The 56707-nt window shown below is 67.0% G+C and carries 45 protein-coding genes and 1 pseudogene (1 of these 46 running past the window's edge); 23 read left to right on the top strand and 23 right to left on the bottom strand.

Annotated features, from left to right (window positions below; translation table 11 throughout):
- Positions 1-191: 191 nt before the first annotated feature.
- The 8 genes and pseudogenes from Q0654_RS11885 to Q0654_RS11850 form a co-directional block, all read right to left on the bottom strand.
- On the bottom strand, positions 192-695 hold the full coding sequence (locus Q0654_RS11885) for a helix-turn-helix domain-containing protein (protein ID WP_298854075.1): 504 nt from the start codon (positions 693-695) through the stop codon (positions 192-194).
- A gap of 70 nt (positions 696-765) precedes the next feature.
- Entirely contained in the window at positions 766-1368 is a 603-nt protein-coding gene (locus Q0654_RS11880; RefSeq protein WP_298854074.1) for a DUF2272 domain-containing protein, read from the bottom strand.
- Positions 1369-1500: 132 nt separating this feature from the next.
- Positions 1501-1839 carry a hypothetical protein gene (locus tag Q0654_RS11875; protein ID WP_298854073.1) on the bottom strand — a complete coding sequence of 113 codons (339 nt, stop codon included), beginning with the start codon at positions 1837-1839 and terminating at the stop codon, positions 1501-1503.
- 26 nt (positions 1840-1865) lie between these two features.
- Positions 1866-2378, bottom strand: a complete 513-nt coding sequence (locus tag Q0654_RS11870) for a hypothetical protein (RefSeq protein ID WP_298854071.1) — start codon at positions 2376-2378, stop codon at positions 1866-1868.
- Positions 2379-2969: 591 nt separating this feature from the next.
- On the bottom strand, positions 2970-3905 hold the full coding sequence (locus Q0654_RS11865) for a hypothetical protein (protein ID WP_298854070.1): 936 nt from the start codon (positions 3903-3905) through the stop codon (positions 2970-2972).
- Between the two features lie 1057 nt (positions 3906-4962).
- A pseudogene (locus Q0654_RS11860) lies at positions 4963-5148 on the bottom strand (hypothetical protein); the annotation flags it as partial.
- Positions 5149-5304: 156 nt separating this feature from the next.
- Positions 5305-5892, bottom strand: a complete 588-nt coding sequence (locus tag Q0654_RS11855; RefSeq protein WP_298854068.1) for a hypothetical protein — start codon at positions 5890-5892, stop codon at positions 5305-5307.
- 43 nt (positions 5893-5935) lie between these two features.
- Positions 5936-6433 carry a M15 family metallopeptidase gene (locus Q0654_RS11850; protein WP_298854066.1) on the bottom strand — a complete coding sequence of 166 codons (498 nt, stop codon included), beginning with the start codon at positions 6431-6433 and terminating at the stop codon, positions 5936-5938.
- Between the two features lie 595 nt (positions 6434-7028).
- Between Q0654_RS11850 and Q0654_RS11845 the strand changes: the two genes are divergently transcribed.
- Both Q0654_RS11845 and Q0654_RS11840 read left to right on the top strand, forming a co-directional pair.
- On the top strand, positions 7029-7517 hold the full coding sequence (locus Q0654_RS11845) for a DinB family protein (RefSeq protein WP_298854064.1): 489 nt from the start codon (positions 7029-7031) through the stop codon (positions 7515-7517).
- 96 nt (positions 7518-7613) lie between these two features.
- Positions 7614-8639, top strand: a complete 1026-nt coding sequence (locus tag Q0654_RS11840; protein ID WP_298854062.1) for an oxidoreductase — start codon at positions 7614-7616, stop codon at positions 8637-8639.
- Between the two features lie 260 nt (positions 8640-8899).
- Here Q0654_RS11840 and Q0654_RS11835 read toward each other — a convergent pair whose 3' ends face one another.
- From Q0654_RS11835 to Q0654_RS11825, 3 genes are all read right to left on the bottom strand, one after another.
- On the bottom strand, positions 8900-11521 hold the full coding sequence (locus tag Q0654_RS11835) for a tetratricopeptide repeat protein (RefSeq protein WP_298854060.1): 2622 nt from the start codon (positions 11519-11521) through the stop codon (positions 8900-8902).
- A gap of 284 nt (positions 11522-11805) precedes the next feature.
- On the bottom strand, positions 11806-12462 hold the full coding sequence (locus Q0654_RS11830; RefSeq protein WP_298854058.1) for a hypothetical protein: 657 nt from the start codon (positions 12460-12462) through the stop codon (positions 11806-11808).
- A complete protein-coding gene (locus tag Q0654_RS11825; RefSeq protein WP_298854056.1) occupies positions 12459-13214 on the bottom strand; it encodes a hypothetical protein in 756 nt (251 codons plus the stop codon). Before Q0654_RS11825 ends, Q0654_RS11830 begins: the two co-directional genes overlap by 4 nt.
- 341 nt (positions 13215-13555) lie before the next feature.
- Between Q0654_RS11825 and Q0654_RS11820 the strand changes: the two genes are divergently transcribed.
- The 3 genes from Q0654_RS11820 (at position 13556) to Q0654_RS11810 (ending at position 16659) form a co-directional block, all read left to right on the top strand.
- On the top strand, positions 13556-13924 hold the full coding sequence (locus Q0654_RS11820) for a YajD family HNH nuclease (RefSeq protein WP_298854053.1): 369 nt from the start codon (positions 13556-13558) through the stop codon (positions 13922-13924).
- Positions 13925-14217: 293 nt separating this feature from the next.
- Complete coding sequence (locus Q0654_RS11815; protein ID WP_298854051.1) at positions 14218-15708, top strand: serine hydrolase domain-containing protein; 1491 nt, start codon at positions 14218-14220, stop codon at positions 15706-15708.
- A 237-nt stretch (positions 15709-15945) separates the two neighbouring features.
- Positions 15946-16659 (top strand): DUF429 domain-containing protein, encoded by a 714-nt coding sequence (locus Q0654_RS11810; protein ID WP_298854049.1) that lies wholly within the window; start codon positions 15946-15948, stop codon positions 16657-16659.
- A gap of 61 nt (positions 16660-16720) precedes the next feature.
- Here the strand turns inward: Q0654_RS11810 and Q0654_RS11805 are convergent, their stop codons facing one another.
- Positions 16721-18319 (bottom strand): SDR family oxidoreductase, encoded by a 1599-nt coding sequence (locus Q0654_RS11805; protein ID WP_298854047.1) that lies wholly within the window; start codon positions 18317-18319, stop codon positions 16721-16723.
- Positions 18320-18595: 276 nt separating this feature from the next.
- On the opposite strand from Q0654_RS11805, the gene Q0654_RS11800 reads away from it, so the two are divergent.
- Entirely contained in the window at positions 18596-19474 is an 879-nt protein-coding gene (locus Q0654_RS11800) for a PhzF family phenazine biosynthesis isomerase (RefSeq protein WP_298854045.1), read from the top strand.
- Between the two features lie 323 nt (positions 19475-19797).
- Here the strand turns inward: Q0654_RS11800 and Q0654_RS11795 are convergent, their stop codons facing one another.
- Both Q0654_RS11795 and Q0654_RS11790 read right to left on the bottom strand, forming a co-directional pair.
- Complete coding sequence (locus tag Q0654_RS11795) at positions 19798-21429, bottom strand: CSLREA domain-containing protein (RefSeq protein WP_298854043.1); 1632 nt, start codon at positions 21427-21429, stop codon at positions 19798-19800.
- A 308-nt stretch (positions 21430-21737) separates the two neighbouring features.
- Entirely contained in the window at positions 21738-22535 is a 798-nt protein-coding gene (locus Q0654_RS11790) for a DUF2306 domain-containing protein (protein WP_298854042.1), read from the bottom strand.
- Positions 22536-22723: 188 nt separating this feature from the next.
- On the opposite strand from Q0654_RS11790, the gene Q0654_RS11785 reads away from it, so the two are divergent.
- The 3 genes from Q0654_RS11785 to Q0654_RS11775 all read left to right on the top strand — a co-directional run bounded on the left by Q0654_RS11785 (position 22724) and on the right by Q0654_RS11775 (position 24851).
- Positions 22724-23809: a helix-turn-helix domain-containing protein gene (locus Q0654_RS11785; RefSeq protein WP_298854040.1), complete on the top strand. Its 1086-nt coding sequence runs from the start codon at positions 22724-22726 to the stop codon at positions 23807-23809.
- Between the two features lie 75 nt (positions 23810-23884).
- A complete protein-coding gene (locus tag Q0654_RS11780) occupies positions 23885-24253 on the top strand; it encodes a hypothetical protein (RefSeq protein ID WP_298854038.1) in 369 nt (122 codons plus the stop codon).
- A gap of 88 nt (positions 24254-24341) precedes the next feature.
- Positions 24342-24851, top strand: coding sequence for a DUF1697 domain-containing protein (locus tag Q0654_RS11775; RefSeq protein WP_298854037.1), 510 nt, complete (start codon positions 24342-24344; stop codon positions 24849-24851).
- Positions 24852-24889: 38 nt separating this feature from the next.
- On the opposite strand, the gene Q0654_RS11770 is transcribed toward Q0654_RS11775, so the two are convergent.
- On the bottom strand, positions 24890-25552 hold the full coding sequence (locus Q0654_RS11770) for a glutathione S-transferase family protein (protein ID WP_298854035.1): 663 nt from the start codon (positions 25550-25552) through the stop codon (positions 24890-24892).
- 247 nt (positions 25553-25799) lie between these two features.
- Here Q0654_RS11770 and Q0654_RS11765 point away from each other — a divergent pair, with 247 nt between their 5' ends.
- The gene (locus tag Q0654_RS11765; protein ID WP_298854033.1) at positions 25800-27074 is read left to right on the top strand and encodes a Glu/Leu/Phe/Val dehydrogenase; all 1275 of its coding nucleotides are present in this window, start codon (positions 25800-25802) and stop codon (positions 27072-27074) included.
- A 235-nt stretch (positions 27075-27309) separates the two neighbouring features.
- Here Q0654_RS11765 and Q0654_RS11760 read toward each other — a convergent pair whose 3' ends face one another.
- From Q0654_RS11760 to trmY, 3 genes are all read right to left on the bottom strand, one after another.
- Positions 27310-28851, bottom strand: coding sequence for an AbgT family transporter (locus Q0654_RS11760; protein ID WP_298854031.1), 1542 nt, complete (start codon positions 28849-28851; stop codon positions 27310-27312).
- Positions 28852-29355: 504 nt separating this feature from the next.
- Entirely contained in the window at positions 29356-29760 is a 405-nt protein-coding gene (locus Q0654_RS11755) for a hypothetical protein (RefSeq protein ID WP_298854029.1), read from the bottom strand.
- Positions 29761-30016: 256 nt separating this feature from the next.
- The gene (trmY, locus tag Q0654_RS11750) at positions 30017-30610 is read right to left on the bottom strand and encodes a tRNA (pseudouridine(54)-N(1))-methyltransferase TrmY (protein WP_298854027.1); all 594 of its coding nucleotides are present in this window, start codon (positions 30608-30610) and stop codon (positions 30017-30019) included.
- Between the two features lie 328 nt (positions 30611-30938).
- Here trmY and Q0654_RS11745 point away from each other — a divergent pair, with 328 nt between their 5' ends.
- Genes Q0654_RS11745 through Q0654_RS11735 form a run of 3 tightly spaced genes read left to right on the top strand, consistent with a single transcriptional unit; the run spans position 30939 to position 35855 of the window.
- A complete protein-coding gene (locus tag Q0654_RS11745) occupies positions 30939-32108 on the top strand; it encodes an efflux RND transporter periplasmic adaptor subunit (protein WP_298854025.1) in 1170 nt (389 codons plus the stop codon).
- A 13-nt stretch (positions 32109-32121) separates the two neighbouring features.
- Complete coding sequence (locus tag Q0654_RS11740) at positions 32122-35235, top strand: efflux RND transporter permease subunit (RefSeq protein WP_298854023.1); 3114 nt, start codon at positions 32122-32124, stop codon at positions 35233-35235.
- Entirely contained in the window at positions 35232-35855 is a 624-nt protein-coding gene (locus Q0654_RS11735; protein WP_298854021.1) for a TetR/AcrR family transcriptional regulator, read from the top strand. The genes Q0654_RS11740 and Q0654_RS11735 overlap by 4 nt, the downstream gene beginning before the upstream one ends.
- 537 nt (positions 35856-36392) lie before the next feature.
- Here Q0654_RS11735 and metF read toward each other — a convergent pair.
- Positions 36393-37217 carry a methylenetetrahydrofolate reductase [NAD(P)H] gene (gene metF, locus Q0654_RS11730; RefSeq protein ID WP_298854084.1) on the bottom strand — a complete coding sequence of 275 codons (825 nt, stop codon included), beginning with the start codon at positions 37215-37217 and terminating at the stop codon, positions 36393-36395.
- A 467-nt stretch (positions 37218-37684) separates the two neighbouring features.
- Between metF and Q0654_RS11725 the strand changes: the two genes are divergently transcribed.
- From Q0654_RS11725 to Q0654_RS11710, 4 genes are all read left to right on the top strand, one after another.
- Positions 37685-37903 (top strand): hemin uptake protein HemP, encoded by a 219-nt coding sequence (locus tag Q0654_RS11725; protein WP_298854019.1) that lies wholly within the window; start codon positions 37685-37687, stop codon positions 37901-37903.
- Positions 37904-38101: 198 nt separating this feature from the next.
- On the top strand, positions 38102-40402 hold the full coding sequence (locus Q0654_RS11720) for a TonB-dependent hemoglobin/transferrin/lactoferrin family receptor (protein ID WP_298854017.1): 2301 nt from the start codon (positions 38102-38104) through the stop codon (positions 40400-40402).
- A 42-nt stretch (positions 40403-40444) separates the two neighbouring features.
- Positions 40445-40969, top strand: a complete 525-nt coding sequence (locus Q0654_RS11715; protein ID WP_298854014.1) for a hypothetical protein — start codon at positions 40445-40447, stop codon at positions 40967-40969.
- A gap of 169 nt (positions 40970-41138) precedes the next feature.
- Positions 41139-42167 carry a DUF6607 family protein gene (locus Q0654_RS11710; RefSeq protein WP_298854012.1) on the top strand — a complete coding sequence of 343 codons (1029 nt, stop codon included), beginning with the start codon at positions 41139-41141 and terminating at the stop codon, positions 42165-42167.
- A gap of 260 nt (positions 42168-42427) precedes the next feature.
- Here Q0654_RS11710 and pulA read toward each other — a convergent pair whose 3' ends face one another.
- From pulA to Q0654_RS11695, 3 genes are all read right to left on the bottom strand, one after another.
- Positions 42428-46624 (bottom strand): pullulanase-type alpha-1,6-glucosidase, encoded by a 4197-nt coding sequence (gene pulA / locus Q0654_RS11705; RefSeq protein WP_298854011.1) that lies wholly within the window; start codon positions 46622-46624, stop codon positions 42428-42430.
- A 456-nt stretch (positions 46625-47080) separates the two neighbouring features.
- Positions 47081-48577 carry an alpha-amylase family protein gene (locus Q0654_RS11700; RefSeq protein WP_298854009.1) on the bottom strand — a complete coding sequence of 499 codons (1497 nt, stop codon included), beginning with the start codon at positions 48575-48577 and terminating at the stop codon, positions 47081-47083.
- Between the two features lie 384 nt (positions 48578-48961).
- Complete coding sequence (locus tag Q0654_RS11695; protein ID WP_298854007.1) at positions 48962-49369, bottom strand: hypothetical protein; 408 nt, start codon at positions 49367-49369, stop codon at positions 48962-48964.
- A 96-nt stretch (positions 49370-49465) separates the two neighbouring features.
- On the opposite strand from Q0654_RS11695, the gene Q0654_RS11690 reads away from it, so the two are divergent.
- The 3 genes from Q0654_RS11690 to Q0654_RS11680 are packed head-to-tail and all read left to right on the top strand — an operon-like array spanning position 49466 to position 51587.
- Complete coding sequence (locus Q0654_RS11690; RefSeq protein ID WP_298854005.1) at positions 49466-50125, top strand: glutathione S-transferase family protein; 660 nt, start codon at positions 49466-49468, stop codon at positions 50123-50125.
- Positions 50122-51063 carry a DMT family transporter gene (locus tag Q0654_RS11685; RefSeq protein WP_298854003.1) on the top strand — a complete coding sequence of 314 codons (942 nt, stop codon included), beginning with the start codon at positions 50122-50124 and terminating at the stop codon, positions 51061-51063. The genes Q0654_RS11690 and Q0654_RS11685 overlap by 4 nt, the downstream gene beginning before the upstream one ends.
- Positions 51060-51587: an adenine phosphoribosyltransferase gene (locus Q0654_RS11680; protein WP_298854001.1), complete on the top strand. Its 528-nt coding sequence runs from the start codon at positions 51060-51062 to the stop codon at positions 51585-51587. The genes Q0654_RS11685 and Q0654_RS11680 overlap by 4 nt, the downstream gene beginning before the upstream one ends.
- A gap of 27 nt (positions 51588-51614) precedes the next feature.
- Here Q0654_RS11680 and Q0654_RS11675 read toward each other — a convergent pair whose 3' ends face one another.
- Positions 51615-52199 (bottom strand): hypothetical protein, encoded by a 585-nt coding sequence (locus tag Q0654_RS11675; RefSeq protein ID WP_298853999.1) that lies wholly within the window; start codon positions 52197-52199, stop codon positions 51615-51617.
- Positions 52200-52521: 322 nt separating this feature from the next.
- On the opposite strand from Q0654_RS11675, the gene Q0654_RS11670 reads away from it, so the two are divergent.
- From Q0654_RS11670 to Q0654_RS11660, 3 genes are all read left to right on the top strand, one after another.
- Entirely contained in the window at positions 52522-54306 is a 1785-nt protein-coding gene (locus Q0654_RS11670) for a DUF1800 domain-containing protein (protein WP_298853997.1), read from the top strand.
- Position 54307: 1 nt separating this feature from the next.
- A complete protein-coding gene (locus Q0654_RS11665; RefSeq protein WP_298853995.1) occupies positions 54308-55786 on the top strand; it encodes a DUF1501 domain-containing protein in 1479 nt (492 codons plus the stop codon).
- Positions 55787-55897: 111 nt separating this feature from the next.
- A protein-coding gene (locus Q0654_RS11660) for a PQQ-dependent sugar dehydrogenase (protein WP_298853993.1) crosses the window boundary here: on the top strand, positions 55898-56707 show its 5' portion. Its footprint extends 567 nt past the window's final position; only the first 810 of its 1377 coding nucleotides appear in the window; the start codon lies at positions 55898-55900; its stop codon lies off the right edge, out of view.

Genomic DNA, 56707 nt, shown 5'->3' with positions numbered 1-56707 from the left:
GAACACGCCATCGACCGGTCCTCCGTTGGGGAAACCGGCGACGGTCAGGAAGATCAGGTCAGGTTGGAAGGTGAGGTGGGCGGACGCTTACGGAACGTCCCCATGACGCCCTCGGCGGGATGACGCCCGCCGAGCGCAAAGCCCAAGCGGCCGAAGGTTCTAGGAATTCCTTGTCCGCTTGACGGGAGAGCTTACGAGGCGCCGCGTCGGCCGCTGGTTTCGTCAACGGCCAGCTTGGACAGCGACGCCATGGATTCCGCTGCGCGCGCCTTCGGAATGTAGTGTTCGAGCACGCGCCAGACGCGATCGTCGGAGACGCCCAAGAGGCGCGCGACCTGGGCGACGGGCATGCCTTGGCAGAGCGCGGTCACGAAAGCCTCCATCACCGCAGAGAAGCCCGAGCCGGGTCGGGACCACGGCACCTCGCACTGGCCCGTCTTGTTGCACTGCCTGCAGGCCACCCGCGGCACGCGGGCTTCGATAAAGGCCTTGAACTTGAAGAAGTGCAGATGCTGCCAACGCCGAGCCAGACGATCGTGGATGGGCTGATCCAATGCGCCACAGGCAGGACACGGCAGCCGGCTGGCTTGGCACTCGACCATGAAGTGGATGGCCCCCTCAGCGGGGCGGAAGTCGAAGCCGGTGACCGCCCGCGGAGAGGTCAGGCCGAGTGATTGTGTAAAGAGCTGTTCCATCCGCGAAGGCTGCACAGTGCGGCAGGATGAGACAAGCGCTGGGTTCCACACTGAACGCGATGGAGCCCCTTTAGGCGTTGTCGAATCGATGGGAAAGAACAGCAAACCACGGTTGTGTATTATCAATCAAATGTCCGGTTGAGTTAAGCTCAATCGCCTTTCGAGTAACAGAGTTCCCAACGTTGCCGCCAATAACTAGTGCTTTGCCCAAAGTCACTTCCACCACTAGATCGACGTGCGACTTGTAGTTTGATGACTGCGTACTGACGCTGATTCCGGGTTGGCGTGCGTAGCAAACCAGATCTCCAACCTTGATCGGACTATCTGCCAAAGCATAACCCCAAAACCCATATTTCTCGTCGCCCCGTTCGCGCGCTTTAACAGCATGTCGAATATAGACAGAGTGTTGCGCACTATAGCGGAAGCGATCTCCAGCCCCAGCCTTTCGCATGACGAATGAGATGAAAGCTGCAGACCATGGAAAGTCGTCGTTCTCGCCTGTCAAATTCTTCCCGGTTCCGTCCATCCAGTACTGGCCTACACGTTGCCAGAAGCCCTCATCAGTTTCCTTCCGTCCTCGTCGGATCGTCTTGCCATTAATATCGATCTCTTGTTTACCGAAGAAGTCCCACTCTTCGTTGGCGATCTGAGCGGCAGCTGCGACTACAGGCATAGTGACTCCCTTGGGAAAAAGCGTTGATGAAGGAGAAGGCCGGGTTACGACGCCTAACGTTGCGAATTACCGGCAGGAGAAAGCAAGCGAAGCGCCGCTTTCGACTGTCCGCTGCATACGCGGGCTAGGTTTCTACAGCAGCCGAAACCCTGCCTTGCCGTTCACAAAGTCCTTGACGGCTTGTAGGGCTGCGTTGATCGCCGCTTGGACGGCTGCAGCAGTCATCCCTTCTGCGGCTGTCAACACTGCCGTCGCAGCGACCTTCTGCTGGTTGAGAAGGATTTTGGCTTCAGCTTTCGAGATGTCACCCGATGCCGAAGCCTCTATGATCATGCGCAGAGTAATGGCAAGCTTCTCAGATTCGCCTTTCAGGAAGTGCTTAATCGAGCTGAATTTTCTTCCGAAAGAAGACTTGGCCGCTTCGAACACTTTCTCGCCGAGGTTTGCGGATGTAACGGGATCTGTTGCCATGTCATCTACTCCTGAATTGATTAGTGCTACTTGTTCTGTTCAAGCCCTTGCTTCTTGGCCAACTCCAGAGCTAACGCAGCTCCAATAGCCTGATTCACGTTGCGCTGGCTGATCTGGAGCGCCATCCTGGATGGGCCGTGAGCCAAGTTTTCCTGGAGGCAATGGAGATTTCTAAGGCTGCCACCGTCTTCAGTACATTTCTCTTCGCCAAGGATGGCGGCGCGGATGTCCGCTACGAGACTCTTGGTTTGGTCATTTTTCGGTATCGATGCCACCCTGAACTCCAGCCTACGCAGTTGCTGGTCAATGTCCTCATAGAACTTTTTGTGCTTTTCGAACGCGTTCTCTTCAGAGGGCGCGCTTGCTATGAGGTTCGTAATGAAGTCGTCCGTGCTTTGCTGAAGAGCGGTAAGCGCCTTATCTGTGGGCTCATCGTAGTCTGAAATCAACCGAACGGTTGAGCATGCAGAGATGGCAATGGCAAGCACAACAATCAATAGTGAACAGAGGCTGGCACTTCTCCGAAGGGCAATTTGCATGTCGTAACCTCTCTGTTGTTGGGCAGATGCGTTGATCCATTTTCGGAGCACCCGCATCCTCCGCACGGATGGTGAATGGAAACCTATCGCTACGGTTCAACGGCGGTCCCCGCAGCGTGCCGTTCGCTGCGACCGGCTGTTAGGCGGCAACTATCGGGCAAGTACTTCAACCGACAAGGTGAATACTCTGGGACTGTTTGGCACTTTCCAGCGCACCGCCTTCTCGGCGCAGCCGGTGATGTGTTCGGGAAAGAACTCCCTTCCATCCTCGCAACCGATTTGAATGTCGAAGTTTCTGGTGCTTCTGCTGCACACTGCCTCGGAGATAAAACCCACTAGACGACCGGGGACGGGTTGCGGGAGATCTCCACCCTCTTCGCCGGGCCGTGAGAATCGTACTCTCCTCTCTGCGAAGCCTAGATCGGCACAAGCGTTCAAGAATGAGTCAGGTTCACTTGCCTGGTGGCGTTCTTGATCTGGCCGGCCGATGCGCCGGCTGCACGCCCGTGAAGCACCGCGGGAACGCGTGAGGCCCGTGTAAATCTAACCACGCTACAGCAGCTCAAAGTCAATTTGAAAGCGCTATACAGCCTAGCGAGGGTTTGTACGTGGCTGCATCCGTTTATCCATATGCGAGATAAGGCGTCGAGTTGCACGTTGGAACTTATAGCCGCGCCACATTACTAGCGTGCAAAGTCCGAAGAAGCCAACAGACAGGGCAAGGCGGATGCAAAGCTCAGCAAGTGGTTTGCAATCGACTGGGTTGCTTCGAAAGCCTTCAGGCCCCAAGCAGGGGGCAGTAAAGACTCGCAAAAGTATGCCTTGTTCGCGGAACGGTGATTCGAGAGCGAGCGAATAGAGGTCAGTAAGCAGAAGGAACCCCAGTGCCAGTGGCGCACATCCATACATGGCGGCGCTCAGTAAGCGCATAGTGCGCTGCTCTGGACCTTTCAAGACGCCAGCGAAGTCGCTCTCATCGAGGGCGGCACTTTGGTTTGTGCTTGCGAAGAGTTGGGTTGCGTGAAGTTGATTCCGCAGATAGCGGCGCATGGGCGTCGAGAACCGATAGCGCTCACAGTCGCGAACAAGATAGAACACAAGATGATTCTCGCGGCGACCAGCGTAGAAACACCACGTTGCGACGAGCACTAGGAGGAGGCCACCAACAACCCCCGCATCGCTTGCGCTGAAGCGGGCGCCAAGAAAGGGTACGTCAAAGTAGAGGCTGTGCACCCAGCCGCCGAAGAGATCTTCCTGCAGTGCGTGCCGCACTCGCCGATCTTCGCGTGGCAGAGAGAGGTCCACAGAGGTCTGAGCCATCGTGCGCATCCATGACCATGTTGAATTGTAGGCCATGGAGATGAGTAGCCAAGACAGCGCGATATTGAAGCCAAACAGCCAGCGTGATCTGACTGCAGCGCGCTCTATGTCATTAATTCTCGCGTCAATGTACTCGCGATGATTCTTGTCGGGGATGAGCTCGACGAAGCTCTTGTCCGATGGCTGCTGGGGGGCGATAGAATTCATTCTTCGACTTTCCTTCGCTGAGTGTTTTGGCGCGAGATAGTGATGACGCGTCGCCTGGCTGATGCTGTGCGGACGACAAGCACACTGAGGTTCGCCTAATGTATGGTCAGTGGTTTGATTGGTCAGGGCTGCGCATGCCGACTCCCATTTTCTCATTCGCTCGGTCTAGCATCGCCCTGGCTTGGTGTTCCGAAAGATCTCTCGTGGTTACGACTCGTGGAGCAGTGAGGCGTTGCAGAGATAGTGGCCAATTCGAACTCGCGAACTCGATCTCGCTTGCTTCTATAGGCTTGCGAACGTCTAATAGTATTCGAGACCGCGCACACCCGTCGCATTCCGCCAGGATTACATAACGTCCTTTCCGTAGGCGTAGGTGTAGTGGTTGTGTGGAAGGGACTATGAGCGTTTGGGGGGGGGTTGATCTTGAGCGGTCTATAATTTCTATTCTGATTTCGGATCGAACGGCGTTTCGATCCCTAAACTTGAAGTTGAGCAGATAGTCTAATTGCGCCGAGTCTTCAAGTTCCATTTCGGGCTCAGCATTGGCAATAGGTATAAGCATGTTCTTTACGGCGCTTGTTGTAATCGTTGAGGCCTTTCCTGTCTTTTCGGCTTCCGAGTATGGCGACGCCGCGCTAAAGAGCGCGAACACGGAAAGCCCGAGCGCGAAAGCGTCGCGACGTGTGGATGGCGACCACAGCCAACATAGTAGCAACCCTGCTGCTATGACCACCATGACAGCATACAAACCAGCCCCAAGTTCCGGGTGAAAGTGGTTTTTGATCACATCAGAGATCCGAAGTACCAGGGCGTTACGACTTCCCACTTCACCGCCGTTTTGTAGGAGATCTACAAAAGCAGCAAGGAAAGCCCCGACTCCCGCTGCAATGTAGCTCCCGACCAAATTCTCCGATTTCTCAGTGGCTTCGCGCTCAGGGGGGTGGGGTAGTTGGTCGAGTATTTCGTTCATTGTTTCTGTCCTAGATGCAAGAGCGTCTGGATGACCTGGCTGCTTCTGTCTGGGCGTTTTCTTGTTTTGCGTTTCTTGAGGAGAGCATTATTCCAGTAGTTGATTTTCTCCCAGAACTGTCTTCAGGAAGAGGTGGCTGTCGGGTTCCGGACGATCCTGCACTTTCTTGGCGAAGAGTTCCGGGTGGGTGGATTGCCAGCGTTTGAGCGCTTGAATGGGAGTTTCGCGGTTCAGCGCTTTCTGCGGCAAATTATGGTTATACAGCCACACGTAGAGGAACGGGGTCACCATTGCGCCGCCCGTGTCAACAGGGCTGACAAAACTCCTCCCGCTTCTCGAGCTTATCCTTCACCTTGCTCCCCCGCTCTTGGCTTGACCGCCACCGCCTGCGTTCTGGCGTGGCTGCGGCCAAGAACGGACCCAGATGGACTAGTTAGTACGCACGGGGCCAACTGATTTCACGCTTGCGGCGGATTCTGAAACAGCCTTCATCGCAGCAGCGTCTGCGGCGGCTGGTGCGATCGCGCATGCTCTTGCCATGGCGACAGCAGCTTCGACTCGCTCGCGATCATCTCGTGCGTTTCCGTACTCTTCGGTTCCAAGTTGTGCTGCTTGAGCGACAGCCAACCTCCTGTTAATGGCGACGTTGGCGGCAAAGGAATCATTCAGCTGTGTCTGGATCGCACTTGCGCTGCCGGCGAGGCCGCTCCAAGCTGCCTTTGCTGAGCCCTTTGCAAGCGGCGCGATCACTGCTCCGGCGATAGCGCCGCCGGCGCTGATAGCGAAATCGTAGGTGTCGACGATCTTCCCGCCTCTTTCGTAGTAGTTGTGAACCCTCCGGCAAAAGAAGTTTGCTTGGTTAAATGCGCTTAGTGCGTCATTTGCGCTGCAATTGGGGTCCGAGCAAAGCTTGATTCCCTTGCCCTGATCTGGGTCCCAGGGCCAGTTGGGCGCACCGGTTGTGGCGCAGCCACACATCAGTGCTGCCAAGATTATCGCGGGCATGTGGCGAATCACAGCAGATCTCCTTTCCCTCGGTCTTGGTCTGATAGGTTGGTTTTCATTGCGCGTTCGCGGCTTGCCAATGCATCCCATCGACCGTTCTCCACTTGCCACCCCAGGTCCAACTTTCGTTTGCAAAAGCTTCTAACACCTGAGGGATCAGCGCGAAGTTTGGTGTGCGGTCGCCAAAAGCATTTCTCGCAGAGTCAAAGTCCACCGCGCATCCCCAGCTGTGCATTGAAAGCCTCGTGCCTCTGCGCATCAAGCGATAGTTGTATGCGCCAGCGAAGAGATGCATCCCCCAGTCCTGAATTCGATCTTCATTTCTTCCCGCGCTCTCCCAGATGCTAGCAAAGACTTTTTCTAGGCTTTTTGCGCATTTCTTGTGCACGCGAATGCTGCGAACTGGCCTGAAGTCCCAGGCAGTCACCAAGTTCCATGGCGGTGAAATGAGGGTGAGATTCTCTTGCTCCCATTTCGGACTAGCCTCCCCGTTCGGGCCGCGTGGGTTTCCATAGAATTCATCCACGTCACTCTGATGGGGCCAAATGTTCATCGCGTCTCCTTGATGCGGGACGAGTGTGGCGTCCGTTGCGGCGAATCCTCGTTGTGTCCGGCACGCTCGCCCAAGAGTGGGGTGTTGTTGGCGGATGTCTCACACACGCTTGAGAGCCGAAGCGCGAAATCAACGTCGGGTCCTTCGGGGCGGCTGCAGACACGCAAGCTGTTCCCTCGATGGGGCAGGTCGAAGCTTTGACGACGCCTTGACGGTAGATTGCGTGACGTGCGTCACGCAATCGGGGGTCTCGGAAAACTTCCCTACTTGTTCCCGACTGCTGGCAGGCAGCACAAAAGGTGAAGGGAATTGGCGGGCATGACGGGTGCTGCGATGCCGTGCGCCGGGCCTCCACGCCTGTGCGGTGCCTGTGGTTGGTCGCGAAGGGGGAGGGCGGTCCTGCGCTGCAGGACGGCGGTGGGGCGCATGGGAGGAATCGCGCTGACGGGGGACCGAAGCATGCACCCCAGCTGCGTAGTCGGCGCTCGGTTCGCCGGGTCCGCGCTCGGTCGCTTGGTCAAGGCCGTTGGCTCGGACGTGTAGGCTGACGCCCCCAGCGCGACCCACCAAACCCAAGCCCACCCGGAGTGCCACCGTGGATGCTTCTGAGCTGATGGCCTACAAGGCCTGGGGCAACGCGCGCCTGTACGGCGCCCTGCAGCGGATGGACGATGCTGCCTTGCGCGCTCCGCAGCCGATCATCTTCGGCAGCCTGCTCAGCACCCTGCACCACGTCGCGGTGATGGATCGCGTCTGGCAGGCGCATCTGCTGGGCGAGCCACATGGCTACACCTCGCGCAGTCCGCGGCCGGCGCCGCCGCTGGATGAGCTGTGGTCTTGGCAGCAGCAGCTCGACGGCTGGTATCAGGCGCAGGCCGCCGCGCTGGATGCGGCTCGCGAGGCCGAGTGCATCAGCTTCGAGTTCATCGGCGGCGGGCAGGGCCGCATGAGCCGCGCGCAGATCTTCCAGCATGTCGCCAACCACGCGACCTATCACCGCGGCCACATCGCCGCGATGATGTATGCCGCAGGCGTGTCACCGCCGACGACCGATCTGCCGGTGTTTCTGCGGGAGCGGGGGTAGGGCGCTGCGGTTTTGCCCGCATCTGATGCGTGCCGTCGAGTCCCACCTGCACGCCTGGCCCGAAGGCCTGCCTTGAGTGGATTGAAAGGATGAAAGATGACGCAGATTCAAGTAGGCCTGCTGGGCTTCGGCCTGGCCGGTTCGGTCTTCCACGCGCCGCTGATCCAGGCCTGCGACGGCCTGCACTTGGCCGCTGTCGGCAGCCGCAGCTTCGAGGGCAAGCAGCTGCCTGCGGGCGTGTGCGGCGCCAGCATCGACGCGGTGCTGGCCGATCCGGCGATCGAGCTGATCGTGGTCGCCACGCCCAACGACAGCCACGCCAGCTTCGCGCGACAGGCGCTGCTGGCGGGCAAGCATGTGGTGGTCGACAAGCCCTTCGTGCTTCGCGCGGCAGATGCAGAGGACCTGATCGCGCTGGCCCGGAAACAGGACCGCCGTCTGAGCGTCTTCCACAACCGCCGCTGGGACGCCGATTTCCTCACCGCGCAGCAGGTGATGGCTGAAGGCCGCCTTGGCAAGATCTCGTACGCCGAGTTCCATTTCGACCGCTGCCGCCCGCAGCTGAAACCACGCTGGCGTGAGCAGCCGGGCGAGGGTGCCGGCGTGCTGTATGACCTCGGGCCTCATCTGATCGACCAGGCCTGCTGCCTGTTCGGCCTGCCGCGCGCGGTGACGGCCGACGTGCTGGCGCAGCGGCCGGGGGCCGAGGTCGATGACTACTTCCATCTGCTGCTGGACTACGGCAGCACTCGCGTGGTGCTGCACGCCAGCTCACTGATGCCCGCCCACGGCCCGCGCATCGCGCTGTACGGCGAAGCCGCGAGCTTTCGCCACTTCGGATTGGACAGCCAGGAGGACGACCTGAAGGCGGGCCTGCGACCCGGCAGCGCAGCCTGGGGCCAGATGCGCGGTGCCCGCGCCGAGCTGCTGAGCCATGACGGCGAGGTCACCGCCATCGACACCCTGCGTGGCCGCTACCAGGACTACTACGCCGGCATCGTCCATGCCGTTCGCACGGGCGCCGAGCCGCCGGTCACCGCAACGCAAGCACTCGACGTCATGCGGGTTCTGGAGGCGGCGATGCGCAGCAGTGCTGAGCGGCGAACGGTGCTGCTGGGCTGAGCCGCGCGCTGGGCCCACAGCGCTCCTGTCGCGGCGTCTGCCGCGAGAGCCTTCTCTCAGGAGCGTGGATCAGCAGGCACGCTGACACTCGCGAATGGGTGCTGCCCTGTGTGCCGTACCGGGCCCGGCGTCCGCTCCGTGAATGGCACAAGGCCCCTCTCCGCAATCGGGGAGGGGCCTTGGGGTGATTTGCGACTGCCGCGCGGTCCGCTACATCGCGAATTGCGGGATGGCCACGAGTCTGCTCAGGCCGCGTCGGACTACCTGGTCTCGATCAGCTTGCTCATTTCGGCGATGACCTCTTCGTGGGTGAAGCTGCTCATCCACTCTTCCAAGGGCTGGCCACTGATGCGCGCGCGCTCGGGGTCGGCTCCTAGTTCCAACAACAGGCGGAACAGATCCAGATCGCGGCCCATGGCGGCAGACGCGAGCGGCGTCATTGGCAGCACGCCCAGCGGGGCGTTCAGGTCTGCGCCGGCTTCCACCAGGGCTTTGATCTGGTCCATTCGCCTTGGGAACATCGCAGGGTATAGGGCCTGGGTGGCGAGGCTCTTTGGTGAGCTGCTGGCGTGGATGACTGTCAGCATGGGTTCGAGCCGCGTGGGTTCGATGGCCAGATCTCGCACCAGGTTCGCTTCCGAACCGCCGCTCAGTTCAATGGCGCGCTGCAGCCACAGCCGCGACTGCGCATCCAGACTGCCCGTGCGCTCGCGTGACGCATGCGCCAACCCCGCCAAGGCTTTCGCCAGCAGTTGTTGGCGCAGCCGCGGATTGCGGCGTGGGTTGGTCTGTTCGAGGACTTCGAGCGCCTCGGCATCGTCCTTGCCGGAGTACAGCAGGTGCTCGGCGAACACCAAGGGGTAGTCCTGGTCCTCGGGCTTGTCCTGCATGTACTGGCGTCCCACCGCGGTGTACTCCTGCAAGCGGTCCGAGCCCTCGAAGGCGACGCGGGAGCGCACCAGCGCCCAGTAGTGCACGTTGGGCTCGCGCTCGGGTAGACGCAGAACCTCCCGGTACAGCGCGATGGCTTCGTCGTAGCGTCCCTGGACGGAGGCGAGGTCGGCCAGATTGACCCTCAGCCAGGCAAGCTCCGGGTCGATCTTCTTCGCTTGGGCGAGCAGGGCTGCGGCCTCGGAGTCCTTCGACTGCAGGAACTTGGCGCGGGCCAGCAGAACGTGGGCGCGACCGTTGGTGGGGTCCAGCTCGATCGCCCGCGCAAGGCGACGTTCGGCCTCGGCGAAGAACTCGGGAAACGGTTCGGTGCGCAGCTGCCCACGCGAGGGTCGCGGGCCGTCGCGGAGATGGGTGGCCACTTCGCCAAGCAGCATCTGCACCTGCGAGTCATCACCACGCAGGCGCTCGGCGCGGATGAGGACGGCCTGGGCATCGGACAGCGCATTGATCGAAATGAGGTGTCGGGCGCTTGCGAGCAGTTCGTCGAAGCCAATGTCCTGTCCCGCAGGCTCTGGCCCGGCGTTCGCTTCGATCGCGGACAGCAGTTCGCCTCGCCGATCGCCCAGCGAGAGCTGCAGGGCGAGCGAAACCGCCTGGAAGTATTTGTAGCCCGCCTCGCTCTCTGCGAAGGCAAGGTATTCGTCGATCTCCGCTGCCGTGAAGTACCCGAGGGTCGGTGCAAGCAGGTAGTCGACCAGCGCATCTTCGCTGGCCAAAGCCGGGTGCTCGGGCATGACAAACGGCCTGAAGCTCGGGTCGAACACCCGCACGACCTCTGCGGAAAGCTGTTGCAGCCCCTCCTGGGCGCTGGTCAGTCTTTTCGCTATGTGCGTGGCACGCGCGACGCGCAGAAACCTCTCCCGGGTTTCAGGCGTCACTGAGCCCGACGATCCGTGCGGCGGGGGCGCCTCACTCAGGCTGAGCAGCGCCGCATTGATCGCGACCATGGAAGGCTTGGACGACCATGCCTCGACCTTGTCCAGCCCGCCCGCCGCGAACTGCGCGCCCATCTGGATGGCCACATCCTCAAGCAGGGCCTGCGGGGCGAGGATTCGGTCGAGTTCAGGCGTCAGCTTGGGCATGGCCTCAGGGTTCAGCTCCTGAATCAATGCCTCGACTTGTGGGCGGACGGCGCTGTGTGCTTTCAGGATGACGGCGAGGTCGCCAGACTTTGCCATCGCATGCTCAATTCCGATCTCGCGGCTGACCAGATCTTCGACGTAGTTCGGCGGAAGGTGGGGCATGCGCGGGGCATCCCTCAGGATGTACCTGGCAGAGACCAGGAAGTCCGACCGCCAGTCGCCGAACCCGAGCGCCATCCCCGCTGACAAGGTACCGAAGTACTTTTGCCCGGCCTCGCTCTCGGCAAAGGCCAGGAACCGATCGATATCGGCCTCGTCGACGTGCGCGAGCGGCTGCGCCAGAAAGCTGGACGCAAGCGACTCGTCTTCATCAGGCGGGCGCATCTCCTCAGGGAAGTGGCTGGTATCCATGGGCTGGTAGTGCGGATCCACCGCCTTGGAGAAGTCCACCATCAGTGCCTGCATCCCCTTGTTCGGATTCTCCAGCCTCCTGGACAGCTGGGTGGCGCGAACGATCCGGGTCAGCTTCTCCAGACGCTCGGGCGTGGCTCGCTTGAACTCACCCATGGGGCGCTTGCCCATGGGATCGGCCAGCACGGCATTGATTGCAGCCATTCGCGGATTGGACGCCCACGCTTCGATCTGGGCGATGTCCTCGCGGCCGAGACCCTCGGCGACATGCGTCGCGATGTCTTGCCGAATTGCCTGGGGCGCGAGAAGCCGATCGAGCTCCGTGCCGATCTTGGCGATGTTGTCCGAGCTGCGATCCGAGACCCAGTGTTCGATCCGCGGCCGCAGATCGAGCACGGCCTTCAGGATCATGTCGAGATCGCCGGACTGCGCCATGGCGCGCTCCATGCGCGCTTCGTCCTGCGCCGGCTGAGCGGTCGCGCCTGTTGAAGACGCGGCCGCCACGGTGGAGAAGTAGGACGCCTCAGCCGACGGCAGCATCGCCGCAATGAGTAGGCCCGACAGCAATGTGGTTCGACCTAATTGAAGTTTCATGATTCACCCAGTTCTGGATTCAGATGACGCGCAAGCGCACGCATGCGCCGCCAGTTCCAAGGAGCTGGCCTGGTGGAAGCAGGCCAGTACCGTGCGAGCGCCTGGCTCATGTCCGATGCGCGGTCTCAGGGACTTCGCTTGCTGCCGCGCGCAGGCGCCTCGACAACCCGGTGCAGGCTCAGCAGCCCGGTATCGCGAATGGCGATCTGCTGTCGGGTTTCAATACCGTTGGCGATCGACCCCATGTAGCCACCGGCCACCCACATCGTCTGCACACGCTGGCCGCTGATGCGATCGATGCCGCTGCCGTTCGCGTCGCGGTCGACTTGGATCAGCAGGTAGGCTGCGAGGCTGCCGGCTTGCGGGAACAGCCGCAGCGAGAAGTAGTCTCCTCGCGCGGTGAATTCGTCGAAGCCGTAACGACGCAGGGGCTGGCGAGAGGCATCAAGCACGCTGACCGACGCGCCCAGCAGATAGTCCCTGCCGATGTGCAGGAACAGATCGAGCTCCTGCTGGGCGCTGACTTCGTCCAGTTGCAGCAGCAGAGCCGGCTCGGCCGTGGCCTCACGCTCAAGGCACGCCGCAGTCTTGCGGAAGTCGCCCCGCCAGAGCGCCTGCTTGCCCGGTGCCAGTGCGGCGGCGGGCAGCTCGGCAAGCGAGGAGGCGCAAGGCCCGGTGGCCGCCCACGGCGGCGGCTCTGCCGGTGGCTTCGGTGCATTCGCTGCGCAGCCAGCCAACAGCAGCAGGCCCGCGCAGGCCAGGCTGCGATGCGCCCAGTTCATGCGCGGCTGAGCAGCTGCGCCAGACGCTCAGCGACGCGCCGGAACGCCTGCTCCAAACCGTCCACAGGCGCTGTGCCGGCGGCCTTCAGCGCATCGAAATCGGGATAGGCGTGGGTCGGGTCCGGGCTGACCTGCACGGTGGCACCGGTGTTCGGGAACACGTTGTTGTGCGTGATCACTTCCTGGAACAGCTCGGTCTTGCCGCTTGCATCCATCAGGCGCGCGGTGAGGATCACGGTCGGTCGATAGGGCGCGCCATCGCTGGAGCCTGCCGACGCCAGCCCGACGAAGCCGAAGTTCACGTCCAGCAGGGCCTGCGCAGCGGACTCGCTGGGGCCGGGATAGCTCTTGCGAATGCCCCACATGTTGCGTGCGACTTTGGGCTTGCCGGCTTCCACGTTGCCATTCGGCCAGCTGAGTACGTAGCCCTCGCGCTCCATGGCTTCGGCGAAGGCGCTTCGGAAGGTTTCCACATGATCGAACTGCTTTGCCTCGACCTGCTCTCTCAGCCAGCTCCGGCGCGTTGCGAGGTGGGACTCGGCGACCAGGGCGCCGATCAGGCCGAAGCTGTGTCCCGGGTTGTTGACGATGAGCACGTCCAGCTCGGTCGGCCGCATCGGTAGGACTTCAATCTGCTTCAGGTCCGCATGCGCAGCAGCGTTGAAGGGGCGGCTCTTGGGCGTGGAAACACAGCCGCCCAACAGGGTCAGGCTGAGCAGGAGAAGGGCGGTGACACGGGCGCTCAATCGCATGGTAATACTCGCTCGCAGGGAAGTGCCCGCATCAGGGATGAGGGCGGGGTGGGAAAAGGGGAGTGCTAAGGAAAGGCGCAGGGCCACAGACGCAACAGCCGATCCCCCAATCGGCGCTGCGAGATTCTTCATGGCTCGACGCCAGATCGCAAGCAGCAGTTCCGTCAGAGGGTGACACCCGAGGCGCCCTGCAGCGCGTGATCCGAGGCATGCTGCTCGATGCTTGGAGCGTCGCTTGGCTGATGGTTGGCATTGAACCGCCAGCGGCCGTCCGTAGAGACCTCAGCTCTGGCCTAACCGAAGTTCACGCAGTTCGGCAGTCTGCGACCCAGGAGGTGCCCATGAAGCCGATCGATTCCGCCAAGCTCGATGCCATCGTCGCTGCCGCCCACCGCAGCGCGCGCGAGCGCAACCTGGGCTATCGCGAGCAGGCGCTGAAGATGTACCCGTGGGTCTGCGGCCGCTGCGCGCGCGAGTTCAGCCACAGCAATCTGCGCGAGCTGACCGTGCATCACCGCAACCACAACCACCAGGACAACCCGCCGGACGGGTCGAACTGGGAGCTGCTCTGCCTGTACTGCCACGACAACGAGCACCAGCGCCAGATCGAGCTGGGCAACAGCATGGGGCTCGATGACCGGATTGAACCGGCCACGTCCAACCCCTTCGCCGCGCTGGGGGAGCTGCTCAAGGCCAAGACCCAGCGCTGAGCCTTGCCCCGCGGTCGGAGCATGCGACCCGGCCATGCTTCGCCCAGGATGGCTCAGCCAAGCGCGTGGATCCGGGGCGAGGGCGTGTCCGAGGATGGCTGGAGGTACTTGCGTCGAGCACCTCCGGTTTCTAGGTCTTCCCCGCCCCTGTCCCATCCGACGACCTCTCCATCTGCCTGGCATGGCCCGGTTGCGGTTTGCGCTGGGCTTCCGGGCTGGGCAGCTGAGGATCGACGGAAAGACGATCGAGCTGCGTTGGAAAGCCACCTGTTCCGGGCGTTGGAAGAATGACCATGAATCGCGACACGGATGTCCGGCGCGCTCGCGCCGTGCTGGCGGGCTGTGGGCTGAGCGCGTTGATGGCGTTTACGGCGGTGGTGCGGGCCGCCGACACCTGCAACGAGTCGGGCGCCGATTCGACCACCTCTGCCGCCAGCCTGAGCGCGCAGCAGCTACTGCAGGCCTTGATTTCGACGAATGGCGTGCCCGGCATGGGCGCTGCGGTCGGGCAGGGCGATCAGGTGCTGTGGACGGGCTGTGCGGGCTTCCGTGACGTCGAAGCCGAGGCGCCGGTGCGGCGGGACACAGTGTTCCGCCTGGCCAGCGTGTCCAAGCTTCTCGCTGCGACCGCAGCGGCCAAGCTGGCGGAGGACGGTCTGCTGGAGCTCGATGCCCCGGCGGGCGAGACGCTGGAATGGCTGCCCCCCGCCTGGCGCGCGCCGACGCCGCGGCAGCTTGTCGCGCATATCGCGGGCGCGCCGCACTACATCGCCGAGGATTTCAACGCGCTCGGCGATATCCACTTTGCGACCGGTCGCGATGCGGTCGGCTACTTCTCAGGCCGCGCCCTGCTGTCGCCGCCGGGCACCGCGTACCACTATTCATCCTGGGGCTACACCGTGCTGGGTGCGGTGATCGAAGCGCGCTCGGGCCTGCATTTCCTCGACTACGTGCGCGAGCATCTCACCCGGGACTTGGCCATTGACGCCGACGGCAGCCGCCCGTCGCAGGAGTCGGCGCTGTACGACATCGAGCGCGGCCCAGCGCGGCGGATACCGCGCACGGACATGAGCTACACCTGGGGCGGCGGCGGCCTCGCCGCGACGCCCGAAGCGCTTGTTCGCTTTGGCAGTCGCCTGATGGCTGAGGGCATCGTCAGCGGTGAGACCTGGCAGGCGATGCTGCAGCCCGCCCGACTGGCCGACGGCGCGCCGGTGCGCGATCGCGACTACGAAGTCGGCCTGGGCTGGCGCGTCGGCACCGATGCTGACGGCGCGCGGATCGCGCACCATGCCGGTGTCACCGCCGGCGCTCGCAGCGTGCTGCTGCTCTGGCCGGGCGAACGCATTGCAGTCAGCGTGCTCTCCAACGCGTCCTGGATTTCGTCCATCGAGTCGACCGCGCAGGTGCTGGCCGCGCCTTTCCGTCCGGCGCCGGCTGGCCTGGTTGCCAATGCCTGCCCAGTCAGTGGCCGGATGTCGGCGCGTCTGAAAGGCGAGACCTTCGAAGCAGTGGCTGACTTCCGCTTGGAGGAGGGCCGCTGCGTCGGTGAGATCGAGGCCGCCGAACCGTTGCGTGCGCACTTCAAGGGCGCCTATCGCTGGCCGGATCAGCGTCTGCACGTCATCGCGATGGAGGCGGACGGCCATCTCGTTCGCGCAGGCCTTGCCACGCCCTACGGCCTGTATGAGCTGCGTGCGACCGGGCCCGGGCGCTGGTCGGCTGCGCTTGGCAGCAGTGCGTTGCTCGAACTGGTGATGACCGACGTCGAAGCGGGGCAGTGATCGAGGGCGCTATCCGCGCTTGTTGATGTCGAGCCTCCGCGACGTCAAAGCGCGAAGCGGACAAACCGCGTTCTGAGCGTACCCGGCTGACCCACAGCCGCGCCGACGATGCGGGGACAGTGCGTGAAGAGATGCGTCGTTGGCTCGCGTCGACGCTCGTACGGGAAGGGCGTTGGGTAAGCTCGTCATCACCTTCCTTTTGACGGCAACCGAGCAAGGGTGCCACGAGAATTCTTCATGCCTGAGCATCGTGTCTCCCTGATCGGCGTCGACGGCGCCAAGACCGGCTGGTTCGCGGCCTGGCGCTCCGCGAACGGCTTCGCCTTCGACTACTACGCGCGCGCCGAGCACCTGGTCGCTGCACATGCGGGGGCCGCCTGCATCGCGGTCGATGTGCCGATCGGGCTGTCGGACAAGGGTGCGCGGGCTCCGGACGGCTTGGCGCGGTCCTTTGTCGGCGGCAGGCGGGCGAGCAGCGTGTTCAGCGCGCCGGTGCGCGGCGTGCTGGATGCGCAAAGCCAGCGCGAGGCCTCAGCGCGGCATCGCGAGATCGATGGCCGCGGCTTTGGCGCGCAGGCCTTCGGCATCCTTCCCAAGATCCGCGAGTGGGACACGCTGCTGCGTGCGGATGCCAACGCGCGTCGCGTGGTGCGTGAGATCCATCCCGAGGTGTCGTTCGCTGCGATGAACGCGGGTGTGGGTCTGGTTGCGCCGAAGCGCAGCGAGGAAGGTCACCGCCAGCGCGTTGATCTGCTCGGTGCGCACTTCGGGCTGGTCGCCGTGCAGGCTCTGGTTGAAGAAGTCCCGCGCCGCATCGCCGCCGCCGACGACGTGGCCGACGCGCTGGCCGCGCTGTGGACAGCAGAGCGCATCCACGCCGGCCGCGCGGGCTCTTTGCCTGCACCGCCGGCAGAGGACGGCGCGGGCCTGCAGACGGCGATCTGGTACTGAATCGAGCGGGCGCTGCGCGGTCGCGACCCCGGCGTGGCAGCACGCGACCGCCGATCCGCCCTCACCAATCCGTCGGCGCGTAGTCCTTCAGGAATTGCCCCCACAAGTGCTCGCCGGTGTTGAAGCCGTGGATGATCGGGTCGACGATGCGGGCGGCGCCGTCGACGATGTCGAGCGGCGGGTGGAAGCGTTCCTCGCGCACTTTCTTCGCGGCGATCTCGGCGGGATCTTCGTCGGTCACCCAGCCGGTGTCGACGCTGTTCATGTGGATGCCGCTGCCGTGGTAATCGGCAGCCGAGGTGCGCGTCATCATGTTCAGCGCGGCCTTCGCCATGTTGGTGTGCGGGTGCCGGGTGGTCTTGAAGTTGCGGTAGAACTGCCCTTCCATCGCCGACACGTTGACGATGTGCTTGTCATGGGTGTGCTCGCAGCCGGGCGGCGTGCGCAGCAGCAGCGGCTTCAGTCGCGCATTGATGATGAAGGGCGCGATGGCGTTGACCAGCTGCGTTTCCAGCAGCTCGACCGAGGGCACTTCGTCCAGCAGCAGGCGCCATGAGTTGCGCCCGCGCAGGTCGACCTGCTGCAGGTCCTGGTCCAGCCGGCCTTCGGGAAACAGATGCTGCTGGCCCAGCAGTTCGTCGGCCAGCAGGGGCACCTGCGAGAGTTCGGCGGCGCGGGTCAGGCCATCGGCGCCAGCGAGGCTGTGTGCGTGCGCTGTCGGCAGCGTGGCGCTGCCCGCATTCGGCAGCAGGTCGACGCTGCGCAGCCCTTCATAGCTGCCGATCAGTTTGCGCACCGTGTCGGGCAAGGCCTGCAGGGCCGCGGTCTCGCCGGCCATCATGTGCGCGTAGAACTGCGGCGGGCGGCGCACCGTCTGGCAGGCGTTGTTGATGATGAAGTCCAGCCGTGATCGCGTGGCCAGCAGTTGGCTGCAGAAGGCTTCGACGCTGGGCGTATGGCGCAGGTCCAGGCCGAAGATCTCCAGCCGATGGCCCCACTCGGCGAAGTCGGGTTCTGCGGCATAGCGCGCTGCGGAGTCGCGCGGAAAGCGCGTGGTCACGATCAGTTCGGCGCCCGCGCGCAGCAGCTTCAAGCCCGCCTGGTAGCCGATCTTGACGCGGCCGCCGGTCAGCAGCGCCACGCGGCCGCGCAGGTCGGCGGTTTCGGTGCGCTTGAAGTAGTTCAGCTCCGCACAGGTCGGGCACATCTGGTCGTAGAAGTGGTGCAGCTGGGCGTACTTCTGCTTGCAGACATAGCAGTGGCGCAGCTCCGGCGAGTGCAGCGGCTCCGCGCTGGCGGCCTCGCCCTCGCCGTTGCGGGCGCCGTGCAGGCCGGCGGCATGCGGCGGGAAGTAGTTCGGCGTGCTGAACACCGGCTTGCGTCGCAGCACGCGGATGCCGGTCTGATCGAGCAGGGCTTCGGCCTCGCGCACCTTTTCCTGATGGCGTTGCTTGGCCTGCTGCTTGAGCTTCTTGCGACGCGCCTTCGGTTCGGGGTCGCTGACCTTGGCGACGACGCGATGCAGACGCGCGCGCTCGGCGTCGGGCAGGGCGTCGAGCAGGCTGCGGTCGGCATCGATCTGCTCCAGCAGATCCAGCGCCGCGCGCAGGCGTTCGCTGAGGGAGATGTCGTCGGCAGCGGGCGGGGCAGTCGTAGTCAAGAGAGATCCGGGAAAGGCAGCGCCGGCCAGCAGGGCATGCTGGCGGGCAGGGCAAAGGGGGCGACAGGATACCGGGCTCGGTCGCGCTTGCCGCCTCGGTCACGCGCATGCTGAGGGCGCGAACCTGCGAGTGCTCGGAGCGGCGGGCATTCAGGGCAGCGCGGAGCGACACAGGCTGGATACCCGCGAGGCGACCGTTGGCATCCGCCCAGCGGTGCTTGCGCGCCGGCTGGCGTGCCCCGACTGTGTTCCGCCCACTCACCGCTGGTCCGGCCCATGACTGACAAGGATTCCCTGCCCAAGCTCGTGGATGCGCGCCTTTCGCGCATCGCCGCCTTCACCCGCACGCCGGGAGGCGGCAATCCTGCAGGCGTCTGGATCGATGAGGTGCTGCCGCCCCCGGAGGACATGCAGGCCATCGCGGCTGCCGTGGGCTACTCCGAAACCGTGTTCATCGCGCCCGTCGCGGGCGCGCGCCGGCAGGCCCGCTACTACAGCCCGCTGGCCGAGGTGCCTTTCTGTGGACACGCCACGATTGCCGCCGGCGTGCTGCTGGGCCAGGGCGGCGAAAGCGGGCGCCTGTGGCTGGACACCCGGGTCGGCGAGATCGCCCTCGACATCGCACTGGATGCGAGCAGCGCCCCGCCGGCGCCGGTGGCCAGCCTGACCTCGGTCGCTACCGCACAGCGCCCGCTGCCGCCGGGCCTGCTCGACGAGACGCTTGCGCTGCTGGCCTGGCCGCAGGAGGCGCTTGACGCCGAATTGCCGGCGACCCTGGCCTATGCCGGCGCCCTCCATCTCGTGCTGGCGGTGCGCGAGCGCGCGCAGTTGTCGGCGCTGAGCTATCCGTTCGAAGCCTTGAAGGCACTGATGCTCAAGCACGAGCTGACCACGCTGCAGCTGGTCTGGCGTGAACACGCGACGCGCTTCCATGCGCGCAACCCATTCCCTGTCGGTGGGGTCGTCGAGGACCCGGCCACCGGTGCTGCCGCAGCCGCATTCGCCGGCTGGCTGCGCGATGCGGACCTGCTGGCCGCGCCCTTCAGCCTGCAGATCCTCCAGGGCGAAGACATGGGGCGCCCCAGCCTGATCGAGGTTGAAGCGCCCGCCGCAGGCGGGATCGCGGTGCGCGGGCGCGGCGTGCTGATCGAATAGCGCGCGCGGTGGGGCCGGCTTCGTCCGGGTGGCGACTCATCCCGCCTGAATGGCATGTGGGGTAACGGGGGCCAGCATGGCGGCGCATGAGCCGGCAGCGCCGTACTCGTCAACGGGCCCGGCACCGCCATGAACACCGCGACCTGCTGCGAGCTGAGTGGCGACTGCACCTTGGTCTGCGTGAACATCGCGTCCGTCGGGCCGAGGCCCAGATCTCGCTCTGCGATCCGCCGCCGCAAGGACGGTGGCGACGGGTCGACCGGCCTGAAGCTGTGCGTGCGCGGCTCGCGCGTCTGGCGAGCGAGCGCGGCGGCGCTGTGGCCCTACTGCTCGAAGGCCCCCGCATCGCAGGCGCCATCGCTGCGCGTCGCGCCGCGCACATCGCTGGCGAGGCAGGTGCCGCTGCTGGCGGGGATGAAGTCGCGCTGCGGCCGCGGCATGCCGTCGCTGTTCCAACCGGTGACGGTGAATTCACCGCCGAAGCTGCCGAGCGAAAGGCCGAACACGGCGTCGCTGGCCTGCAGCTGGTCGACGCCGGCCAGTCGCGGGCAGGCCGATGCCGAAGGGCCGAACTGGTTGCCGCCGCCGGAGGTCACTGCGCCGTGGCCGCTGACACAGCTGGACAGCACCAGGCTGTTCTCGATCCGCGCGAACTGGTTGATCGAGGCACAGGCCGTGTCGTAGGGGAAGCGCAGGGCCCTGCCGGCGTGCGCGTTGACGGTGACGTGGGTCAGAAAGGCGGTGCCGGGCAGCCACGCAGCGGCGCCATCGATCGCCTGATTGCCCTGCAGGGACACGTTCTGCAGGCCCACGGAATGGCAGCGCGCGTGGATGCCGCCGCCCTGTCGCGCCACGTTGCCGGTGAAGCTGCTGGCCAGGATCGCCGCCTCGCCGGTGAGTTCGGCCATGAACACCCCGCCGCCGTCGCCGCCTGAGGTGGTGTTGTCGCGCACCTCGACGCCGGACAGCTGCAGTCGCCCCTGCGCGGCGATGCCGCCGCCGCTGTAGGCGAGATTGCCCTCCACCTGCGTGTTCCAGACCAGCAGCGGCTGCTGCTGCACGGCCACGAAGCGCGGCCCGCGCCACAGGCCGCCGCCTTCTGCGGCCGCTGTGTTCTGGGCAATCCGCAGCTGGTGGTTGCCGAAGATCGACAGGCCCATGTCGCCCGTCACGGCGACACCGCCGCCGTTGCGCCCCGCCTCGTTGGCGGCGATCTTCATGCCGCCCTCGGCGATCACCATCGTGTTGGCGGGGCCAATCAGCATCATCTGTTTGGCGATGAGGCCGCCGCCGTCACGGCCTGCCCGGTTGCCGTGGATGGCGAGATCGCCGCCACGCAGGATGGCGTCGTAGTGAAGCTTGATGCCGCCGCCGTCATAGGTCGCGACGTTGTCGCGCACTTCGACGTCGGTGAGCATGAGCTCGGAACCCAGCACCGACAGGCCGCCGCCTTCGATCGCCCTGCAGTGTTCGACGTCGACGCGCTGCATGGCGTAGCGCGAGGCGGACTTCGCAAACTGCACGCAGCCGCCCGAATCGCCGCGGCCATGCGAAATGGCGAGGTCGCTGACGCGGGCGTCCAGCGGCGTCGGAGACGCACTCCAGAACGCCAGCACGGCGTCATCGGCATCACGCAGCAGCAGGTGGGTCCAGCGGATGCGGGTCCTGGTCCGCCCCACGCCGACGATGTCGACATCGTCCTGCACCCACAGCGGACCGCTGTCGCTCGTAAAGCCGCCGTCGGCGCCCGACCGGCTCAGCAGATAGGTGGCGGCGCCCAGCTGGACGGTGTCGCGCCCGGCGCGCGCATTGGCGGCATTGATGGCTTCGCGCAGGGAGCAGTCGGTGCGCAGGCAGGCGCCGGGCACCGGGTCATCGGTGCGGGTGACGACGAAGGTGGCGGCGAACGCGTGGGTGCTGCAGACGAGGCCCAGCAGGGCGGCGGCGATGCGCATCGAAGTTCTCCTGAAGTGGATGGCAGTTCAGGGAACGGCGAATGCCGCGAACAGGGGCCAGGCGAGCCGAAGGCGGTCGTGGTGCATGCTGCGGCCCGCCGGTCGCGTGTCACTTGCAGAACCCTGAGAGCCTCTCAGCCTCGCGTCGCGGGGCGGGTGTTCTCGAAGAAACATGGGGGCGTCATCCCCGCGCATGTGGGGATCCAGGACTCGTGCGACTGCGGCAAGCGACACTGGGCCCCCACCTACGTGGGGGCGACGATCAATGGGGTCGCAAGCGTTCTGTTTCTCGAGAGGGGCCGGGCTCGCTACAGCCGCGGCGCCCACAGGAACAGCCAGGCGGCGAGCCCGCCCGCGGCGGTGAGCGCGGCGGCAAGACCGAGCACGGCGGCGACCGCGTATCGATGGATCGCGCGCGGCGCGCGCTGGGCGGCGAAGTAGAGCTCAAGCACACCCAGCGGCAGCAGCCAGCTCAGCACGCTGACCGCGAGGAAGACGGGGCCGTCCACCTCCAGTCGGCGCCCCGTGGCCGCCAGCAGCATGCCGGCCAGCACCATGCCGAGCCGCAGGAACCACACGCCGTTGACCAGCAGGAAAGCGCGCAGGGCGTGGCGGCGGTGGGAGGCGAAGTCGCGCCGTCGCGCGGCGCGCCAGGTCAGGGCAAGCGCCAGCAGGATCAACACGCCGTTGGCGCTGGTCGACAGCGCGCTGCCGAGGTTGAGCTGCGAGCCGCGGATCCAGGTCAGGTAGAAGCCGCTGAGGGTGACGATCAAGGCGCTGAGCAGGAATAGCCGGCCGTTCCAGCGATGCAGCCAGGGCCAGCGCTGGCGGATTGCCGGCAGCAGCTGCAGCAGGCCGGACAGGGTCATCAGCGCGCCCAGCAGCAGGTGGGCGATGAGCTGGGCGTTTCCCAGCGTGTCGCCGGGCTGGTAGCCGGTCAGATGCGGCTTGTCGTTCAGACCGGGCAGGTCGCCAGCGGCGAGCCGCGGCAGCACGAAGGCGAAGATGAAGGCGGCAAACGCCGCCTGCCCGGCGGCGGCGCCGAGGAACCACAGCGCGGCGGCGCGGGACAGGGCGCGATGGCCAGGTATCGGGGCGAGCGACATGCAGGTCTCCGTCGGGTGTCGATGGGCACCACCCTTGCCGATCCGCTCGCGCGCGTCCTACCGATTCGCGAATCGACCGGTCGGATCGCAATGCGGCCAGCGTCCGCAGGCTTGCCATTCAGCTGAGCGCACTTGCCAACTGCGCCCGCGCTGCCCAGGCTTTGGCCAACGGAATTCGGAGCGCGGACATGGATCTCGTCGAGCAGGCCCTGACTGGCGTGGTGGTCGCCCTGGCCCTGGCCTCGGTGCTGGTGTTGCTGAGGCGTCCGCGCAAGAGCGCAGCCGAGCTGCTGTTCGCGCTGTTCTGCGGCTCGCTGGCGCTCAGCGTGCTGGCGCCGGCCTGGCCCTCCGCCCCCGGCTGGGCGCTGCTGGCCTTGGCGGTGGGCGGCTGCGCCACCTGCAATGCCTACTGGCTGGTGTCGCGCGCGCTGTTCCGGGGCGAGGCGGGCGTGGGTCCGGCCGAAGTCGCGGCGGCCGCCGGCATCGCCCTGCTGATCGTCGCCTGTCATGCGCTGAAGGCCGCCGGCATGGACGGTGTTGCTTTGAGCGCGCTCGGCGCATTGCTGACGCTGGCGAGCTCGACGGTGCTGGTGCTGGCCCTGGTCGAGGCGCTGCGCGGCTATCGGCAAGCGGATGCTCGCGAACGTCTGCTCAGGCGAGGCTTCATCGTCGTGTACGGCGGCTGCGTGCTGCTGGCGACGCTGTCCGGCGCGGTCGCCGATGTCGACTTCGGCTGGGCTGGGCCGCATCGCCTGGTGGTGCTGGGCTGCGCGCTGTCCATCCTGGTCTTCACGCATGTGGCGCTGGAGCTGCGGCGTCGCGCGCTGCCCGCAGATGCGGCCGCCCAGCCCGTCGACGCCGAGGCTTCCGAGGCGGCCAGCCCCGATGGCCGGGCGCTGGCGGCGGCCCTGGTGCGTGCGCTCGAGGTGGACCGCCTGTACCGTCAGCCTGAACTCAAGGTGGCGGAGCTCGCCGAGCACGTCGGCAGCAGGGAGCATCGGGTCAGTCGCGTCATCAGGCAGGTGCTGGGCGCGCCGAACTTCAGCCAGTGGGTCAATCGCTATCGCATCGAGCATGCCTGCCGCCTGCTGCGCGAACAGCCGCGACGCAGCGTGCTCGACATCAGCCTCGACGCGGGCTTCGGTTCCCTGGGGCCCTTCAACCGCGCCTTCAAGGCGGCGACCGGCTGCACCCCGAGCGCGTGGCGCGCGCAAAGTCTGCGCTCGATGGGCGGCGAGTTGCCCGCCGGCGCCACGCTGTCGTCCGAGTCCTGAGTATCACGCACTGCCCGAGTCCCCAGACCGCTTCCCCCCTGACCGCTGGCCCACTGTCCCGAGGAGATCCGCCCCATGCTGCGTTCCTGCGTTTTGCTGCTGTGTCTGTGCGCTGCCGTGGCCGCCTCTGCCGATGATGACCTGAGCGGCAACTGGAGCGTGGATCTGGCCAGCGAGCCCGGCCAGGTCTACACCCAGCCGATGCAGCTCAGCCTCAATGAAGACGGCACGGTCGAGGGCAGCTTCTACAACAGCGAGATCCAGGCTGGCCGCTGGAAGCTGGACCGCGGTCGGCTGTGCGCGAGCTTTCGCACCACCGACGGGGCGGGGCCGTACCACAGCGCGGTCTGCCTGGTCGGCGACGAGGCCGTGGGCCAGACCTGGGCCGAGCACCGCGACTTCCTGTTCAACTGGAACGCGACGCGGGTGAACGACGCACCGTGAGGCGCGCACTGCGACCCGGATTGTTGAGGCTCGATCTTGCGCGGCTGCCTCGGCGCGCGACCGTCGCGCGCGCAGTTCGGGCCAGCGCGTGACGGTGTTCATCGGCCTGCTGCGGGCGGTGAATGTCGGTGGCACCGGCCGCCTGCCGATGGCCGATCTGGTCGCGATGGCGCAGGCCGCAGGATTCGCCCGCGTCCGCACCTACATCGCCAGCGGCAACCTGGTGTTCGAGAGCGAGCGCAGCGCAGCGGAGGTCAAGGCCACGCTGGAGCAGGCGCTGGCGCGCTATGCCGGCAAGCCGGTGGCGGTGATGGTGCGCAGCGCCAGCGAGCTGGCCGCGGTGCTGGCCGCCAACCCGTTTCCAGACTGCGCGCCGAATCGGACAGTCACCGTGTTCCTGGATGCGCCGCCGACGCCCGACTACCGCGTGGGCCTGTTCGCCCCCGATGGCGAGGAGGTCGTGGCCGGCGTGCGCGAGCTCTACATCCACTACGGCGCAGGCATGGCCCAGTCGCGCTTCAAGCTGCCCGCCGCGCAGGCAGGCACGGCGCGCAACATGAACACGGTCGCGCGGCTGGTGGCGATGTCGCGCGAGTAGGCGGGGCGGCTGGGGCTGTCGTGGCGTCCATTCCGGCTTCAATCACGATCCGGCGCGCCCAGCGGAAAGTAACTCCGGTACGGGCGAGCCTCGTCGACCGCGCGCTTGAATGAAGGTCGCGCCAGCAGGCGCTCGCGATAGGCGCGCAGGGTGGCGAAGCCTGGCTCGATCGGGTGGGTCCAGTCGGCGTAGAACAGAAAGGGGGCTGCCGCGCAGTCGGCGAGGCTGAAGTCCTCGCCCGCCGCCCACGTGCGCCCAGCCAATCGGGTATCCAGCCAGGCATAAGCGGTTTCCAGCATGCGTCGCGCCTGCCGGACGCCGTGTGGATCGCGGTCGACTTCCGCACAGAGGCGGTCGAACACCACCTTCTGCTGCGGCGTCGAGATGTAGTTGTCGAACAGACGATCCAGCATGCGCACCTCGAGTGCAGCGGCCGGATCGGAGGGAATCAGCCTGACCGGTCCGGGATGATGGATCTGCAGATGCTCGATCACGCAGCTCGCTTCCATCACCACGCGATCGCCGTCAACGAGGATCGGAAAGCGGCCAATCGGCCATAGCGCATCGAACTCGGCCTTGGCTTGGGGATCTTCCAGATGACGGTAGTCGAAGGCGGTGGCGTTCTCGTACAGCGCGATCAGCACCTTCTGGAAGTAGGACGAGAAGGGGTGGGCGTAGAGGCGGGGCAAGGCGGTCGGCATGGGCGTTTCCGGCGGTTGGCTCTGTCTCTGTCGAAGCCGAGTGGCGAAGATCGACAGGCCGTGCTGTCGCGGCAGTGTGGCGAATGCCGCGATCCTGCCGCGCGCCGCACAGGTTGCACACGTGCCTGGCTCGCGCGCCAACGCATTCGCAGGGGGCACTGGCGCGCCGTGAAATGCTGCTGGGCACATCGTCTTGCCAGCCGCGCTGGCAGACTCTGGGGAAGTTCAACCGACCGAAGGACTGTCCATGGCCCGCACGGAGGATGTTGCACTGCCCGATCTGTTCGACGCGGCCTATGCCCGCGTGCAGCAGGCGGCGAAGCGGATCGGCACGCCGGAGGATGTTCTGGCGCAGTTGCATTACCCGAAGGAGACGCTGGCGGCCAACCTGCTGCTGCGTCGCGATGACGGCAGCCTGTCGGCGTTCAAGGCCTGGCGCTGTCGCTACAGCGATGCGCTGGGGCCAACCAAGGGCGGCCTGCGCTTCCACGCCGACAGCAATCTGCGCGAGGTGATGGCGTTGGCGCTATGGATGACCTGCAAATGCGCCGTGGTCGACCTGCCTTTCGGCGGTGCCAAGGGCGCGGTCTGCGTCGACCCGCACGCGCTCTCCGACATGGAGCGACAGCGCCTGACCCACGCCTGGGTGCAGGCCTTCCGGCAGATGCTGGGCCCCGATCGCGACATTCCAGCGCCCGATGTGTCGACCGGCCCGCGCGAGATGGCCTGGATCGCGGATGAGTATTCGCGGCTGATCGGCCAGCCCGAGCCGGCGGTGGTCACCGGCAAGCCGGTCGGCTTCCATGGCTCGGAGGGCCGCGGCGGGGCGACCGGCTACGGCGGCTTCCGCGTGCTCTGCGCGCTGGCGCAGCGGCTCGATCTGAAGCCCGAGGACACGCGCGTGGCCATCATCGGCTTCGGCAATGCCGGTGGCGAGATCGCCACCCACCTGCAGGCGGCCGGCTATCGCATCGTTGGCATCGCCGACTCCCGCGGTGCGGTCAGCTGCCGCCAGGGCCTGCCGCTGGAGGACGTGCGCCGCGCCAAGGCCGAGCACGGCAGCGTACGCGGCTTCGAGGGCAAGGGCGTCAAGCGCTACAAGGACCCTGCGGCCCTGGTCGGCCTCGATTGCGACCTGCTGATTCCCGCCGCCCTGCAGAACCAGATCCACGCCGACAATGCGGCCGAGGTGCGCGCACGAGTGGTGCTGGAGCTGGCCAATGGGCCGACCACGCCCGAGGCCGATGCCATCCTTGATAAACGGGGCGTGCAGGTGGTGCCGGACATTCTCGCGAATGCAGGTGGCGTCACCGTGTCCTACTTCGAGTGGCTGCAGAACCGCAGTCGCGATCGCTGGTCCGCGACGACGGTGCGTTCGCGGCTGGAGGACACCCTCGATGATGCGGCGCGACGGGTGGCCGACACCGCGGTCGAGCTCGACAGCAGCCTGCGCATGGCGGCCTATGCCGTGGCGCTGCGGCGGCTGCAGTTGGCGCTGCTGGCGCATTCGCCGAAGGGCTAGGGGGCAGGGGGTATGGCTTGCGGTGGGCCAGGGCCCACCCTGTGGAAGCGCTGGCTGATCCCGCATAGGGTGGGCCCTGGCCCACCATGAGCTGCACGCTTGCCTCACCACTCACAGCACGCAGCATGCGACTCGCGAACCTCGGCACACCTCGACCGCGCGGCTGACGCCCCTGGTCCTGCTCGGCATGCTGGCTCCGGTGCTCATGGCACTCGGGCTGGCGTAGCACGCGCCCTCAGAACCCCAGCGGAATCCCGAACACGTAGAAGCCCACCAGCAGCGTGGTCCAGACCACCAGGAAAGCCGCCGAGTAGGGGACCATCATCAGCAGCATCTCGCCGAAGCTGAGCTCGGGCCGGTAGCGGCGCATGAAGGCGAGGATGATGCCGGCGTACATCATCATCGGCGAGACCACATTGGTGGCCGAGTCGGCGACGCGATAGGCGGCCGAGACGAGGTCCGGCGTCATCTCCGGACTGACGAAGTACAGCATCGGAATGAAGATCGGCCCAAGCAGCATCCATTTCGAGGTGAGTCCGCCGATGAACAGGTTGATCGTGGCGGTGGCCAGCACGAAGCCGATCAGAAGCAGCACCGGTGACTCATCAAGGCTGAGCGCCAGCAGGGCCTGGCCGCCGAGGTAGGTGATCCAGGCGCCGAGCCCGCTGTAGGTGAGCAGACCGAGGAAGTTGTAGGCGAAGAACGTCAGCACCAGGATGTAGCCGATGGTGTTCATCTGCTTCACCATCGCATTGACCGCGTCCTGGGCGCGCTTGAAGGTGCCGGCGCCGATGCCGAAGCCCAGGCCGACGCAGGCGAAGAACAGCGAGATCAGCAGGATCACGTTGTTCATGTAGGGCACGATGCGACGACCCTCGGCGTTTTCGAACGCGGCCAGTGGGCCCAGGATCAGGCCTGCGATGAGCGCCGCAGCCACCAGCAGGCCAATGCCCGCGCCGACGAGGCCGCGGCGCTCCTCAGGCGACAGCGCGAACTCGCCGAGGCCAAGGTCCGCCGGCACCACGAAGGACTGCCGCTCCAGCCTGGGCTGCACGAACCAGCGCGTGACCAGGGCGCCGGTGGCGGCCAGTACGAAGGTTGAGGTGGCGATGAACCAGTAGTGCATGGTCGCCGCCTGCAGCGGCTCGCCCGCGGCATTGGCGAAGGGTACGCCCTGCGCTTCGGCAAAGGCCTGCGCGTTGACGCCGATGATCACGTCGATCGGCGTGCCCGGCACCAGATTGGCCGAGAAGCCCGCAGAGACACCGGCAAACGCCGCGGCCATGCCGATCAGCGGGTTCTTGCCCATGCCGGCGTAGAGCATGCCGGCCAGCGGGATCAGGATCAGATAGCCGGCATCGGTGGCCAGCGAGCTCAGGATGCCCAGCAGCACCAGCAGCAGCGGCAGCAGCGATTGCGGCACGAGCAGGGCCATGCGCTTGATCAGCGCACTCAGCAGGCCCGACTGCTCGGCGATGCCGATCGCCAGGATCACCACCAGGATCACGCCGAGCACGCCGCCGCCGAAGCCCAGCCAGTTGGTCAGCAGGGCGTTGTCGAAGATCCAGCGCACCTGCTCGGCCTCCGCCATGCTGCGGATGCTGTAGGTCTGCAGCTCGCCGCCGGCGCCCATGCTCTCGAAGCTGTGGCCGCCGAGCAGCACCGAGGCGACGAAGGCGATCACGAAGAAGGCCATGAACAGCAGGATCGGGTCGGGGATCCGCTTGGCCCAGCGCTCGATGAAGCCGCCTTGGTTCGTGCCCGTCTGTTCGCTCATCTGCGCTGTGTCCCGGTGGAGTCCGCGGGGCAGGGTACCGCAGGCGCCCGCGTGGCTCAGGCGAAGGCTTCGATTCGTCTGTCTGGCGCCTGTCGTGTCGGTGCCCTCAGCGCGGAGCCTGTCCTCGCTGAAGCACCCGCATCGCCAGTTGTGCAGCTCCATCTGCGTTGACGCAGCCTCGGGGGTGCAGGCCTGCCGCTGCAACGCGTGCGTCTGGCGCCTTGACCGGGGCCCACCCTGCAGGCGCGGGATCACCAGCCCAGGGCAGTGCGGCAGCTGTCCGCGTTGCCGTTACTCAACTGGTGCGCGACTTCAGGGCAACACGGATCAGGTCCCTGCTGTCCTTGTTCAGTGATCGTGCGTCCGGCGCAGGTCCGGACTCGCGTGTTCTGGATGACGCGCCTACGCGCTCGGTTCGCGACCGCACCCTCCATCGCGCGCGGCAACGCTGGATTCTTCAGCGTTGCCTTGGATCGCGCGCCTCATTGCTGGCTTTGCCCTGTCTTATGGACTGGCTGCGTCGAGTGCACTCGACGCTGGATCCGGACAGCCGAATTCAAGGTAGTGGTTGTAGCCACCATCGGCACGCAGGAAGCGCTCGGCGCGTTCCAGATGGCAGTCGAGGAAGACCATGTCCGGCGCGTGGCTCAGGCGCAGGACATGGCCACCGCCCGGGGTAACGCTGCCCTGGCTGGCGTTCGACGCAAGCTTCAGGCAGTTCGCCACGGTTCTGCCGGCCTGCGGGGTCAGGCCGTACTCGACGGCCTCGCAGTGATAGCCCGTGAGGATCCGGGTCGGCGTGGCCACCGCAATGATGTGGGTGTCGACGGGGGTGAGGCGACGCGTTCCAGCGTCGGCTTCGAGGGAAGGCAGAACGGAGGCAATGCCCAGGGCAAGCGAAACAAGCATGGCAGGGATCTCGTATGGATAAGGGCTCAAAGTGGCAACGCGCGGGCCGACGCTCCGGTCGGGGAATCCAGCGGTCGAGGAATCAACAGGACACAAGGAATCTCGGCGACAGCGCCGACATCCGGGGCGGCGCAGGGCGACGGAGTGGCGCCACAGGCCGCGATGGCAAGCCTGCCTCAGCGGCTGCTCTTGGGTCTCCACCGCGCGTCCATGGCGCGGTAACGATGGGGTATCGCCGCGCCGACTGCGCCGCGTTTCAGGCCTGATCCAGCGCGTGGTGGATGAGCACGACGCACTGCGAGGCGAACAGCATCTTCGAGCCCAGCGAGATCTTGCGTGCCCCCAGTCGATCGAGGCCGTGCAGGGTGTTCTTCGGCATCGGGATATGGTCGGTCAGCAGGAAGCAGGGTCGGGGCGCGATGGGCTGGTCACTGATCGGGCTGCCCTTGCGGTCCATCACATAGAGCGTGTGGTCCTGCGCAAGGCCCTGCACGAGGCGCTCGAAGCTGGTCGTGGACACGCTTACGCCCGGCTCGACCGCGCGGGTCTCGTCCTTGCCCATGCCGACCGATGCATCCAGCGCGCGGGCGACCCGGCCCAGCAGGCGCCGCTCGTCGAAGCCGCCGAGATCCTGCAGCGCGTTCGACTCGAAGCGGATCGAGCGCGAGTAGTCGCGCGTGCTTTCCAGCACCAGGTAGACGACGACATCGGGGCGGTGCGACTGCGCCACGAAGATCGCGTTCATCAGCGTATGGGCGAGGATCTCGGTGTGCGCGTCCTGGCCGACCGCCGCGAGCAGGCCGGCGCTGTCGGTCGGTGCGGCGCGTGCGCGCAGGACAAAGGTTCGCATTGGCTTCCGTCGAGTGAGGGGCGCGCCGGGGCCGCGCGGCCGGGGATTGTCCGCGCAAACGGCCGGAGGGTCGACCCGGGTGGGCGCGATCCTGCCGTGACCCGCGGCAGGCTCAGGACGCGCCCGCTTGCGTGTCGTCGGCAGTCGAGCGGGCGCAGCTCGCAGCGCCCGGCCGTGAATGCGCCGCTGCCTGAACCGCGACCCTGCCGGGGCCATGCAATGGCCTTCGACGGTGCCGGTATCGACTTGACAGCGCTGGCCATGAGAAGAGAATGAACGCTCACTCATTTTCCGGTGCGGCCGTCGCCGCGCTCTCCCAGAGGCCCCCATGCGCAGTCCCGCCCCTCACCTCACGCGCGCCCTGACCCTGTGCGCTGTCCTTTCGCTGTCGGCCTGCGGTGCGCCGGAGCCGCCCGCCGCGCCGCCGCCGCCCGAGGTCAGTGTGGTCACCCTGGGCACCCAGCCGGTCAGCGTGACCCGCGAGCTCGCCGGCCGCACGGTGCCCTACGTGGTCGCCGAGGTGCGCCCGCAGGTGAGCGGCATCGTCAAGCAGCGTGCATTCACGGAAGGCGCGCGCGTTGAAGCCGGCGAGTTGCTGTACCAGATCGATGACGCCAGCTATCGGGCGGATCGCGACCGCGCCAGCGCTGCCCTGGCGCGCGCGGAGGCCACGCTGAACTCGACCCGTTTGCAGGCGCGTCGCGCCGCCGAGCTGGCCGAGAAGCGCTTGCTCAGCGCGCAGGACAACGAGCTCGCCGCGGCGGCCTTCCAGCAGGCACAGGCCGACGTGGCCGCAGCCCGCGCCCAGCTCGCGGCGGCCGAGGTGACGCTGGCCTATGCGCGCCTCGTGGCGCCGATCAGCGGCCAGATCGGCAAGTCCAGCGTCACCCAGGGCGCGCTGGTGACCGCCAACCAGACCGAGCCGCTGGCGACGATCCAGCAGCTCGATCCGATGTATGTGGATCTAGCGCAGTCCAGCGCCGAGCTGCTCGCGCTGCGTCGCGAGGTGGCGGCCGGCACCCTCGAACGGTCCGAGGGCGTGCCGGTGACCCTGCTGCTGGAAGACGGCAGCGTCTATGCCCAGCAGGGCCGCCTGCAGTTCGCCGATGTCACCGTCGACCCGGGCACCGGCAGCTACGCGCTGCGCGTGCTCGTGCCGAATCCGGATGGCCTGCTGCTGCCCGGCATGTACGTGCGTGCGCAGGTCGACATGGGCCAGCGCCCGCAGGGCATCCTGGCCCCGCAGCAGGCGATCACCCGCGACCCGAAGGGCCAGGCGGTAGCGATGGTGGTGAACGCCGAGGATGTGGTCGAAGCGCGCGTGCTTGGCGCCAGCCGGACCCTGGGCGACCAGTGGCTGGTGGACCAAGGCCTGCAGGCGGGAGAGCGCGTGATCGTCGAGGGCCTGCAGAAGGTGCGTCCGGGCATGCAGGTGCGGGTGGTGGAAGCGTCGATGGCCGATCCGCAGTCGGCGCCCAGCGCCGCAGACGCCGAATAGGCGGAGATCGACCATGGCTCGCTTCTTCATCGACCGGCCGATCTTCGCCTGGGTCATCGCCATCATCATCATGCTGGCCGGCCTGCTCGCGCTGACCCAGCTGCCGATCTCCCGCTACCCGACCATCGCGCCGCCCTCGGTCACCATCAGCGCCAGCTACCCCGGTGCCTCCGCACAGGCGGTCGAGAACTCGGTGACCCAGATCATCGAGCAGGCCATGACCGGCCTCGATGGCCTCGACTACATGTCGGCCACCAGCGACTCGAACGGCAGCGTCAGCGTCACTCTCACCTTCGCCACCGGCACCGACCCCGACATCGCCCAGGTGCAGGTGCAGAACAAGCTGCAGCTGGCCACCGCGCTGCTGCCACAGATCGTGCAGCAGCAGGGCATCAGCGTGACCAAGGCGAGCTCGGGCTTCCTGCAGGTGCTGGCCTTCGTCTCCGAGGACGGCAGCATGGACCGCGGCGACATTTCGGACTACGTGGCCGCGACGATTGTCGATCCGCTGAGCCGCGTGGCGGGCGTCGGCAGCGTGCAGGTGTTCGGCGGCAAGTACGCGATGCGGATCTGGCTCGACCCCGGCAAGCTCAACACCTACCGGCTGGTGCCGGCGGATGTGATCGAAGCCATCCGCGCGCAGAACGCGCAGGTGGCGGTGGGCCAGCTGGGCGGTACGCCGGCCGTCGACGACCAGCAGCTCAACGCAACAATCACTGCGCAGGACCGTCTGCAGACGCCTGAGCAGTTCCGCAACATCGTGCTGCGCAGCGGCGGCGACGGTTCGGTGCTGCGGCTGGGCGATGTCGCCCGCGTCGAGATCGGCTCCGACAACTATTCGGTGATCAGCCGCTACAACGGCCAGCCCGCAGCGGGCGTGGCGGTCTCGCTGGCGACCAATGCCAATGCGCTGGCCACCGCCGACCGCATCGCTGCGCTGATGGAGCGCATGCAGCCGGGCTTTCCCACCGGGCTTGCGGTCAAGATCCCCTTCGACACCACGCCCTTCGTGCGCGTCTCGATCAATGAGGTCGTCAAGACCCTGATCGAGGCGGTGGTGCTGGTGTTCCTGGTGATCTACCTGTTCCTGCAGAACTTCCGCGCCACGCTGATTCCGACCATCGCGGTGCCGGTGGTGCTGCTGGGCACGCTGGCGATCCTGCTGGCGCTGGGCTTCTCGATCAACATGCTGACCATGTTCGCGATGGTGCTGGCGATCGGCCTGCTGGTCGACGACGCCATCGTGGTGGTCGAGAACGTCGAGCGGGTGATGAGCGAGGAAGGCCTGTCGCCGCTGGAGGCCACGCGCAAGTCGATGGACCAGATCACCGGCGCCCTCGTCGGCATCGGCCTGGTGCTGGCGGCGGTGTTCGTGCCCATGGCCTTCCTGACCGGCTCGACCGGCGTGATCTACCGCCAGTTCACGGCGACGATTGTCTCCGCGATGGGCCTGTCGGTGCTGGTCGCGATCATTCTCACCCCGGCGCTGTGCGCGACCATGCTCAAGCCGCTGAAGAAGGGCGAGCACCACGGCGAGCGCGGCTTCTTCGGCTGGTTCAACCGCACGTTCGATGCGGGCAACCGCCGCTACCAGGGCATGGTCGAGCGCATGCTCCGGCGCAGCGGCCGCTTCCTGCTGCTGTACGGCCTGCTGGCCGGGGTGATGGTGTTCGTGTTCCTGCGGGTGCCGTCCTCGTTCCTTCCCGATGAGGACCAGGGCGTGATGTTCACCATCGTGCAGACCCCGGTCGGCGCCACCCAGCAGCGCACCCAGAAGGTCATGGAGCAGGTCGAGCGGCACTATCTGGAAAACGAATCCGAGCACGTGGTCTCGACCTTTTCGGTGCAGGGCTTCAGCTTCGCCGGCAGCGGCCAGAACAACGGCATGGTCTTCGTCAAGCTGAGGGACTGGGATGAGCGCAGCAGCGACGAGGCCAGCGTTGGCGCCCTGGTCGGCCGCGCCATGGGCGCTTTCAGCCAGATCAAGGACGCCATGGTGTTCGCGCTGGCACCGCCGCCGGTGACCGAGCTCGGCACCACCGGTGGCTTCAATCTCTACCTGAAGGACAACGCCGGCGCCGGCCACGAGGCCCTGCTGGCGGCGCGCAACCAGCTGCTTGGCGCGGCCGCGCAGAGCCCGCTGCTGAGTGGCGTGCGTCCGAATGGTCAGGAAGACACGCCGCAGTTCCGTCTGCAGATCGATACCGAGAAGGCCGCCGCGCTGGGCGTTCCGGTGGCCAGCATCAACAACACCCTGAGCGTGGCCTGGGGCGGCCAGTACGTCGATGACTTCATCGACCGCGGCCGGGTCAAGCGCGTCTACGTGCAGGCCGATGCGCCGTTCCGGATGGTGCCGGAGGACTTCGCGCAGTGGTACACGCGCAATGCCACCGGTGAGATGGTGCCGTTCTCCGCCTTCGCCAGCACCCGCTGGGAATACGGCTCGCCGCGGCTGGAGCGCTTCAATGGCGTCTCGGCCATGAACATCACCGGCACGCCGGCGCCGGGCGTGAGTTCCGGCGACGCCATGGCCGAGATCGAGCGCATCGTCGGCGAGCTGCCGCAGGGCTTCGGCATCGAGTGGAGCGGCCAGTCCTACCAGGAGCGCGCGGCCAGCGCGCAGACGCCGATGCTCTACGCGCTGTCGGTGCTGATCGTGTTCCTCTGTCTGGCCGCGCTGTACGAGAGCTGGTCGATCCCGACCTCGGTGCTGCTGGTGGTGCCGCTGGGCATCCTCGGCACCGTGCTGTTCACCTGGACGCGCGGGCTGGAGCGCGACGTCTACTTCCAGGTCGGCATGCTCACCACGGTCGGGCTCGCCAGCAAGAACGCGGTGCTGATCATCGAGTTCGCCAAGGCCAACGTGGAGGCCGGCATGGCGCTGGTCGAGGGTACGCTGGCGGCGATCCGCGACCGCCTGCGGCCGATCCTGATGACCTCGATCGCCTTCGGTTTCGGCGTGCTGCCGCTGGCGCTCGCCACCGGCGCGGGCTCGGGCGCGCAGCGTGCGATCGGCACCGGCGTGGTCGGCGGCATGCTCGCCGGCACCTTCCTCGGCATCTTCTTCATTCCGCTGTTCTTCGTCGTGATCCGCCGGCTGATGCAGGGCAGGCAGGTGCAGCCATGAGCGCCATCGAAGAGCGCAGCAGCGGCAAGTCCACGGCGCGCGCGCAGGCCCAGCGCGCGCGCATCCTCGATGCTGCGCGTGCCTGCTTTGCCGAGCGCGGCTTCCACGGCGCCAGCATCGCCAACATCGCCCAGGCCGCCGGGATCAGCCAAGGCCTGATCTACCGCTACTTCACCAACAAGGCGGCGATCGTGCATGCGATCGTCGACGAGCAGCGCATCCGGCGCGGCGAGACCCTGGCCGGCATCACCAGCTGCGAGGCCCTGGTGGACGTGGTGATCGCGAAGCTGCAGAACTGGCGTACGCGCAGCGGCGGTTCCGAAGGCGACTTCGACCCCACCCTGTTTCTTGAGATCACCGCCGAGGCAACCCGCGACGCGGACGTGGCTTCGGTGCTGGCCGAGCATGAGCGATCGATCTGGGCGGATCTCAGCGGATTGCTTGCGCGCAGCGCCGAGCTGCGCAGCCTGCGCCTCTCGACGGGCGAGCTGCAGCAGCGCACCCTGGTGCTGCGCTGCCTGCTCGACGGCATGGTGCTGAACTGGGTGCGCGACCCGGGGATCGACGCCGAGCAGCTCCGCCGCAGCCTGCACGTCGCCTGTGCGGGGCTGTTGGCCTGATGCGCGGCAGCTGGCGCTGGCGTGCTCGCCGGGCGCTGCCCGGATCTCGTTTGGCGAAGGCCCTGCGTCGTGCCTGCCGGCCGGGTCGAACGGGAAGGCGCGTATTGCGGCGGCGACGACAGGTTCGGCTTCGCTTGATGCCGCGCCTCTTGGAGACTCGTTGGTGGATGCGCTGCGCTTATCCACCCTACAAGTACGTTTGACGCCAGTACCCGAACGAAGCTTCGGACCGTTGTGCGCGTAGGGCAGATAAGCGAAGCGCATCTGCCAACAAGGACGATGGACGCCACGCCTGCAGCGAAGCCCCAGACCGCCCCACGCGTAGGGCAGATAAGCGAAGCGCATCTGCCAACAAGAACGATGGACGCCATGCCTGCAGCGAAGCCTCAGGGCGTCGCACGCGTAGGGCAGATAAGCAAAGCGCATCCGCCAACAAGAACGATGGACGCCATGCCTGCAGCGAAGCCCCAGACCGGCCCACGCGCTGAGCAGACAAGCGCAGCGCATCCGCGGACCGTTCGAGGTGATGAGACGCCCTCAGCCCAGCCGTTCCAGCACCGCCAGCGTCGGCTTGGCCAGGTTCAGCGAGTAGAAGTGCAGCTCGGGCGCGCCGCCCTCGATCAGGCGTCGGCACAGCTGGGCCACCGCATCGGCACCGAATTCGCGCACCGCGGCGGCATCGTCGCCATAGGCTTGCATGCGTTTGGCCATCCAGCGCGGGATCTCGGCGCCGCACATTTCGGAGAAGCGGCGCAGCTGGCTGTAGTTCGAGATCGGCATGATGCCGGGCACGATCGGGATGTCGATGCCCTCGCGGCGCACTGCGTCGACGAAAGCGAAGTAGGCGTCGGCGTTGTAGAAGTACTGCGTGATCGCTGAATTCGCGCCCGCGCGCACCTTGGTGCAGAAGTGCTTGAGATCGGCCAGCGCGTCGTCGGCCTGCGGATGCACTTCCGGGTAGGCGGCGACCTCGATGTGGAAGTGCTCGCCGGTCTCTGTGCGAATGAACTCCACAAGTTCGCTGGCATAGCGGAAGTCGCCCGGCCGGGCCATGCCCGAGGGCAGGTCGCCGCGCAGGGCGACGATGCGGCGGCAGCCGATTTCGCGGTAGCGCTGCAGCAGCTCGCGGATCTCTTCGCGGGTGCCGCCCACGCAGGACAGGTGCGGCGCGGCGTCCAGCCCGTGCTGGTCGTGCAGGCCGCGCACGGTGTCGGCGGTGTAGGACAGGGTCGATCCGCCGGCGCCGAAGGTCACCGAAACGAAGCGAGGTGCGTACTCCTTGAGCTTTTCGGCAGTGCGGTCGAGCTGGCTGCGCTGCTCGTCGGTCTTGGGCGGAAAGAATTCGAAGGACAGCGAGGGCAGGGCAGGCATGTATCGCTCTATCGCGATGGAAAGTGTGCGCGATGGTAGCGGCATGCACGCGCCGCGGGAAGCGGCGAGGCGAGCGGACCGCGGGGCACGCGGGCTCGCGGTTGGGGCTTGCGAGCTTCTCAGCGCCGCTCTGCGGGCCGGGTGTTCTCGAAGTGGCGTGGACTGATCATGCCTGCGAAGAGCCTGTCTTCGCGAAGGCGGAGGCGTTGATCCAGCGCTCTTGCGACCGAGGCCGCTACTCTGGGCCCCCGCCTTCGCGGGGGCGACGGTGACCGACTTCGGGGCGAGCGTCGCCTTTCTTGTGCGGGTCAGAGCGCTGCGAGCCTGGCGCTCGGATGCGTTTGTCCACCCGCGGTGGTTTGCTTCGGCACCGCACTCGCCAGGGCGCTTGACTCGCAAACGCGAATCATTATCATCCGTGGCCATGGCGTCCTTCACGACGCACCGGGAGAGCTGACATGACCTTGAACCCTGCCGATTCCGATATCGCCTTCAGCCACGAGCTGAATCATTCCTCCTCACCCGCGCTGATTCGCAGCCAGCCGCGTACCACCGTTCGCGAAACGGTGGACAGCCACGCGCTGCTGCGCGGCGGTCGCGAGCTGGTGATCCTGCACGGCGAGCACGAGTACCGTCTGCGCCTCACCCAGAACGACAAGCTGATCCTGACCAAATGATCGGCAGTGACTGAGGCCAAAGTCGAGGTCAGCAAGAAGCGACACGGCGCGGGCTGCGCCGAACGGGTACTGCTCCTCGGATCACTGCGGATCTGACCTGCGTCCGCCGGTACTTCAGCCGCCAAACACAACCCAAGCCGCCAGCCAGCGCCCCAGGCGTGAGCCCGCTCCGACACCTGATGTTCTCTCGGAGCCCCGATGCCCACCCTGCGTCCCACCGCACCGCGCCCGACCGCGCTTGCCGCTGCGCTCGCCCTTGTGTTTCTGGCGCCATCCAGCGCCACGCAGGCGGCGACCGCCGCGCCTGTCGAAGCGGACGATGCCTCCTTCGATCGACTCGACCGCATTGTCGTTTCCGCCACGCTCACCGAAGCCGCTGTCGCCAGCCTGCCCGGCGTGATCAGCGCCATCGATCGTGCCCAGCTGCAGCGCGAGCTGGCGATGAACCTGCGCGACGCCGTGCGCTACGAGCCCGGTGTGTCGGTGCGCTCCAGCTTCGGCCGATTTGGCCTTGGCGATTTCCGCATCCGCGGCCTCGAAGGCAATCGCGTGCTGATCGAAACCGACGGCATCGCGGTCTCCGATGCCTTCGCGATCGGCAGCTTCTCCAGCGCCGGGCGTATCAGCGTCGACCCGGCCACGCTGAAGGCCATCGAGATCGTGCGCGGGCCGGGCTCCTCGCTGTACGGCTCGGATGCCCTGGGCGGCGTCGTCGCCCTGCAGACCGTCGACGCCGAAGACCTGGTGCGCGAGGGTGAAGACCGCGGTATTGCGCTTCGCATGGGCACCTCGGGCGAGGACTTCGGGGCATTTGGCGGCGCCTCGGCGGCCTTTGTCGGTGAGCGCTGGTCGGGGCTCGCGGTGCTGCACCGTCGCGAGGGCCGCGAGCCGCGCAACCAGGGCGAGGACGCCAGTGACGGCGCCGCACGCACCCGCTCCAACCCGCAGGACAGCGCGCAGGGCAGCATGCTCGCCAAGCTCGGCTTCGCGCCGCAGGCCGACCAGCGCTGGACGCTGACCGTCGAAGGTAACGAAGGGCGTGCATTGACCGACGTCCGCAGCGCGCGGACCACCACATCCGGCTTCGGTCTGCCCGTACGCGTGCTCGATCTGCAGGGCGACGATCGTCAGACCCGCGCACGGGTCAGCCTTCGCCATGCCTGGAGCGAACTGCACAGCACCGTCGCCGACCGCCTGCGCTGGCAGGTCTATCGCCAGGACAGCGAGACCACCCAGCGCACTTTCGAGGAGCGCGTCAGCCTTGCTGCGACCGGTCCCATCAACCCGACCCGCCGCGAGCGCGAGTTCAACTTCGATCAGCGCGTGCACGGCGCCGAGTTCACCGCGCACAAGGCTTTCGCGCTGGGCAGCTGGCGGCATCGCTTCACCTGGGGCCTGGACCTGAGCGTGAGCGACATCCGCCAGAAGCGCGATGGCCGCAGCATCAACCTGAGCACCGGTGCAGTCAGCACGACGATCTCGCCCGATGTGTTTCCGGTGCGCGACTTTCCAGTCAGTCGCACCACCGCCGCAGGCCTGTATCTGCAGGACGAGATCGAGACGGCGGACGGTGTGTGGCGCCTGATCCCTGGCCTGCGCGTCGATCACTACGTGCTCGACCCCGAGCAGGACGCGATCTTCGCTGGCGACAATCCGGGCGTGGCCCTGTCGGATGTTCGCGAGACCTCGGTGTCGCCCAAGTTTGGCGTGGTGCGTCGCCTGGGCGAGCGCTACAGCGCGTTTGCCGGCTATGCGCGGGGCTTCCGCTCGCCGCCCTACAACGACGTCAACCTCGGCCTCACCAATCTTCAGTTCGGCTACACCGCGATCCCCAATCCGGACCTGAAGCCCGAGACCTCGGACGGCATCGAGCTTGGCCTGCGCCGGCAGGACGCGGACTTCTGGTGGACCCTGTCGGGCTATGCCAACCGCTACCGCGACTTCATCGAGTCGCTGCGCAGTATCGGCGTCGATCCCGCCACCGGCCTGCTGGTGTTCCAGTCGCAGAACGTCTCGCGCGCCCGCATCCACGGCCTCGAACTGAAGGGGGGCTGGGCGCTGGGCAGCGTCTGGCCCGCGCTCGACAACGTCGAGCTGCGCTTCGCGGCGGCGCAGTCCAGGGGGCGCGATACCACTGCTGATCGGCCCTTGGCCTCGGTGGATCCGCTGAACGCCATGCTTGGCCTGCGCTGGAGCGGATCGCGCAGCGCCATCGAGCTGGCCCTGCGCGGCGCCGACCGCAAGCGCGAGCCCGGCACGGTCGCGGGTACGACCGGCGACGTGCCGGCTTTCGCAGCGCCTGGCTACGGTGTCTTCGATCTGCTCTACGAACTGGAGTTCGCCCAGCACGCGCGCCTGAACGTCGGTCTCTTCAATCTCGCTGACCGCAGTTACTGGGACTGGGCCGCGGTGCCGCAGGTCGCCGCCAGCAGTGCCGTGCTGGATCGCTACACCGCGTCGGGTCGCTACCTGAGCGCGCAGATCGAGCTGAGTTTCTAGGACCTTGACCAGGGTGCCCCTGCGGGCACGAGGAGATCGACCATGTTCGATGTCAGCGACAACGCCGAGCCTGGCGCCTTCGACGAGGGGGCGCTCAGCAACGCCGCCCGGCGGCTGGCGGACTGGGAGTCCCAGCTGGTCGCGCTGGGTCCGGTGGTCTGCCTGCACCGCCGTGAGGACTTCGCGCGCCTGCGCGAGGATGCACTCCCCCTGCTGGCCTGGAGTCGCGCGCTGGCCATGTGCGAGGTCGACTCCGAGGGCCCGCGCGAGGCTCTGCGCCTGCATGACCTGGACGGGCAGCCCGCCCTGCAGCTGTGCCTGCTTCCGGACAGTGATTTCCTGGCCTGGGAGCGGCTCACCCAGAGCCTGCCTGCTCGTGCAGGAGCGACGGCTTCGCTGTGCAAGCCCTCGTGGATGACGCGGCTGCTGTGGCGTGCGCGCGTCGGTCGATTCCTGCGCTGGAATGGCCGCCTGCGCTTCGTGCCATGGGCGGGGACATCGCCCTGCGGCGAACGCAGCGCCGAGGCCTGGAGTGCGCGCTGCCACTGCGGGCCCTGCCAGCGCTGAGGGCATCACGGCCTTGAACTTCCCACGGGCCCCAAGCCTGTCGATTGCTTCGCTTTCCTGCGGGGGACAGCGGCTGGGCCCACGTCTTCATCGGCGGCGTGGGTCCAGACGCGCGTCCTTCGCTTCCTTCCATGGCGCGCCTGCCGTGCGCCTCAACCGGGAGTCTTCGATGCAACTGCACCGCCACGCTTTCCATCGCGCATCGACAGCTCTGCTGTTCACGATCGCGGCACTGATTCTCAGCGGCTGTGCGGGAATCGACAGGCGCGCGTCCAGTTCGACGTCGCAGCTCGCTGGCGCGGACGGCCTTTCCGCGCCTGAGCCTGTCCACGATGCCGACTTCGAGCGCGATCGCCGCGCGATACTCGCGATGGCCGGCGAGTTCCGGGTCAACTTCACCTTCGAGGAGACGATCGCTTTCGAACCCGGCTACACGCCGCTGGAGTCCAAGCGCTCGGGGGCCTTCGAGCTGGTCGAAGTGATCGAGGATCGCGGCGGGTTCATTTCGCTGCAGCACATCCTGGTGATGGGCGATGCCGAGGAGCCGCAGGTGATCAAGCACTGGCGGCAGGACTGGCAGTACCAGCCGGCCCAGGTGCTGCGCTACCGCGGTGAGCAGCACTGGGTGCCTGAGAGCATCGAGGCGGAGCGCGCACGCGGTGCCTGGTCGCAGACCGTCTATGAGGTCGACGATGCGCCGCGCTATGGAGGGCTGGGCCGCTGGCGACACAGCGACGGCGAAACGGTGTGGGAATCCGACTATGGCTGGCGGCCCCTGCCGCGCCGCGAATACACCACCCGCGAGGACTACCAAGTCATGGGTGCGATCAATCGCCATGTGCTGAGCGCGGACGGCTGGGCGCATGAGCAGATCAACACCAAGCTGATCGTCGACAGCGAGGGCGGCACGCGTCCGCTGGTGCGTGAGCTGGGCCTCAACACCTATCGCCGCATCGACGACCATGATTTCAGCGCAGGGCGTGAGTACTGGCAGAAGACGCAAGCCTACTGGGCGCAGGTGCGCGCGCTGTTCGACAGCGTGCTGTGGCGGCCGCAGGGCCTGCACCTCAAAGGCACGCTCGACGGCGCACCGCGCTTTGCTCCGAGCTTCGCCCTGGCCGAGCGCGTGGCCCAAGGCGAGCCGGTCGATGCGGCCCTGATCGAGTCGACCCTGCGCAGGTACTGGAACGAGGGCTGAGCGCCTCGTCGCCGTGCCTGTGCACGTGGTGGATCGCCGAGAGCGCAAGCCTGCGCAGATGGCGATCGCCCACGGCAGGAGAGCACTGGCGGCGAGCGTCGAGCCCACGGTAGGCCAGGGCCCCACCCTATGACCATTGCGGGCTCGCGCACGCTGCGATCCATAGGGTGGGCCCTGGCCCACCATGAGCTGAACCCGCTCCGGTCCAGCGACCGCGACGCTCAGCCCTCGAACCCGCCCCGGTCCATCGACCGTGCAGCTCAGATCGATTCGACCAGCACTGCCACATGCTCGACCAGGGCACGCGCGGTGGCGGCCTCGATGTCGCCGACCAGGCTGGCCGCCACCACGATGCCGCTGAAGGCCAGCAGGTTCGCCCGGGCCGGGATCTCGCGGCCGCCCTGCAGATGCCGCTCGGTGCTGTCGAGCAGACTCAGCAGCGCCTGCGCGCGCGGCGCACGAATCGCGCCGCTGTCGCGCGCGGCGGTTACATCACTGCGCAGCAGGGCGAGCTGTTCGACGGCCGAGCGTGTCTCGACAAACACCGCGCTGGTGCGCGCGCCGACCTCGAAGCGCCCTGCGGCGGCGGTGCTGGCGCGCGTGCGGGCATCGGCCGAGCGCCGCAGCTGTGGATGCAGCTGCAGCGTGCGCGAAGCGTGCTCGGCCAGCTGCAGCGTCGCGGTGTCAGGCCGCACATTGACCAGCCCGACGATGCGCTTCCAACGACGCTCAACCGCACCCGCCTCGTCGGCCAATTCGAAGGCGATCAGCCCCGGCAGCTGCTGCGGCCCGGTGTTGTGGAAGCGCAGATGCTGCTTGACCTGCTGGCCAGTGCGCAGGCGGAACAGGCGCGAACTCATCCGCACCTGGCTCATCTCGGTGACGTGCTGCAGCGAGGCGTCGAGCTGGGCGCGCTGCGGACGGCGGGCGACATCGGCCAGCAGGGGGCGCAGCAGCGGCCACACGCCCGCGTTCTTCTCCGCCGGTGGCAGGCCGCGGCCCCAGCCGTGGCGGCTGCGCGTCCAGTCGATCGCATTGAACCAGTCGCCGCTGTTGTAGCTGTCGCGGTCGCCAGACTTCGAGCGCAGGAGTTCCTGCCCGGCGTGGAAGAAGGGAATGCCCTGGCCCAGCAGCATCAGGCTGTGCCCGAGGTTCTGCACGCGCACGCGCTCGGCCAAGGGCGTGTCTGCGGCGAGCTTCAGCTGCAGCACGTCGAACAGGGTTTCGTTGTCGTGCGCTTCGATGTACTTGATGTGCTCGGCCGGGTCGCCGGTATAGCCCGCGCGCTGGCCGAAGTAGTCGACCTGGTCGGCGCGCACGCGCTGGCCCTGGGCATTGGTGAACTCGAAGTCGGCCAGATCGCCGGCGAGACCAATCCGCGCCAAGTCGCTCAGATGCAGCAGCTGGGCGAACTCGGCAGCACCGCCGCCCTGGAAACCGTTGGGCGCCAGCGCCAGACCGGAGATCAGGCCCTGCTCGCGGATGTCGCCGAAGGGATTGCCACCGCGGATCGCATCGCGCGAGCGGTCGCTGAAGGTGCCGATGCCGGTGCCGGCCAGGTTGGCCTGCGAGGCCTGGATGAAGCGCGCGTTGTTGGCGACCTCGCCGAAGTTCCAGCCCTCGCCGTAGAGGATGATGCTGCGGCCGTCGACGCCGTCGCGCGCCAGCGTCAGCTGATCCAGCGCAGCGCGCAGCTTCAGCAGGTTGTCGCGGCTGTGGTGGGCCATCAGATCGAAGCGGAAGCCATCGACGCGATAGGCGCGCGCCCAGGTCAGCACCGAGTCGATCAGCAGCCGCTCCATCATCGCGTGCTCGCTGGCGGTGTTGGGGCAGCAGCTGCTCTGCTCGACGTAGCCGGCGTTGTTCAGGCGGTGGTAGTAGCCGGGCACCACGCGGTCCAGCACCGACTTCGCGTTCTGCCCGGCGGCATTGGTGTGGTTGTAGACCACGTCCATCACCACCCGCAGGCCGGACAGGTTCAGGGCCTGCACCATCTGCCGGAACTCGCGGATGCGCGCCGGGCCGTCGGGATCGGTCGCGTAGCTGCCCTCCGGCACGGTGTAGTGCCAGGGGTCGTAGCCCCAGTTGAAGCCGTCGGCGTCGCGGATCGCCCCGGTCAGCGCCTGCTGCTGCTCGGAATCGGGCGGCAGGGCTTCGAGCTGGGCGAAGGGCACGGACTGCTGCTCCTGACGGCGCTCCGGAATGTTGGCCTGGTCGAAGGCCGGCAGCAGATGCACATGGCTGAACCCTGCCTGGGCGAGGGCGCGCAGGTGGCGCATGCCGTTCGAGTGCTGGCGCGCGAAGGCGGCGAAGGTGCCGCGCTCGCTCGCCGGCACGCTGCTGTCGGTCCAGCTGAAGTCGCGCACGTGCAGTTCGTACAGCAGGCTGTCCTCATGCGCGCGCAACTCGGGCTTGGGCGTCAGCTTGAACAGCGGCGGCATCAGCGCTGCTTCGTCGAGATCGACGATCTGCGACAGCGTGCTGTCGGCCGCAAGGCTCAGGCTGTAGGGGTCGGTGACGCGGTTCACCTCGATGCGCCGGGTGCTCGGCGCATAGACCTCGACCTCGAACAGATAGAACTGGCGGTTCCAGCTGCGCGGGCCGCTGACGCTCCAGATGCCGCTGGCGGCGTCGAAGCTCATCGCGTGCCGGGTGGGCGTGGCGTTGGGGTCACTGCCGGCAAAGCGCAGCAGCTCGACGCGGCGCGCGGTCGGCGCCCACAGATGCAGGCTGACGCCGCTGCCGGTCAGCACAGGGCCCAGCGGGCGATCTGTGGTGTAGAGCGCATCGAGCACGCCGGGGATCTGCACGCCGGTGGCGTCCAGCGGCGCGTCATCGGCGCTGCGTGCGGCCAGCGCGATCTGGCCGCGCAGGATCTGCGCGAGTGCGGCGCGCGGAAGCTCGGGCAGGCGCAAAGCGCGGTAGCCGGCGAGATGCGGCCAGCGGGCGCGCTGTTCTGCATCGAGGCCGCCGGGAATGACTTCGAGCGCGAGGGCTTCGCCGCCCTCGATGCCCTCGCCGGTGAGGCGCAGAGAGGCGTCGGCGCTGTGGTGCAGGGCGAAGCGCGCGTCGTCGCTGCCGGCGTTCCAGGCCAGGGTGCGCGCATCGATGAAGTGCGCGCGCGACTCCGCCAGGTTGCCGCGCGGCGCCACTGCACTGCTGGAGATGCTCAGCACCTTGCTGGCGCGGTCGAAGCTGAAATAGGTGAGCCCGCAGCCTTCTCGCACCTCGAAGGCGATATTGGCGCCGCCCGCCGCACCGCCGGCGCCGTAGTTCTCGGCCCAGCTTTCGTTGACCGCGACCTTCGCCTCGTAGCTGCCGGCCGGCAGGCGCGCCTCGAAGGTGGCGAAGCCGTCGTCGTCGGGATCCTGCAGCCAGGCGGCGAGACACTCGGGCTGCCAGTCGCCCGCGCAGCCGAGTTCGCTCTGGAAGCTGCCGACGGCCACGGCAATCGGCGTGTTGCGGCTGTCGGTCACCCACTTCGTTCGGTTGGAGAAGTAGAAGCGAACGGGTTGCCCATCGGCGCTCAGCGCGATGTTGGCGCCGCCTGCGGCGGCACCGGCGCCATAGTTCTCGTCCCAGCTGCCGTTGAGCGCGGCCTTGTACTCGTAGCTGCCGGCCGGCAGCAGGAATTCGCCGCGCCAGACATCGCCGGTCGCCGAGTAGGTGAGGCGCGACGCGGTGCAGGCCGGCGACCAGTTCTCGCTGCAGCCCAGCGCCTGCTGCAGGCTGCCGGCGATGGTCACGCTGTCGGGTTGCGGCGCAGGTGCCGCGGGCGTGATGCTGAGCTGGTTGCTGAGTCCATCGAAGCGGAACTCCTGCAGCGAGCACGCCTCGCCAACCTCGAACGGAATATTGGGGCCGTTCTGCACGCCGCCCGCGCCGTAGTTCAGGTCCCAGGACTCGTTCATCGCCACCTTGGCCTCGAAGCTGCCGGCCGGCAGCGCCGCAGTGGCGCGATAGACGCCATCGCGTTCGGGGTCTTCCAGCCACCCGCGCAGGCAGGTCGGGTCCCAATCGCTGGCGCAGCCGATCGCGCGCTGGAAGCTGCCGACGGCGACCGGGATCAGCGAGCTCACCGGCTCGGTGATGAAATTGGTTCCGCTGCGGAAGTAGAACTTCAGCGCGGCGGGGCTCGTGAGGTTCAGCGCGATGTTGCCGCCGCCGGGCGCTCCACCCGCGCCGTAGTTGGTGTCCCAGCTGCCGTTGAGCGCGACCTTGTAGTCGTAGCTCCCGGCCGGCAGATCGAAGCGGCCCTGCCAGACGCCGTCTTCTTCATCGAAAGCGAGCTGCGAGGCATCGCAGGGCGGCGACCAGTTCTCGCTGCAGCCGATGGCCTGCTGCAGGCTGCCGACCAGGGTGACGCGCTCGGGCTGTGGGCTTTGCGCGTGCAGGCCGGTGGCGGTGACTAGGGCGAGCGCGAGGGCGACGGTGAGGGGGGCGGTTGATCGATGCATGCGGGGTGCTCGGCGTATGGGCATGAGGGATTCCCGATGTGTGCACTCAGGCATACGGTTCGTACAGCCCTGGGCAATCTTTGTCGGGGGGCGCTGGGCGGCGCACGAAGGTGATTTGCGTGATAGCCCCTCTCCCCGTGGGAGAGGGGTTGGGGAGAGGGTCCGGGAACTTAGGCAGCTGCAGCTCCGCGAATGCCCGGGCTGTGCATCTCACACCCCGTCGGCGCCGCCCAGTGCGATGTTGAGACGGGCCGATCTCTGAGCCCGGAGTTCCTGTTCGGATTGGAGGCTTCGCTACGACCGGACCCTCACCCCAACCCCTCTCCCGCCGGGAGAGGGGCTCGAAGCAGCTCCGTTGCTGCGGATGGGAGGTTTGGGGTGTTCTCTTGACTTGGAATAGCAGGGAGCACGATTGCCAATCCCCAATCCCCAATCCCCAATCCCCAATCCCCGCTCCTACCTCAACCACATCCTCGCCCTGCGCGCCGGCAGGCTGAAGGTGTAGCTGCTGCTGCCGATGTTGACGACGCTGTTCGCGTCGAGAACATCGCGGTAGTTGGTGTTCCACCAGAGCACACTGTTGTTCATGTTGATCGTGGTGTTGACCGTGCTGCCGCACTTGTTGATGCCGACGATGCCGCGGTTGCCGCGGCGGAACAGCAGGTGGCAGTCGCTGTAGGACAGCACCTGCATGTCGCTGCCCTGGGCGGCATTGTGGAAGCGGATCATCGCGGCGAGGTCACTGCGGCGGTAGGCGTTGACCCAGCGGTTGTCGCCGCTCTCGTTGTTGTCCGAGTACAGCAGCGGGCTGCCGCCGTCGCGGCCCAGCACATAGGCATAGGCCAGGGTCTCGTCGGTGGGGTCGAGGATCAGGTAGCGGAAGCCGCCGTTGTTCGGGATGTCGTGGGTCACGGTGAACGTCACCGCACGGCTGTTGGGCAGGGCCTGGCCGACGGCCAGAGGGTTGACCAGCGCGTTCATGCTGCCGCCGAAGCGGAAGGCGTTGCGGATGCTGCCGAACAGCGGAAAGTCGTAGGCCGCGTGGTCGGTGCCGTTCAAGTAGGGTGCGAGGAAGCCGTTGTACTCGCTGTCGCCGGCACCGCCGTTGGTGATCACCTCGCCGAACACATGCACGCCCTGCTTGATCTCGGGTGTCAGCACCGCGTTGATGTGCGAGAGCGGCATGTGCTTGGCGGCATCGATGCGGAAGCCGGTGACGCCGAGCCCCTTGAGTGCCGTCAGGTAGCTGCGCTGCTGCCCGACCACATAGCTGCTGCCGAGCAGGTCGGGCAGGCCGGCGTCGCCGGGGCCGCCGCAGAGGCGCCAGTTCTGCACCTGCCAGACGTCGTTGTAGTTGCTGATGCAGTTGGCCGGGCCGAAGTCCCACTGCGACAGGAAGTTGTAGCGCAGGTCGCCGAACAGGCGCTGGTTGTTCCAGTAGCTGGTGTTGGCAGCGTAGGCGTTGAGGATGCGCTGGCCGGGATAGTTGAGGTCGCCGCGCTGGGCCGCCTCGTTGGCCATGTGGTTGAGGATGATGTCGGCGTAGACGCGGATGCCGCGCGCCCGCAGCGCGTTCGACATGCGCTGGAAGCTCTGCTTGTTGCCCAGCGGGTGGTCGATGGTGCGGTAGTCCTGCGGCTGGTAGCGCGCCCACCAGGCCGAGCCCTCCGACTTCAGCGGCGGCGCCACCAGCACCGCCTTGTAGCCCAGCGACTGGAGTTCTGCGGCGCGTGCTTCGACGGTGTCGTAGCGCCAGTTGAAGGCGTGCAGGATGACGTCGGCCTGGGCCGGCGTCGTGCTGACGGCGAAGCCTGCAAGCGCGGCGATGCCGGGCAGGGCCCGGGCGGCGCTGCGGATGGCGGAACCCAGACGTGTGTGGATGCACTCCGCCAGGCGGCGGGCAAAACGAGGCTGCTGCGGGTGCGCTGAGGCACCCGTCGAGTGACGGTTCATTGCGGACTCCCTCCCCAGGAAGTGTGGGCCTGCTGCATGGGCCGCCGAGCGCCGCACCCTGCGGACGCCGGCTGTGTGACGACGCGAACGGCGCGTCTACTGCGCGCTCGTGAGTGTTCGGTCGCTGCGCTGTCGTGCGGCTGCTGGCCCGATCGCCCTCATGGGCGTCAAGGCTTCATGCTGCCGCGTCGGAACACCGCGGCCAGCAGCCTAGGCCGGTGCTGTGCAGCATAACAATCCCATGCATACGTATTCAGAGCTGGGAATCGGGAATGGGGAATCGGGAATCGAAAAAGCAAAGGCGCGCCGTGCGCTGGGTGCACGCTACGAGCGCTGTTGGGGGCTCTGAACGATTCCCGATTCCCCATTCCCGATTCCCGGCCCTCAAGCCCTGAACAATCGCATGTAGACCGCCACGCCCAGTCCCCACAGGCCGTTGAGGATCAGGGCGCCGATGATCAGCGGGCTGCTGAGCTCGATGCCCTTGAGTGGGAACACCACGAACCAGGCGACCAGGCTGGGCAGCAGGGCGCCGAGCACGATCGCCAGCATCCAGAAGCGGGCGCCAGCGCTGCGGCGGATCAGGGCCCACAGCGCAATACCCCACAGGCCACCCCAGAACGCCAGTGACAGCACTGAGGGCACGCCCAGCGGCCCCACCGGCGTCAGGTTCCAGGCCGCAGCTGCCGTTCTGCCGGTCAGACCCAGCAGCCACAGCCCGCCCTGATGGAAGAACAGGGTGGCGAGGAAGCCGGCGACGAAGGCGAGGGTCAGCGTTTTCGGCTTGAACATCGAATGGCACTCCCGGGCGCGTGGCGATGCGCGAATATACGCGGCCCGGCCGTCGCGGCCGCGTGCCCATCCCCCTCCGACATAGGCGAGTCCCGCATGAGCCAGCCCGTCCTCTACATCGGCAACAAGAACTACAGCAGCTGGTCGCTGCGCCCCTGGCTGCTGCTGAGCCACTTCGGCGTCGACTTCGCCGAGCGCCTGCTGTGGCTGGACACGCCCGGGTTCGCGGCCGAAGTGGCCAAGGCTTCGCCCAGCCGGCGGGTGCCGGTGCTGCATGACCAGGGCCGGGTGATCTGGGATTCGCTGGCGATCTGCGAGTACGCCAACGAGACCTGGCTGGGGGGGCGCGGCTGGCCGCAGGATCCCGGCCTGCGCGCGCTGGCGCGCTCGGCCGCCTGCGAGATGCATTCCGGCTTCACCGCGCTGCGTGGCCAGCTGCCGATGAACTGCGATCGCCAGCCCAATGCCTATCGCTGGAACGCCGAGGCCCAGGCCGACATCGACCGCGTGCAGGCGCTGTGGGCCCAGCTGCGCGAGGCTTCGGCGGGGCAGGGGGCGTTCCTGTGCGGCGGCTTCGGCATCGTCGATGCCATGTTCGCGCCGGTGGTGATCCGCTTCCGCGGCTACGGCGTAGAGCTCACCGACACCAGCCGCGCCTACATGGACGCGATGCTTGCGCTGCCTGCCCTTCAGGCCTGGATCGCCGCCGGCATCGCCGAGCCGCATCGCTTGCCCAAATACGAAGCGCTGAAGTGAGCTCCAGCCACTCCGCTGCGGCGCTCGCGGCGATGACGCCGCAGCGCGAGCGCAGCCCGGTGCTGGCGATGCTGCTGGGCGCGGTGCTGATCAGCAGCACCAGCGCCTTCGTGCGCGTGGCCGACGTCGCACCCACGGTCTCTGCCTTCTACCGGATGTTCTTCGGCGGCCTGATGCTGCTGTTCCTGCTGCGCGCGGTGAATGCGCCCTGGCGGCCGCGCACGACCCTGCTGCTGGCGCTGTCGATCCCGGCGGCGGCCTTCGCTGCGGACCTGATGGCATGGCACCGGAGCATCCATCTGGTGGGGCCTGGCCTCGCCACGTTGATCGGCAACCTGCAGGTGTTCTTCATGGCCCTGGCCGGCGTGCTGTTCTATCGCGAGCGCCTGGGGCCGCGCTTCCTGGTCGGCGTCGGCCTGGCGTTTGCCGGCCTTTGGCTGCTGGTCGGGCGCAGCTGGACCGATGTCGGCGCCGGCTTCCAGTGGGGCGTGTGGCTGGGCGTGTTCACCGCCTTCATGTACGCGATCTACATGCTGAGCTTCCGCCGCATCCAGCAGCGCGAGCCCAGCGCCAGCCCGATGTACCTGCTGTGCTGGTGCTCGCTGGTCTGCGCGCTGATGCTGGGCGGCGCGGGGGCCGTCGAAGGCCACAGCTTCGCGATTCCCAACCTCAAGACCTGGAGCGCCCTGATCGGGCTGGCCCTGTTCGGCCAGGTGCTGGGCTGGCTGCTGATTTCGTACGCGCTGCCGCGGCTGGACGCTTCGATGGTCGGGTTGCTGTTGCTGCTGCAGCCGCTGCTGGCCTTCGGCGTCGACGTGGCCCTGTTCGATCGTGCCACCGACGCCCTCGACTGGGCCGGGCTGGTGCTGTCGGCGCTGGGCATCTTCATCGGCAGCCAGCGCGGCCGCGCGCCGGCGCCCACACGGGAAACCGCATGACCACGCTGGCCCGCATCGAATCGCTGATCCGTCCGGTACCCGACTTTCCCAAGCCCGGCATCCTGTTCCGCGACATCACGCCGCTGCTGGCGGATGCCGAAGGCTTCCGTGCGGCCGTCGATGCGCTGCTGGCGCCCTGGCGGGCGCGGCCGCCGCAGGTGTTCTGCGGCGTCGAATCGCGTGGCTTCATCTTCGCCGCGGCCATGGCGCAGTCGCTGGGCTGCGGTTTCGCGCCGATCCGCAAGCCCGGCAAGCTGCCGGGCCCCGTTCTGCGCGAGCACTACAGCCTGGAATATGGCGAGGACATGCTCGAACTGCGAGCCGACGCCCTGCAGGCCGGCAGCGAGGTCGTGGTCATCGACGATGTGCTGGCCACCGGCGGCACCCTGGCGGCGGCCGCCCGCCTCGTCGAGCGGAGCGGTGCGCGACTCGTGGGCGCAGGCGTGCTGATCGAACTGGTCGCGCTGCAGGGGCGCGAACGACTGGCGGCCCTGCCCGCGCTGCATTCGGTGCTGCGCTACTGAATCCTGCCTGTGCGCCCCAGTGCGTGCTCAGCGCGGAGTTTCTGCGCGCGACGGGCTGCCGCTCTCGAAGCCGTCGCCGAACAGCCCGGCTTCAATGAACACGAACGGCGTCAGCGCCTGCTGGTCGCGGCAGCCCGCCGGGTTGCTGCAGTCCTCGATGAGGAAGGCGCGCAGCAGGGCGCCGGGTTCGCTGCCGCCGATCCAGTGGAACACCAGCTCGCCCAGCGCCTTGGGCTGGTTGTCGGTATGCGACAGCGCCCAGCCGCCACAGTTGGCCGGCGCCGGGATATGCGCCCAGCGTCCGTTCGCCGGCACGACAAAACTGCCCGCACCCGTGAACTGCCCCGACTTCGCCCAGATCAGCACGCCGCGCGCGCGGCGCAGCGGATCGGGATGGCGCAGCCGCATCTCCACGGCTTGGCCGGGATAGAAGCGGCTCGGCGCGTCCAGCGTCCAGCCCTGCGGCGCGGGGTTGGCCAGCGTCGGGCTCATCGGCACGAGGGGCAGGCTGTCGACCTCGCAGATCGGCGAGCCCTGCGAATTGGCGTGTGCCGAGGCGGCCGCGAGCAGGGCGATGAGCATGAAGCCGTGCCGCGCGCCGCGACCGAGCACGCTCCGGTCCGGCGTCGCGCGTCCCAGGGGCGATCCCGGTCCGTCGCTGGCGCGCGGGCGGCACTCCCGTCGGCGTAGAGCGAAGTCGAGCTGCGCCGGCGGCGCGGCCCAGAGGGCAGGTGCCGAGGCTGCAGTCGGTACCGCGCCTTCCAGGAGTCGGGGAGCGTCCTGGCAGCGAGCGTCGTGGCGGTTTGGAGAACTGGGCAGTCGCATCGGAGCATTGAGCCGACCAGCGGTCGGGCCTTCCGTGATTGGGCTCACGGTAGGCTAGCAGTCGGGTTTGCGATTGTTTGCAAACTGTCGCCCGGTTCGGCTTCTGACCATGACCATCCCATACGCCCCGCCCCGAGTTCTCGGGGCTTTCTGCCTGTGCATGGCCCTGCTGGTCGCCCAGTCGGCGTCCGCGCAGCTGATCTTCCGCGACGGCTTTGATCCGCCGCCCGAGGGGCCTTTCAGCGAGGCTGAAGCCTCGCGCTTCCTGAGCCACGCGACGTTTGGCCCCACCCTGACCGAGATCACCCGGCTGCGCGGCATGGGCTACACCCCGTGGCTCAACGAGCAGTTCAGCCGCACGGCCTCGCTGCAGCTGCCGCACCTCGACCAGCTGATGACAATCGACCCCAGCGTGGTCTGGCAGGACAAGCGCAACGACATCTGGTTCCGCAACGTGCTGTATCGCGACGATCAGCTGCGCCAGCGCATGGCCTTCGCGCTCTCGCAGATCTTCGTGGTGTCCGACCAGAACGGCTCGGTCGAGGGCAACCCGAATGCGCTGGCGCACTACCACGACATGCTCAGCCAGAACGCCTTCGGCAACTTCCGCACCCTGCTGGAAAACGTCACCCTGCATCCGGTGATGGGCCACTACCTGTCGATGTTCAAGAACCGCAAGCCCGACGAGGCGGCGAACATCCGGCCGGACGAGAACTACGCACGCGAGATCATGCAGCTGTTCAGCATCGGCCTGGTGCGGCTCAATCCCGATGGCACGGTGATCGACGGCGACCTGACGACGCCCGGCATCCAGCCGATCCCGACCTATACCCAGGACACCATCCGCGGCTTCGCGCACGTGTTCACCGGCTGGAACTGGGCGACCTGCAACCCACCGGTGGCGGCCGAAACGGCGGGCAACTTCAACTGGTGGGACTGGCTGTACTGCGCGCCGGGGCCGGGCAACACCGACTGGCGCCTGCAGCAGGGCTGGCGGCAGCCGATGCGGCCCTGGGGCGAAGGCACCCAGTTCGGCTCGATCTACCACGCCTCGGCGGGCACCAAGCAGCTGCTGAACTATCCGGGCGTGGCCTTGAGCGGCGGCGTTCTGCCGGCGGGTGGGCAGGCCCGGGCCAACATGGCGGCAGCGCTGGACAATGTCTTCAACCACCCGAACGTGGGCCCGTTCTTCGGGCGTCTGCTGATCCAGCGCTTCACCACCAGCAATCCCTCGCCGGCCTATGTCGCGCGCGTCGCCGCCGCATTCAACAACAACGGAAGCGGCGTGCGCGGCGATCTGCAGGCAGTGCTGCGCGCGGTCCTGCTGGACCCCGAAGCCCGCAACCCGAGTGCGGCACATGCGGGCAAGCTGCGCGAGCCGCTGCTGCGCGTGACCCAGCTGTGGCGGGGCCTGAACGCCAGCTCGAGCGATGGCGCCGTCCGCGAATGGCCCGACCAGTACGGCGCGCAGGCGGTGTTGAGCTCGCCGACGGTGTTCAACTTCTTCCTGCCGAACTACCAGCTGCCCGGTGAGCTGGCCACGCTGGGGCTGTTCGCCCCCGAGTTCCAGATCACCACCGACACCTACATCACCCGCATGACCAATGAGATCGGCGCCAAGATCTTCTATGCGTGGCAGGGCTCGAACACCGGCACCTGGAATCCGGTCAAGGTGGACCTCAACCGCGACATGCAGATCGCCAGCGATGCCGCCGCATTGGTGGATCGCTACAACCTGCTGTTCATGGGCGGTCGGATGAGCGCGCAGATGCGCACCCTGCTGATCAATCACCTGAACGGCATGTCCAGCGGCACGGCCGAGCAGCGGCGCGCGCGCGTGCAGGACGCCCTGTGGTTGATCCTGACATCGCCCGAATACGTGGTGGAGAAGTGACATGAGCCGCAACGATCGACGCGAATTCCTCCGCCGTGCGCTGACCGCGACCGCCACCAGCGCTGCCTTCGGCTCGATGCTGGGAAAGCTGGAGCTGGCCCAGGCCGCCGCACCCCGGCTGCTGGGCAATGACTATCGCGCCCTGGTCTGCCTCTACCTGCACGGCGGCAACGACTGCTTCAACATGGTGGTGCCCCGCGATGCCGGCCATGCCGCCTACGCGGCGCGCCGCGGCGGATTGGCGGTAGCTCAGAACGAGCTGCTGGCGCTGAACCCGAGCGTGGCGCCGCAGGGCGGTGGCCTCTACGGCCTCCATCCCCAGATGCCCGGCACCCAGCAGATGTTCAACGCCGGCCGTGCGGCGATCGTTGCCAATGTCGGCCCGCTGGTGCGGCCGATGAGCAAGGCGCTGTACCAGCAGGCGGGCACGCCGCGCCCGGCGCAGCTGTTCTCGCATTCCGACCAGACCGTGCTGTGGCAGACGCCGCGCGCCGATGCCGCCGACCGCACCGGCTGGGGCGGGCGCCTCGCTGACATCTTCGCTGCCAGCAACAGCAACCAGGTGCTGTCGATGAACGTGTCGCTGGACGGCGACAACGTCTTCCAGTCGGGCGTGCAGGTCTCGCCCTACTTCATGTCTTCCCAGGGCGTGGAGCAGGTCAGCTTCATCCAGACCGGTGCGGCCAACTGCGCAGACGGCGGGCAGGGCTGGAACCGCCGCCGCTGCCTGGCCTTCAACGGCCTGCTCAACCAGTCGCACGCGCATCCCTTCGAGCGCGCCTATGCGCTGAAGACCCGGCGCACGCTCGAAACCACCGATCAGGTGGTCGCGGCCTTGGCCACGGTGCCGGCCAACGACCCGCTGTTCCGTCCGTTCTGGGACGCCTTCGGCCTGCCCTGGAACCCGGGCAACCTGGCGACGCTGCCCAGGCTGGGTGCCCAGCTGCTGATGATTGCGCGCATGATCCGCGCCCGCGACACCCTGCAGATGAACCGCCAGCTGTTCTATGCAGGCTTGGGGGGGTTCGACACCCATGATCGTCAGCTCGAAGACCATCCCGGACTGCTGCGGCAGATCTCGCAGGCGGTGCTGGCCTTCTACCAGGTGCTGGACAACCCGACCATGGGTCTGGGCAGCTCGGTCACCACCTTCACCGCTTCCGAGTTCGGTCGGACCCTGTCGATCAACGGCGACGGCACCGATCATGGCTGGGGCGGCCACCATCTGGTGTTCGGCGGCGCCGTGCAGGGCGGACGCATCTACGGGCGCTTCCCGAGCCTCGCGCCTTCGGCCAGCAATCCGGACGACGCTGGCTGGGGCCAGGTCATCCCGACGCTGTCGGCCGACCAGTACGCGGCCACCCTGGCGCGCTGGTACGGACTGTCGGACAGCGATCGCGCGACCATCTTCCCGAATCTGCAGCACATGAGCGGTAGCCTGCTGTCGATCACCGGGCCGAATCTCGGGTTCATGGCCTGAGCGTGGGCTGGCGCTCTCCCGGCGTGCCGGCGCTGTCCTGCGGCCAGGCGTCGGCGCAGCGCCAGGACAGGACTACACTCGCACGCTTTCCCGCATGAGGTTGAGGCTGAAATGATCCGATCCCTGCTGTGTGTTGCCCTGCTGTCGCCCGCGCTGGGGCTCGCCCAGGGCGTGCCGAATCCGCCGCAGTTCCAGAGCTTCATCAGCTCCGGCTTCAGTGGCCCCATCGGCCTGACCCACGCCGGTGATGGCAGCGGACGTCTGTTCGTCAACCAGCAGGGTGGCGCCCTGCGCGTGGTGCGCGATGGCAGCCTGCTGACGACGCCCTATCTCAGTGTGGCAGGCAGCAATCCGGCGCTGCAGTGCACCTACCCCGGGGACAGCAGCCCTTCGACGGTGGGCTTTACCAGCGGCGGCGAGCGCGGCCTGCTGGGCGTGGCCTTCCATCCGCAGTTCGCGGTCAATGGCCGTCTGTTCCTGAGCATCACCGACGCGAATGGCGACTCCATGGTGCTGCGCTACACGGCGTCGAACCCGGCCGCCGACATACTCAGTGCAGAGGATTTGGCGACCTGCACGGTCATCCTGCGGGCGGATCAGGACTTCACCAACCACAACGGCGGACACATCGCCTTCGGCCCGGATGGCTACCTGTATTTCGGCTTCGGTGACGGCGGTGACGGCGGCGACCCCTGCAATCGCGGCCAGACCCTGGCGCCGGCTGACCTCAACGCCTCCGGCAGCTGCGCGGTGGATGCCAACTTCACCGCCAATGGCGGCAACCCGGATTCGCGCGCTCTGCTCGGCAAGATGGTCCGCATCGATGTCGACGTGACGACCGCGGCGCAGAGCGGCCAGCTGTGCGGACGCCCGCGTCTCAACCAGCCGGCGGCCTACGGCATTCCGGCAGGCAATCCCGGC

This window comes from uncultured Aquimonas sp. (assembly GCF_937888285.1).
Lineage (GTDB): Bacteria > Pseudomonadota > Gammaproteobacteria > Xanthomonadales > Xanthomonadaceae > Aquimonas.
The sequence above is the reverse complement of the archived record's forward strand: the minus strand, read 5'-3'. Positions and strand labels throughout refer to the sequence as shown.

What these genes read in the sequence shown, in the direction of transcription:
- Q0654_RS11885 (WP_298854075.1), bottom strand. Translation starts at nt 695, where the DNA reads ATGGAACAGCTCTTTACACAATCACTCGGCCTGACCTCTCCGCGGGCG.
- Q0654_RS11880 (WP_298854074.1), bottom strand. Translation starts at nt 1,368, where the DNA reads ATGCCTGTAGTCGCAGCTGCCGCTCAGATCGCCAACGAAGAGTGGGAC.
- Q0654_RS11875 (WP_298854073.1), bottom strand. Translation starts at nt 1,839, where the DNA reads ATGGCAACAGATCCCGTTACATCCGCAAACCTCGGCGAGAAAGTGTTC.
- Q0654_RS11870 (WP_298854071.1), bottom strand. Translation starts at nt 2,378, where the DNA reads ATGCAAATTGCCCTTCGGAGAAGTGCCAGCCTCTGTTCACTATTGATT.
- Q0654_RS11865 (WP_298854070.1), bottom strand. Translation starts at nt 3,905, where the DNA reads ATGAATTCTATCGCCCCCCAGCAGCCATCGGACAAGAGCTTCGTCGAG.
- Q0654_RS11850 (WP_298854066.1), bottom strand. Translation starts at nt 6,433, where the DNA reads ATGAACATTTGGCCCCATCAGAGTGACGTGGATGAATTCTATGGAAAC.
- Q0654_RS11840 (WP_298854062.1), top strand. Translation starts at nt 7,614, where the DNA reads ATGACGCAGATTCAAGTAGGCCTGCTGGGCTTCGGCCTGGCCGGTTCG.
- Q0654_RS11835 (WP_298854060.1), bottom strand. Translation starts at nt 11,521, where the DNA reads ATGGCGCAGTCCGGCGATCTCGACATGATCCTGAAGGCCGTGCTCGAT.
- Q0654_RS11830 (WP_298854058.1), bottom strand. Translation starts at nt 12,462, where the DNA reads ATGAACTGGGCGCATCGCAGCCTGGCCTGCGCGGGCCTGCTGCTGTTG.
- Q0654_RS11825 (WP_298854056.1), bottom strand. Translation starts at nt 13,214, where the DNA reads ATGCGATTGAGCGCCCGTGTCACCGCCCTTCTCCTGCTCAGCCTGACC.
- Q0654_RS11820 (WP_298854053.1), top strand. Translation starts at nt 13,556, where the DNA reads ATGAAGCCGATCGATTCCGCCAAGCTCGATGCCATCGTCGCTGCCGCC.
- Q0654_RS11815 (WP_298854051.1), top strand. Translation starts at nt 14,218, where the DNA reads ATGAATCGCGACACGGATGTCCGGCGCGCTCGCGCCGTGCTGGCGGGC.
- Q0654_RS11810 (WP_298854049.1), top strand. Translation starts at nt 15,946, where the DNA reads ATGCCTGAGCATCGTGTCTCCCTGATCGGCGTCGACGGCGCCAAGACC.
- Q0654_RS11800 (WP_298854045.1), top strand. Translation starts at nt 18,596, where the DNA reads ATGACTGACAAGGATTCCCTGCCCAAGCTCGTGGATGCGCGCCTTTCG.
- Q0654_RS11795 (WP_298854043.1), bottom strand. Translation starts at nt 21,429, where the DNA reads ATGCGCATCGCCGCCGCCCTGCTGGGCCTCGTCTGCAGCACCCACGCG.
- Q0654_RS11790 (WP_298854042.1), bottom strand. Translation starts at nt 22,535, where the DNA reads ATGTCGCTCGCCCCGATACCTGGCCATCGCGCCCTGTCCCGCGCCGCC.
- Q0654_RS11785 (WP_298854040.1), top strand. Translation starts at nt 22,724, where the DNA reads ATGGATCTCGTCGAGCAGGCCCTGACTGGCGTGGTGGTCGCCCTGGCC.
- Q0654_RS11780 (WP_298854038.1), top strand. Translation starts at nt 23,885, where the DNA reads ATGCTGCGTTCCTGCGTTTTGCTGCTGTGTCTGTGCGCTGCCGTGGCC.
- Q0654_RS11770 (WP_298854035.1), bottom strand. Translation starts at nt 25,552, where the DNA reads ATGCCGACCGCCTTGCCCCGCCTCTACGCCCACCCCTTCTCGTCCTAC.
- Q0654_RS11765 (WP_298854033.1), top strand. Translation starts at nt 25,800, where the DNA reads ATGGCCCGCACGGAGGATGTTGCACTGCCCGATCTGTTCGACGCGGCC.
- Q0654_RS11760 (WP_298854031.1), bottom strand. Translation starts at nt 28,851, where the DNA reads ATGAGCGAACAGACGGGCACGAACCAAGGCGGCTTCATCGAGCGCTGG.
- Q0654_RS11755 (WP_298854029.1), bottom strand. Translation starts at nt 29,760, where the DNA reads ATGCTTGTTTCGCTTGCCCTGGGCATTGCCTCCGTTCTGCCTTCCCTC.
- trmY (WP_298854027.1), bottom strand. Translation starts at nt 30,610, where the DNA reads ATGCGAACCTTTGTCCTGCGCGCACGCGCCGCACCGACCGACAGCGCC.
- Q0654_RS11745 (WP_298854025.1), top strand. Translation starts at nt 30,939, where the DNA reads ATGCGCAGTCCCGCCCCTCACCTCACGCGCGCCCTGACCCTGTGCGCT.
- Q0654_RS11740 (WP_298854023.1), top strand. Translation starts at nt 32,122, where the DNA reads ATGGCTCGCTTCTTCATCGACCGGCCGATCTTCGCCTGGGTCATCGCC.
- Q0654_RS11735 (WP_298854021.1), top strand. Translation starts at nt 35,232, where the DNA reads ATGAGCGCCATCGAAGAGCGCAGCAGCGGCAAGTCCACGGCGCGCGCG.
- Q0654_RS11725 (WP_298854019.1), top strand. Translation starts at nt 37,685, where the DNA reads ATGACCTTGAACCCTGCCGATTCCGATATCGCCTTCAGCCACGAGCTG.
- Q0654_RS11720 (WP_298854017.1), top strand. Translation starts at nt 38,102, where the DNA reads ATGCCCACCCTGCGTCCCACCGCACCGCGCCCGACCGCGCTTGCCGCT.
- Q0654_RS11715 (WP_298854014.1), top strand. Translation starts at nt 40,445, where the DNA reads ATGTTCGATGTCAGCGACAACGCCGAGCCTGGCGCCTTCGACGAGGGG.
- Q0654_RS11710 (WP_298854012.1), top strand. Translation starts at nt 41,139, where the DNA reads ATGCAACTGCACCGCCACGCTTTCCATCGCGCATCGACAGCTCTGCTG.
- pulA (WP_298854011.1), bottom strand. Translation starts at nt 46,624, where the DNA reads ATGCATCGATCAACCGCCCCCCTCACCGTCGCCCTCGCGCTCGCCCTA.
- Q0654_RS11700 (WP_298854009.1), bottom strand. Translation starts at nt 48,577, where the DNA reads ATGAACCGTCACTCGACGGGTGCCTCAGCGCACCCGCAGCAGCCTCGT.
- Q0654_RS11695 (WP_298854007.1), bottom strand. Translation starts at nt 49,369, where the DNA reads ATGTTCAAGCCGAAAACGCTGACCCTCGCCTTCGTCGCCGGCTTCCTC.
- Q0654_RS11690 (WP_298854005.1), top strand. Translation starts at nt 49,466, where the DNA reads ATGAGCCAGCCCGTCCTCTACATCGGCAACAAGAACTACAGCAGCTGG.
- Q0654_RS11680 (WP_298854001.1), top strand. Translation starts at nt 51,060, where the DNA reads ATGACCACGCTGGCCCGCATCGAATCGCTGATCCGTCCGGTACCCGAC.
- Q0654_RS11670 (WP_298853997.1), top strand. Translation starts at nt 52,522, where the DNA reads ATGACCATCCCATACGCCCCGCCCCGAGTTCTCGGGGCTTTCTGCCTG.
- Q0654_RS11665 (WP_298853995.1), top strand. Translation starts at nt 54,308, where the DNA reads ATGAGCCGCAACGATCGACGCGAATTCCTCCGCCGTGCGCTGACCGCG.